The following is a 55,023-nucleotide window of genomic DNA, read 5'->3' as shown; positions in this document are numbered from 1 at the left end:
GTCGACACGATTCGGGACGTTACGGCCGAAGAGACCTACGTCGTCGCCGAAACGATTGCCGAGCAGCTGCTGTACGAGAACGCGGTCACCAGACACAACGCGGTCGAGTCCCGGCGGTTCTTCGTTGCAACCGTCGACGGCGACGTCGTCGGCTGGACGCACCTCGATCTCCACCAGATCGATCCGGTTCGAGAGGTCGCTCAGCAGACGGTCGGCGTCCGGGAGGCCTACCGAGGACACGGGATCGGAAGCACGCTCCTGCAGCGCGGCATCGAGTGGGCCGAAGCGAACGGCTACCGGAAGCTCTACAATAGCATTCCCGTGGTCAACGATACCGCGCTCGAGTTCCTGACCGCACACGGGTGGGACACCGAGGCGATCCGCAAGGACCACTACACGATCGACGGCGAGTACGTCGACGAAGTGATGATGGCGTACGAACTATAGCTGTCAGCGCCGAGAGCATCGCTGGTGACCGCCGCGCGCGGGCGCAACGTTCACGTCGGTTCGGACGAATCGACCCCTAGACGAATGTCCGACGGGCCGCGGCTACCGGGCGTCGAGGGCGCAGACGACGAGGACCGGATCCTCTGCCACGTCGACGCCGACTGCTTCTACGCCTCCTGCGAGCGGCTTCGCGAGCCCGCTCTCCGCGGCGAACCCCTCGTCGTCGGGATGGGCTACGAGGAAGGCGAGACGATCGGCGCGGTCGCCACCGCTAGCTACGAGGCCCGCGAGTTCGGCGTCGAGAGCGCACAGGCCATCTCGACTGCCCTCGAGCGCCTCCCCAGACGCGCGGCCTACGAGAACGGCGACCTCGGCGATCCGGACCTCGAGCGCACCGAGACCGGCTACTACCGGCCCGTCGACATGGACTACTACGAATCGGTCGCGGCCGACGTACGGGAGATCCTCCACGACTGCGCCGACGTCGTCCGCGAGGTGAGCATCGACGAGGCGTATCTCGACGTGACCGAGCGGACCGCCTGGGAGGTCGCGGACGGCTTCGCCCGTCACATCAAGGACCGCATCCGTCGGGAGGTCGGCGTGACCGTCAGCGTCGGCGTCGCGCCGACGATGAGCGCCGCGAAGATCGCCAGCGACTTCGACAAGCCCGACGGGCTCACCGTCGTCGAACCCGGCGAGATCCGCGAGTTTCTGGCGCCGCTCGAGGTCGACCTGCTCCACGGCGTCGGCCCCGTGACGGCCCGCGAGTTACGGGAGATGGGCCTCGAGACCGCCGGCGACGTGGCGGCGACCGACCCCGAGCCGCTGGTCGAGCGATTCGGCGAGCGCGGCCGAGAGCTGTACGATCGCGCGCGCGGTGAGGACGATCGCCGGGTCGAGCCGAAGGGCGACCCGAAGAGCTTCTCCCGGGAGTCGGCGTTCGCCGAGCCCGTCGAAGCGCCCGATCCGAAGTACGAGTTGATCGAGACCCTTTCGGCGGCGGTCGCGGATCGCGCGCAGCGCGAGGGCGCGCTGTACCGGACCATCGGCGTCAAGGCCGTCACGCCGCCGTACGATGTCAACACGCGCGAGCGGTCGCTGCCCGGGCCAGTCGACGATCCCGAACTGGTCGATCGCATCGCCCGCGACCTGTTCGCCGAGTTCGAGAGCGAGCCCGTCCGCAAACTCGGCGTCCGCGTCGCCAACCTCGAGTTCGCGGCCGCCGATCAGGCCAGCCTCGAGGGCTGGGGATCGAACGAAGGCGGCACCGACCCCGAGCCGTCTAGCGAATCGGACGCGGACGGGTCGGATTCCGACCCGGATCCGGAGGCGAGCGACGGGGATCTGGGTCCGACCCGCAGCGAGCTGTCGGCCGGCCAGTCTTCGCTCGCCGACTTCTCGTAACCGCCCGCCGCGACCGGCGACGGCCACAACGCACTCATACCTCGAGTGACGAGAATAATCGAACCGACTGGAAAGAACACTGAAATTATAACCCCTCCCCGATAATCCCCGCCACAGACACACGTCCCACGCTCATATGACAGAGGATTTCTACGACCTTCTCGAGATTCCCTCCGACGCCTCTCAAGACGAGATCAAGGACGCCTACCGCGAACAGGTCCGCGTCTACCACCCGGATCTGAACGACGACGACCGCGCACAGGCCCAGTTCACCGCGGTCAAGACGGCCTACGACATCCTCGGCGACCCGGTCGAGCGTCAGGCCTACGACCGGCTCGGCCACGAGGAGTACGTCGCCAAGCGGACCAGCGGTCTCCCCTCTCCTGACGTCTGGAAGAGCGACGATGACGAGGACGACTCGAGCGGGACGGAACTGAGCTACTCGGAGTCGGAAACCGCCTCCGCCTCTGCCTCGACGGCTGGCGGTGCGGCGACCGGCTCGACTACATCGAGCCGATCGGCTGCCGGGACCGGCTCGAGCGGGGCATCGGCGGGCGGTGCGGCGGCGGCCGGAACCGCAGCCGGCGGCTCGAGCGCCGGAGCCGCGACGGGAACGGGTCCCGCTGGCGGAAGCGGCTCGGGGACCGCCGGCCGGACCGGTGGGTCGGCCCCCGGGGCTGGCACGTCGAGCGGAGCCGGGACGCGCTCGCGGTCGCGAACGGAGAGCGGTACTGATAACGCGCTGGTGCGCTGGTGGCGGCGACAGAACTTCTCGCTGCCGCTGATCTGGCTGTCGGTGCTCGTCTACGCCGCCGGTGTCGGCCACTTCGCGTTCGCGAACCGGGACGCCCTCGGCTCGCTGTGGGCCGACCTGCGCGCGACGGGCGCGGATCCCGCCGGGCTCTGGCGTCTGCTCTCGGAGAGCCGCCACGGGATCGAGACGACGACGGCGTTCGTAAGCGGAGTCGAGTTCGTTTCGCCGCCGCTCGAGCAGCCGCTATGGTACGCCGCGTTGGCGGGCGTCGTCGCACTCGCGCTGGGTGCGCTACTCGTGACCCGCGTCCGCCGCCGGGAGAACACGTGGGGGGCGGTGACGATCAACGAGACGATCGTCGTCGCGCTCGCGCTGGGAGTCGCGACGACGCTGGCCGGCGGTCCGCTGCTCGCGGGGACCGTCCTGATGCCGTTCCTGTTCGGCGTGATCGTCCGACACACGCGCCGACTGCCCGGCTGGAAGCCGTCGTACCTGTACGTGATGCCAGTTCTCGCCCCGATCGCCGGCTTCGGCGCTGCTGCGGCCGGCATCGCCTCGCTTCCCGTCGACTTCGCCGCGTTCGCACTCCTGCCGCTGATCGGCGGGCTGGCACTGCCGCTGCGAACGACGATCCGGAAGCACCTCGGCCGCTGATCCGGGACCGCAGTCGCCACTCTCGAGCGCTCGCGTCCAGCTACAGCGTCCGAAACCCGTCGTACCGAACGGTTAAAATGCGACAGCGGCCAACGTGTCGTATGGCTAAATACTCGACCGGTTCGTCCAGCGGTGGTGGCGGGACGAACTGCGAACTCTGCGGTGCCGAGAGCGACTCGCTCAGGCTCGCGTCGGTCGCCGGCGCGGAACTCGAGGTCTGCCCGGACTGCGCGCCACACGACGATTCGCAGACCCACGGCCGGGACCGAAACCGGAGCGGACAGGGCGGACAGGGCCCGAGCAGCGGCTCCGACGACGAACCGAGCCGCAAGCAGAAGGCGGCCCAGAACGTCGCGAAGGCCAACCCCGTCTGGGATGGCGACTCCGAACGCTGGGAGAGCGAGGGGACGAACTACGACGAGGATCCGCTCCCGTATCTCGTCTCGGACTACGGCGAGGCCCTCGTCGAGGCCCGACGGGAGGCCGGCCTCCAGCGCGAGGAACTCGCCGAAGAGCTCGGCGCGCCCGAGAAGGATGTCCTCGCCGTCGAACAGGGACGCGCGACGCAGGCCGGCGTCGGCGGCGGCCTGATCGAGGCGCTCGAGGAGCGTCTGGACGTGACTCTCTCGGAGTAGCGAGGACCCGGCTTTCGTTCGGATTCGGACACAATCTCGGCGAGCAGACTTTTAACCGCAGCCGACAGACTGCAACCGATGACCGGGCAACGGGCGGCAGCGGAGCCGTACGCGACGCGGTTCGAGACCGAAGTGACGTCGATCGACGGCCGACGGGTCTGGCTCGAGCGCAGTCACTTCTTCGGGGCGAGCGGCGGCCAGCCGGCTGATCGCGGCACGATCGCCGACATCGAGGTGGCGGACGTCGAACTGATCGGCGGCGAGCAGGTCCACGTGCTGGCCGACGAACCGTCGTTCAAGGTCGGCCACCGCGCGCTGTGTTCGATCGACTGGTCGTTCCGGATGTACTGCATGCGGGCCCACACCGCCAGCCACGTCCTCGCAGGGGCCGCGAGCCGACTGCTCGAGGGAGCGACCAGTACCGGCCTCGAGATCGGCCCGGAAACGGTCCGTGTCGACCTCGAGACGGACGTCCCCGTCGACGACGAAACGCTAATCGAACTGGACGAGGCGGTCAACCGCGTGATCTGGGAGTCTCGGCCAGTGTCGTGGGACGGCGTGCCGATCGCCGACGCGCGCGAGCGCGAGGACGTTCGCTTCGATCCGGACGCCAACGAGGCTGCGGTCGCGAAGGGGCGCGTCCGCGTCGTCACCATCGAGGACGAACACGACGGCGGGAACGGGAACCGCTTCACCGGGACGAACGGAACGACCGAGTCGTGGGACGCCAGAGCCTGCGCCGGCACCCACGTCCGGAACACCCGCGAGATCGGTCCTGTGACGTTGCTCGGCCGCTCGAGTCCCAAGGTGGGCGTGACCCGGATCGAATTCGCCGTCGGCCCGCAGGCGATCAACCGGCGGACCGCGGAGAAGCGGGCCGCGTTCGCCGCGACCGCTGCGCTGGACGTCGACCTCGAAGAGGTCGGCGACGAACTCGAGCGAGCCTGAGAACCGACCGCGGTCGACGGATCTCGCGTACGCGCCGACACCGTCCCTCGCAAGCATCGTGTTCATAACGTTCAGTTCCGATATATCGATCGGATAGGACGTTGCCGCCTTGCCAGCGGAAGGTGGAAACTATTACTACCTTAGGAGTGAATTTGGAATTATGGGTATCGATTACTCGCAACTGCACGACCCGAACGCCGAGTACACCATGCGGGACCTCTCGAGCGAGACGATGGGGGTCACGCGCGAGCGCGGACAGGGCCGGGACGTCGAGATCACGGACGTCCAGACGACGATGGTCGACGGCAACTTCCCGTGGACGCTCGTGCGGATCTATACCGACGCGGGGATCACCGGCACCGGAGAGGCCTACTGGGGGGCCGGCGCGCCGGAACTGATCGAACGGATGAAACCCTTCCTGCAGGGCGAAAACCCGCTGGACATCGATAGACTCACCGAGCACCTGTTTCAGAAAATGTCCGGCGAGGGATCGATCGGCGGCGTTACCGTCACTGCCATCGCCGGCATCGAAGTCGCCTTGCACGATCTGGCGGGGAAGATCCTCGAGACGCCGGCCTACCAGCTCCTCGGGGGCAAGTACCGCGACGAAGTGCGGGTCTACTGCGACTGCCACACCGAGGAGGAGGCCGATCCGATCGCCTGCGCCGACGAAGCCGAGCGGGTCGTCGAAGAACTGGGCTACGACGCGCTGAAGTTCGACCTCGACGTGCCTTCGGGCCACGAGAAGGACCGCGCGAACCGCCACCTTCGACCCGCCGAAATCGAACACAAGGCCTCGATCGTCGAGGCGATCACCGAGCGCGTCGGCCACCGCGCAGACGTGGCCTTCGACTGCCACTGGACGTTCTCCGCCGACAGCGCGAAACGGCTCGCGAAGCGCCTCGAGGAGTACGACGTCTGGTGGCTCGAGGATCCCGTGCCGCCGGAGAACCACGACGTGCAACGCGAGGTAACGCAATCGACGGCGACGCCGATCACCGTCGGCGAAAACGTGTATCGCACGCACGGCCAGCGCCGACTCATCGAGGAGCAGGCCGTCGATATCATCGCGCCGGACATGCCCAAAGTCGGCGGGATGCGCGAGACGGCCAAGATCGCCGATCTCGCCGATCTCTACTACGTGCCGGTCGCGATGCACAACGTCGCCTCGCCCGTCGCGACCGTCGGCAGCGCCCACGTCGGCGCGGCCATCTCGAACGCGCTTGCGGTAGAGTACCACTCCTACGAACTCGGCTGGTGGGAGGATCTGGTCGAGGAAGACGTCATCGAGGACGGCTACATCGAGGTCCCCGAGGAACCCGGGCTGGGCGTGACGCTCGACATGGACGCCGTCGCGGAGCACATGGTCGAGGGCGAGGAACTATTCGACGAGGAATAGGAGAATCGCTCCGCACGCCGTCAGTAGCCGTCAGTCCTCGTCCGTTTCGTCGGCGTCCTCCTCGGCGTCTTCCTCGAGATCCTCGAGGTCCTCGGCCTCCTCGCGGGGCGCGTTCTGGGTCCCGAGGTCATCGCCGCCCTCGTCTACCTCGTCGGGATCGCGGTCGATGCGCTCGAGTTCCTCCTCGATTTCGGCCTCTCGTTCCGCTTCGTATTCGTTGGCTCGGTCGGAATCGTCTTCGGCCATGCAACCGGATTGGTAGTCGAACGGTTTGGACGCGAGGCCGTCGAGTGCAACGTCGACGCCGGGTGCGAGCATTCGAATCGTTCGGGAGACACGAAAGACAGATAAAAGACCCCGCGTTGTGAATAGACAGATATGGACGTTCCGTACGACCTCACCTCGTACGTTCGGGTGTTGAAGATGGCGACGACACCCACGACCGAGGAGTTCCTCCAGGTATCGAAGATCGCCGGCGCGGGTATCCTGCTGATCGGCCTCGTCGGCTTCCTCATCGGCGCGATCATGCTGTTGCTGACCGGTGGTGGCGTCTGATGGGCATCTACGCTGTCAAAACGACGGCAAGCCAGGAGCGCACCGTCGCCGACATGATCATCAACCGCGAAGAGCCGGAGATCCACGCCGCGCTCGCGCCCGACTCGCTGACCTCCTACGTGATGGTCGAGGCCGAAGGCGACGCGGTCTTGAACCGCGTGCTCGAGGACATTCCTCACGCTCGGAGCATCGTGCCCGGCGAATCAGACATCTCTGAGGTCGAACACTTCCTCTCGCCCAAGCCCGACGTCGAGGGAATCGCGGAAGGTGACATCGTCGAACTCATCGCCGGTCCGTTCAAAGGCGAGAAAGCACAGGTGCAGCGGATCGACGAAGGGAAAGATCAGGTGACGGTCGAACTGTACGAGGCGACCGTTCCGATTCCGGTCACGGTGCGGGGCGATCAGATTCGCGTGCTCGACAGCGACGAGCGATAGAGAACGGGACGTGCGAACGGACAGTTCGTGCCCGCGAGTCGACGATGACGGGCGCGTTAGCGCTCGCGAATATGCCACTGGCAGCAACGATTTCTCCGGGCGGTAGTCGCAAGGCAAATAGCTATTTCGCCGGGTCAGCGAGTCTCACGGAGACATTTCGCCGATAGCGTCCAGTTAGCGATCACGATAGCTGCTATGTCATAAAAACACTGTCTTCTGAGTAAGAAACCATACTGCAATTCTGGGAAAACAGGTGGCCGTTCGCTTCACAATGCGAACAGGTCACAATGGTAGCTAACGAACACACGAATTCGAACGCGGGGCACAGCGACGAATCGAACGCCGTCTCGAGACGGCGAATGCTGCAGACGACCGGGGCGGCGGTCGTCGCGGGTGCGGGGCTCAGCGCGGCGTCGGGGTCGGTCGCGGCCGACACCGACGAGATCATGGAGGTCGATTTCCGGTACGGGACGCCGAGCATCTACGACGCACCTCAGGGCGAAGACGAGGTCGTATTCAACGTCCACGGCTATACGGGATCGTCGGCCAGCGTCAGTCAGGCCGGACAGTTCCAGGAAACGGCTCGGAGTCTCGGGTACACCGAGACAGTGACGGCGGTCACGTGGGACGACAGCGGCCTCCCCTGGTCGGCCGAGGCGAGCGCCCGGGATACCGGCGACATGTTCGCCAGTTGGCTCGGTGACTACAAGAACGCGAACCCGGACACGACGATCCGTATCCTCGGCCACTCGATGGGCGGCATCGTCCAGATGGAGACGCTCGCAGCGATCGGCGGTTCGTTCACGGTCGAGACGGCAGACAGCATCGGCTCCTACGAGGTCGCCGACGGCCCCTGTGAGAGCGGGGATTTCTACACTGCCATTCAGGACTCGGCCGGCGAAGTGCGCAACTACTACTCGACCAACGATAGCATCGCGCGACTCGGGAGCGGCCCGGCTGACTGTGGCGGTTGGTTCAGCGACGGTACCACGCCGTCTAACTACTGGGACGTCGACGTGAGCGACTCGGTTCCGGACCACACCTCCTACAAGGAGAGTTCGGGCTGCGTCACCAAGATCATCAGTAACTACTAACCCATCTCGTCACCGGCTATCGATTTCGGTATCGCGTCCCCCTTCCGCTCTGTCGGGGACGACGACCGCGAGGAGACTACCGACCGCGGACGAACGGACCGCACAGCTGTTATTCCGACAGCGACCGTGAATACGATGCCGAGGCCGAGCGAGGCTAGCGTTTCAGCTCCGTGGCGATCGCCTGCATGTCTGCCTCGGATTCGATCTCCTCGAGCAACTCTTCGCGCTCGCGGACCGCCTCGGAGCTGGCTCCGTATGCGCGGACGTACTCTGCGCGGCTGTGTTCGGTGAAAGCGTGGCGAATCGCGAGATATCCGTCGGGGACGACCGTGCCACAGACCGAACACTCGCGGCGCTGGTGTTCCGTCGCCTGATGGACCACGGCCGACTCGACGTCCTCGAACACCGATCCACAGCCGTCGATTCCGCATTCCCAGGCCATTCGATACAGGAACTCTACGGGCCGCCCTAATGATTGTTTCGCAGGGGTGCAATCGACGAGACCAGTCGCCCGGTAGACCTTCACCCGTCGAGTGCCTCCGTCTTCGTATGCCGGCGACTAACAGGTCAGAACTGGCGGCGTTCGATGCTGATCGGGCACGACAGGCCGTCCAGCAGACCGTTTCAGGACCTCTATATGCGTTCTGCGAGTACGACACGGAGTCGTTTCGGCCGCTCTATCTCAGCGACGAGACCGTCTCGATGTACGAGAGTCAGGCGGCGATGCTCGAGCACTTCGAGACCATCCATACGAACGTCCACATGGATTTCATGCAGATCAAGCTGTTCCGGAACACGCTGTTTCCCGATGCGGAACGCGTCGAGTACATCACGACCGCAATGGATTTCATGAAAATCCTCCGCGTCTACGTCGGCGAGACCGGGCTATTCGTCGCAGTCGACCTGGACGAGCCGGTGATCCCGATCGTCGACGCGATCAAAGAAACGATCGAGTGGCCGCCAAATCAGAATTCATAACTCGGCTGTCCCGAAAGTGGGCGACGTGACCGACGGAGTGACGTACCGAGTCGACTGCCACGTGAAGGTGCTCGACGAGACAGTCGTCGAGCGGGCCAAGCGGGCGGGCCTCGATGCGATCGTCTACGCCCCTCACTTCACCCGTCTCCCGGAGATCCGCGAGCGTGCGGCGTCTTATTCCGACGAAGACCTGCTGGTGATCCCCGCCCGCGAGGTGTTTACCGGTTCGTGGCGAAAGCGCAGACACGTTCTCGCGCTCGGTCTCGAGGAACCGGTCCCCGATTTCATTCCGCTCGAGGCGGCGATGGCGGAGTTCGAGCGACAGGACGCGGCGGTGCTCGTCCCGCATCCGACGTTCGCCAACGTCAGTTTCGCGGACTCCGATATCCGAACGCACGCGGACGCGATCGATGCCGTCGAAATTTTCAATCCGAAACACCTGCCGCCGCACAATCGCCGCGCACGCCGCCTCGCCGAGACGCTCTCCATACCGCCGTTTACCTCCTCGTACGCCCACCTTCCGCGGACCGTCGGCATCGCCCACACGGCGTTCGAAACGGCGATCGAACAAGAAGCCGACCTCGTCGACGCACTCAGAGAAGGGGTCGCCCGTCGCGTCGTCTACAGTAACGGCCTCGGGCGCTGGACGACGACGGCGACGGAACTCGCCCACCTCGCATACGAGAACACGTGGGAAAAGATCGATCGCCTCTTTCTGTCCGGTACGGAGCCGACCCACCCTCAACACATCGCTTACGACGGCCGGTTCGACGACGTAGCGGTCTACTGACGGTTCGTGACGTTGGTCCGCAGATCGACAGCGACGAACGAACGTCAGTACAGACGGCGCGACGTCGGAGCGGCAGGTACACGGTCCTCCGACTGGTACGGCGAACAATGCTATCGTGCCGCAATGGCCCGCAACGGGTCACGGAATCCGGGGACCGTCTCACGGATCGCTCTCACGCCGACGACGGAGCTGATCGCCGATGAGGGACTTCTCGAATCACGCGACGGACCGCCCCGCGGGTCACGACGTGGCGATCACCGAGCTCGAGGCGGCGGTCGTCGAGGGTAACTTCGAGTGGAACCTCGTGAAGGTCCACACCGATGCGGGCGTGACGGGGATCGGTGAGGCCTACCGCGGTGGTGGCGTACCGGACCTCGTCGAGTACGCGAACCGCTTTCTCGTCGGTGAGAACCCGTTAGACGTCGAGCGGCTGTTTCGGCGTATCGTGCAGGAAATGTCAGGTCACGGCGGGACGACGGGCAAGGTCGTCACCGCCGCCTCGGGGATCGAGATCGCGCTGTGGGACGCCGCCGGCAAGATTCTGGGGCTGCCGGTCTACCAGCTACTCGGTTCGCGCTACCGGGACCGAGTTCGGATCTACTGCGATTGTCACGCCGGCGAGGCGTACGCGGTCGACGACGGCGGTTTCACCGAGTACGCCGACGCGGACGCGTACACGCCCGAGGCCTACGCCGCGGAAGCGAAACGCGTCGTCGACATGGGATTCGACGCGATCAAGTTCGATCTCGATATGGCTCGGGACAACGAGCCGGATCCGTACAACGGCCGGCTGACCAACGCCGCGCTGAACCGCAAGGTCGAGGTCGTCGAGGCCGTCCGCGAGGCCGTCGGCGACGAGATCGACCTCGCCTTCGACTGCCACTGGGACTACACCGTCGAGAGCGCCGCTCGGCTCGCCCGCAAACTCGAGCCCTACGACCTCATGTGGCTCGAGGACGTCGTTCCACCGGAGGAGACGGCGGCCCAGAAGGAGGTCGCCCGGCGGACCGAGACGCCGCTCGCGACGGGCGAAAACCGGTTCCGGATCCACGAACTGAGCGAGCTGATCGACGAGTACGCGGTCGACGTAATCACGCCGGATCCGGCGACCTGCGGCGGACTCGCGGAGTCTAAACGGATCGCCGAGCGCGCCGAGGAGCGCTATATCCCCTTCTCGCCGCACAACGTCTGTAGCCCGGTCGGGACGATGGCCTGTGTCCACCTCTGTGCGGCCGTCCCCAACGCCGACGTGCTCGAGTACCACGCGCTCGAGGTCGACTGGTGGGACGACCTGCTCGAGCGCGACGAACCGCTGATCGAGGGCGGCTATATCGACGTGCCGACCGAGCCGGGACTGGGAATCGAACTGGACGAGGCGACCGTCGAGGAGCACCTACTGCCCCGGACCGACGGCTTCGACTGAACCATACGCAGCCTCGAGGTCCGTCGGTGGTCAGTAATCAGTTTCTTTATCAAATCGGGGGATGGTAAAACTCGCGTTCAGTACAGAGGAAGCAGTTACCGAAGCGGCTATCGATCTATCCGAACTACGCCAAAAACCGACTGCTGAATATAGAGAATGAGTTCAGCACGACGGCTTTGTTTGCTTCACTCCGAAACCGATGAACCACCCGCTCACTACACGTGCTTGTCATTCGTCAGGTAGTCGTCAGGAGGGCATACGAGTCGGTTTCTGGCACCTATTACCTTTACAAGTATAGCACTGGCTTCCTGCATATTCTCTCACGAGTTGCGGGGACATCGTGATGAAAAAGTTCTTTTTCTAACCATGTGACTTCGCTAATGATGACCATCGATATACTTCTTGAGTCACCTGGAAGAGGTTCGCTATACCTCCTAAAACCGCTACTTCTCTACCTATCAGCTGCTATAGCTCTCGGAGGTGTGGCTGTTGCGATTATGGACTTAGTATCGCCTGAAGCAAACGTGTCAAAAGATTTTCTTGCATTAGTTATAGCTGCACTGATACTGGTACTGTTTCTCGGAGTCTGGTAGGTATCTCCCCTGTATTGAACGTTCGACCTTCCACCTTGATCGCACCTCACTCCGTGCCACATTTGCGCCCTGTATCTTGCAGGCTCTATCTCACCCTTACAGCTTCTGTCAGAAGACACGTGCTGCACACAGAGGATGAGTGCAGCAGGTCGAAACCGACACGCGAGAGCGTTACTTCCGATGTCCAAGCAGATACCCAGCGAGAAGACAGGCGAGAAGTACAGTGATACGACGGCGAGTAGAAGTCGGTCGAACGAATCTCGTCTCGCTTTCAGTTATTTCTACCACGCCGACGGGTTTTGCCGAGACACCGCCTCCGAGGCCGCCACCCTCGTTGTCTTGCGTGGGCTGGTCGTCAGGTGATTTCTCGGGACTCGATCCGTATCCAGCGCCAAACCCGTATGCGACCTTCGCCACGGGAATGATGGTTCGGCCGTTGGCTTCGATTGGATCGCCGTACACTGACTTGACGGATGCCGAGCCGTGGAGCGGTTCAAGGACGGTCGTGAGCCGGTCGATTACGTTCATGAGGTGTCCCCCACTGACACTTCGATTGCCAGCCACATAGGTCCCCAATCGTCAGGGTGCTCTCGACTGGAAGACACTGCCGTGACCGATACACGCTGTGGATTCAGCACGGCTCTTTGAAGAGATACGCTGATTGGGAGGAATTCCAGCGGTCAGTAAGCACACGTAGTTGCCGAATTCCCCAACTTCGTTTCTGCCCCATTCTGATCTGAGATGCTGAGTTACTATTCTTCAGTTGATTCGCGAACTCGAGCGAGCGTCTCCGCTACTCGCTCCCAGTGACTGCCCCGCCAGAAGTGTTGCCCGCAGTCCCGACAGACCCACGTCTCGAACTCGGCGGGATCAGGAGCATAATCCGGCGTCGAGGCGGTCGGGTCGACGCGCTCGAGCGGGCCGTTACACCGCCCGCAGAACGCAGGCTCGTCCGCGAGCGTGAGGTCGACACCGGCTGCAGTGAGCTCGGCGAGTTGGTCCTCGACTTCTCGGGACTCGAGCAGGATCGATTCGTCGGCTCGGCTCGCGAGCGGCCCGTCGCGGGTGACGATCGTCCGGTCCTCGTCTCGGGCGACCGCGAGGGCGTCGTCGTCGGCCTCGAGGCCGCGATCGCCGGCGTAAACGGTGTCGTGGTTGCACATCCGCAGGTACGAGACGATGCCGCCGCACATGACGTCGACGAGCAGGCGCATGAGTGGATGAGTGTCGCAGGCGATGGATCAGCAGGGCGGTCAGTGGAGGTACGCTCGGATTCGATCGAGGTCCCAGGCGTTGATTACGTCGTCCGGTTCGGCCCAGCCGCGGCGCGCGGTGTGGACACCCCAGCGCATGTACTCGAGGGTCGGTGGCTGGTGGGAGTCGGTGTCGATCGCGATCCTCGCGCCCTCCTCGAGGGCGGCCTGGACGGCGCTGCCCCAGAGGTCCAGTCGGCGGGGGTCGCTGTTGACCTCGAGGGCGGTATCGTGTTTGGCGGCAGCCCTCGCGACCGCCGTCACGTCGTAGTCGAGCCCGGAGCGCTGGTTGAGTAGACGACCGCTGGGGTGGCCCAGTACGTCGATCGCCGGGTTCTCGACGGCAGTGACGAGTCGCTCCGTCGCGGTCTCGGCGTCCTGATCGAGCGCACTGTGGGTCGAGGCGACGATTACGTCCAGTGCCTCGATTACGTCGTCGGAGAGGCCGATCTCGCCCTCGGCGTCGACGTTGGCCTCGATTCCCGCGAAGACCTCGATCTCGGCGTCGTCGCCGACCTCGCGGATCTCCGTTACCTGCTCGAGGATTTCGTCGTCCGACAGCCCCATCCCGCCGACGATCCCGGGACCCTCGGCGTGATCGGCGATTCCGAAGTAGTCGTAGCCCCGCTCTGTGGCGGCGTCGACCATCTCCGCGATGGTGTTGTTACCGTCGGACCACTCGGTGTGAGTGTGGAGGTCGCCCCGAATGTCGTCGCGGGCGACGAGGTCCGGCAACGCGCCGTTCTCGGCGGCGGCAATCTCACCCCGGTTCTCCCGGAGCTCCGGCGGGATCCACGGCAGCTCGAGGGCCTCGTACATGCTTTCCTCCGTCTCGCCGGCGACGCGCTCGCCGACGCGCTGACCGCTATCCGTATCTTCTACCTCACTGACATCGAACGCGCCGTACTCGTTGAGCTTCATCCCGCGGTCGATCGCGTAGTTTCGCAGGGCGACGTTGTGGTCTTTGCTCCCCGTGAAGTACTGCAGGGCGGAGCCGAACTCGTCGGGGTCGACCACGCGCAGGTCGACGCGGAGTTCGCCGACGCGGACGCTGGCCTTCTCCGGTCCGGACTCGATCTCGTCGTCGACCGAGTCCCAGTCGACGAACGCCTCGATCACCGCCTCGTTCTCCGTCGTCGACGCGAGGGCGTCCACGTCGCCGATCGTCTCGCGCCATCGGCGGATCGAACCCGCAACCTCGCAGCGCTCGACCGCCTCGAGCGACTCGAGGAACGCGAGCACGTCGTCGGCCAGCGGGCGCGCCTCGCCGACGAGGTGGCGCTGGCCGACGCTGCGGGCGAACTCGAGGTTGTCGAGGATGTTCTGCTCCGTTTTCGGGCCGAACCCCTTGACTTCCTGCACTTCGCCGGCCTCGGCGGCTTCCTCGAGGTCGTCCAGCGTCTGTACCCCGAGTTCGCGGTAGAGTTTCCCGGCCGTTTTCGGGCCGACGCCCTCGATTCGGGTCAGGTCCGCGATGTCGATCGGGAGGTCGGTGCGGAGCTCCTCGAGTTCCTCGATCTCGCCGGTCTCGACGTACTCGACGATTTTCGAGGCGATGGCCTCGCCGACGCCGTCGATGTTCTCGACGGCCTCTCGGTCGCCGTCCTCGATCCGGTCGGCGATCGGCGACGGGAACGAGCGAACGTTCTCGGCCGCCCGGCGATACGCGCGGGGCTTGTACTCCACGTCGTCGGCCTCGAGCAGGTCGGCGAACTCCTCCAAGCGGCCCGCGAGTTCGGCGTTGGTCGTCATCGTCCCCTCCGCGTCGCCTGATCGTCGTCCTGGCCCAGCGCCTTCTTGAGGAAGGACATCCAGCGCTTGCGATCCTGCGCCTGTTGGACCATCTGTTCGCGCTCGAGGTCCGTCAGCCCCAGGCTCTCGAGGGCGTTCAGCGCTCGATCGATGCCGATGATGCTCCGGGCGAGGTCCTCGCCCTCCTCGCGGCTGATCGCACCTTCCTCGATCCGCTCGAGTCGCTCGAGGCGCTCGCGCCGCAGGTTCCTCTTGGCCTGCTCGACGCGCTCGCGCTCCCCCGAGGGCACCGTCTCGCGGCGCTTGATCTCGAAGACGAACGTCCGGAGGTCGATCTCCTCCCCCTGGACCGTGATCGTCTCCGGGATGTCCGCGCCGACGGTCGCGCCCTCGCGCTCGACGCGCTCGAGCAGTTGCTTGCGCTCGTACTCTTGCACGCCCGAATGTGGGCGCTGGGGAGGCAAAAATGTACAGTCCGCGATGCCACGCGAGAGCGATCGAGTGTCGAGCAGTCGAGCGGTCGTCGCGGCCCCTCTGTTCGGGCGACCTATGGCCGATTACGGGGCCATATCAGACTGTTCGCCACGGCTACTGTTCGGATCGATCGGCCCGAAATAATCCGTCGAAAACCCCAAATCCCTTAGCGACTCCCCACATACCCCCGGTCAATGGCCAAGTGCGACGTGTGTGGGAAGGACGAAAACATGCCGTACAACTGTCGGCACTGCGGTGGGACCTACTGTGCTGACCATCGGCTCCCCGAGAACCACGACTGCTCGGGGCTCCAGAACTGGAACGACCCGCAGGGGGTCTTCGATAGCGGGTTCGACGACAGCGCTAACTCCGGTAACAGTGCGTCGCGCGCCTCGCGCGTCGCAGACAAGATTCCGGTCAACACTGGCACGGGCGGCCCGTTAGCGTACTTCCGCGGGAACATGACGTACACGTTCCTCGCTCTGATGTGGCTGACGTTCGGCGCACAAATCGCCGTTGGAGCAATCTTCGGTTCCGAACTGATGCGGACCCTCTTCGTCCTGCGACCCTATTATCCAGAGTACGTCTGGACGTGGTTTACGTCGATCTTCGCACATGGTGGACTCTACCACATCGCCGGGAACAGCATCGTGATATTCTTCTTCGGTCCACTCGTCGAGCGGTACGTCGGATCGAGAAAGTTCGCGATCCTCTTCCTCGTCAGTGGCGCGCTCGCTGGTCTGAGCCAAATCGGCATTCAGATACTGGAGACCGCTACGGTAACGCCGTTCACTTCGGGGGTTGTCGGAGCAAGTGGTGCCGCACTCGCCATCCTCGGCGTCCTGACGATCCTGAATCCGGGCCTCAAGGTCTACCTTTACTTCATCCTCCCGGTCCCGATCTGGCTGCTCACCGCCGGCTACGCCTTCATCAGCGTGTTCTTCCTCTCGGTCGGCGGCGGCGGCAACATCGCCCACATGGCACACCTCGTGGGTCTCGCGATCGGCCTCGCCTACGGGCAGTACGTCAAGCAGAACCGCAACGTCAGCGCGCCGAGCAAGCTCGAGTTCGGCGGTGGCGGTCCCGGTGGCCCGGGCGGTCCGGGCGGTCGACGCCGGTTCTGACCATTTCCGCACCGCCGCAACCCCGCAACTGATTTTCGCACGGCCGCAATCACCGCCAACTCGATGACCCAGCCACGTCCCGATCTCGCACCCGATCCCGGCCTCTCGCGTCAGGAGATGGAGGATCTCCAGCGCGAAATCGCCTCGGTCGCCGTCTTCGAGGACGACTTCGCGTTCGATCCCGGCGCGCTCTCGAACCCGCTCGAGGCGACCGCCACCGGCGGTGAGCCGCCGGTCGTCGTCGGCGTCGATCAGTCGTTTCTCACGAACGCCGAGGGCGAGCAGGACCGCGCGCTTTCCGCCGTCGTCGCGATGCGCGGCGGCGAGATAATCGAGCGCGTCCACGCGGTGACCGGCCTCGAGATCCCCTACATCCCCGGCCTCCTCTCCTTTCGCGAGGGCGGGCCGATCCTCGCGGCGCTCGAGGAACTCGACGCCGATCCCGACCTCGTCCTGTTCGACGGCAGCGGCCGCATCCACTTCCGGCAAGCCGGCATCGCGACCCACATTGGCGTCGTCCGGGACGTGCCCAGCGTCGGCGTCGCGAAGAGCCTGCTCTGTGGCGCGCCCAGAGAGGACACCGACGGGCTACCCGCTGGTTCGCGGATTCCCATCGACGCGAACTCGAGAGTCGACGCCCCCGACGGGACGCTCATCGGCTATGCCGTCCAGACGCGCCAGTACGACTCGCCGAACCGGTACATCAACCCGCTGTACGTCAGCGCCGGCCACCGCGTCGGCCCCGAGACGGCGGCCGATGTCGTCCTCGAGTTGGCCTCGTCGTACAAGCTCCCCGAGCCGGTCCGCCTCGCGGATCAGTACGCGGACGAAGCGAAGAAGTCGCTCGACGACTAGGCCTGCTACTCGGCCGCCGACTACAGCCGGCCGACCAACCGCTCGCGGCGGGTGGGACTGAAAGGGGCCGGGCGACTCGAGTCCCGAGACTCGAGCGATCCGGGGTTTCGGACTATCAATCGTCCCTTTCGGTCGCCTGCTCACCGCATCTCCATCTCATCCAAATCCGAAAATTACGGCTAGCGCGACAAACCGTCGATACTTAGGTATCGTCTCCCGAACCGGTCACACATGGCCACCGCTGAGGACGTCGAGAGGACCGCCGATGACGGGCCGGACGGCACCGTCGTCGAGGACGACCGCGAGGGCGAAACCGCGGGAAGCGATACGGATCGCTACACGCGAAAGAAGTCGGTGCTGATCACCGGCTGCTCGTCGGGTATCGGCCGCGCGACCGCCCGCGCCTTCCTCGCGGAGGACTGGCTGGTGTTCGCCACGGCGCGCAACGTCGACGATATCGACGACCTCGAGGACGACGGCTGCGAGACGTTCGAACTCGACGTCACCGACCCCGAGGAGGTCGCGACGGCCGTCGAGGAGACCGTCGACGTCGCCGGCGCGATCGACTGCGTCGTCAACAACGCCGGCTACGCCCAGATGGGGCCGCTCGAGGATATCGCGACGGTCGATCTCCACCGGCAGTTCGACGTCAACGTCTACGGCCCGCACCGGCTCACTCGTGCCGCCGTGCCGCACATGCGCGCTCAGGGCGACGGCACGATCGTCAACGTCTCGAGCGTCATCGGCCGGATCTCGTTCCCCGGCGCGGGTGCCTACGCCGGCTCGAAGCACGCCCTCGAGGCGATGAGCGACTCGCTGCGCGGCGAAGTCGAGGAGTTCGGCATTGACGTCGTCGTGATGGAACCGGGACCGGTCGAGACGAACTTCACCGAACGTGCGAACGACGAACTGCCCGATGACGAGCGGTCGGCGGTCTACGAGTCGCTGTACGAACTCTACGACGAGTTCGAACTGATCGGTGGCGGCGGATCCGGCGGCCCCTTCGCGTCCGACCCCGAAGACGTCGCGGAGGCGATCCTCGAGGCCGCGACGAGTCCCGACCCGCCGGCGCGGTACCCGGTCGGCCCGATGGCGAAGTACGGCCTCTACGCGCGGTACCTGCCGGACCGGCTGCGCGACGCGGTGTACGGTCTTCTGCGAAAACTCGCGTAGCTCCTATTCGTCGTCCGTCTCGTAGCGCTTCGCGGCCGACTCGAAGCCGAGTTCGGACTGTTCGCGACTGCGTCGCCCCTCGAGTTCTGCGACTGCCTCCGGCTCCGGCGCGGCGTCGTCGGTGATCCGCGCCCACGAGTTGTGAACTTTGGCGTGACACCATCGGCAGAGGTAGATCGTGATCTCGTGGGAGAGGGTCTCGCCGTCGCGCGCGTAGGAGAGGTGGTGTTCCTCGAGCAGCGGCCGCTCGTCGTCGTGGGCCATCCGCTTTTCCGCGAGACCGCAGCGGACGCACTCGCGGTCGCGGTTTCGCGATCGAAAGTGGGGGCAGTCGGCCCACGACCACTCCGATTCGGGGTCGACCACGGGACACTCGTAGTCGTCGGCAGCGCGCTCGCGCGCGAACTCAGGGTCGTGCTCGTAGTGGTCGAACGCGTATCGGCACGTTCCCTCGCCGGTCAGGTGGTCACAGACACCCGCGAACTCGTAGGGGTCGTCGACGCCGACCGAGGTCCCCTGCGGCGTTTTCTCCATCGCCGGCGAGGCGTAGGGCTCGAGGGATGTTGAATCGTCCGTTCGATGGGTAGCCCAGCGCCGGCGTCGATGGGATTTTGTAGTCCGATTCCGTCGTCACCGACGTGCTTCCGACCGACGACCGCGATACGATCCTGTCGACCGAGGACGTGCTCGAGGCAGTCACCGCCATCGGTGACCGCGGCCGGCTCGAGGTCGTCTACGCGGTATACGCTCACCCGGCGGACGGCCTCACGGTGAGCGAGATCGCTGCCGAGGTCGCGGGACGCGAGGCGGCGGTCGCGGCCCGCGTCGACGCGCTCGTCGACGGCGGCGTACTCGCCGAACGAATGCCCTGCCTCGTCGATCCGTCGGTCGAGGGAACCGAGTACGAACTGACCGAGTTCGGTCGACTACTGCTCGAGGAGGGCGTGCTGGCGCTGTTCGACGCCGCGGAATCGGTCCGGGATCTCTGAGGAGTCACTCCGTCACTCCGACTCAGCCACGTCCGGGCCGAGAGCTTTTTCTCGTCGCCGTTCGCACCCCTGGCTGTGCGACTCGTCCACGAGCCCGTCACCGCTGCCGACGACGACTTCTTCGAGCAGCGAACGGAGTCGCTGGCGACGAACGTCGAACTCGCGGACTCGCTGGTGAGTCAGGCTCGCGGGCTCATGTTCCGCCGATCGATTCCGGACGACTACGCGCTCGCCTTCCGCTTCGACTCGACGACGGTCCGCGACCTCCACATGCTGTTCGTCTTCTTCCCTATCGACGCAGTCTGGGCCGTCGACGGCGTCGTCGAACGCGTCGAGCGGCTATATCCGTGGCGGAGTTTCGCCCGCGCACGGGCCGACCTGATCGTCGAACTGCCAGCAGGCGCTGCGGCCGAGGTCGAAGCCGGCGATCGGCTGACGCTCGAGGACGACTCCTGACCGCCGGGGTGGCGACCGATACCGCGAGTCACGACCGGCGGATTTAAGTCGGGGTGTTCCGTTAGCCTGCAGTACAATGGCACGCCATTCGCCATCTGACGAGGATAGAGGAAGTCGGGGCGACCCGGCTGGGCGTGAAATTCTCCGACGAACGTAACCGCAGTTCCCGCAACTCACCACTCTTGCCTGTAACTCACTCACCCGAACAGACGATAGCATCGGACCGTACAGTGCGCCTTCTCGACACGACGCTTCGCGACGGCGAGCAAGCACCGGGCGTCTCGCTTTCCCCCGACGAAAAAGTCGAGATCGCCCGCTCGCTCGAGCGAGCGGGCGTGTCGGTCATCGAGGCCGGCAGCGCCTGTACCGGCGCGGGTGAGCGACAGGCCATCTCGCGGGTGACCGACCTCGATCTCGACGCCCGCGTCACCAGCTTCTGTCGCGGGATGAAAGCCGATATCGACCTCGCGCTCGACTGCGACGTCGACGGCGTCCACATCGTCGTCCCGGCGAGCGACCGCCACGTCGAGGGCAAGGTCGGCACCTCCCGCGAGGATAACCTCGAGAACACGGCCGAACTCGTCGCCTACGCCAAAGAGCACGGCCTCTGGGTCGAGGTCATCGGCGAAGACGGCTCGCGGGCCGATCTCGACTACCTCGAGGAGCTTGCCGAAGCCTCCCTCGACGCCGGCGCGGACCGGTTCTGTTTCGCCGACACGGTCGGCCACACCGGCCCGGAGCACACCCACGAAGCCGTCTCCCGGCTCGCAGAACTCGGACCCGTCAGCGCCCACACTCACGACGACCTCGGGCTGGGCGTGACCAACGCGCTCGCGGCCGTCTCGGCCGGTGCCGACCTCGTTCACTGCACCGTCAACGGGCTCGGCGAACGCGCCGGCAACGTCGCCCTCGAGGAAGTCGCGATCGCGCTCTCGCACGTCTACGATCTCGAGACGCTCGAACTCGAGGAGCTGTACGACCTCGCTCAGATCGTCTCCCGGGCGACGGGGATTCAGCTACCGCCGAACAAGGCCGTCATCGGCGAGAACGCATTCACCCACGAGAGCGGGATCCACACCGACGGGACGCTCAAGGACGACAAGATGTACGAGCCCTACGCGCCCGAGACCGTCGGCCGCGAGCGCCGGCTCGCGCTGGGCAAACACACCGGCCGTGCGGGCGTCAAGGCCGCGCTCGAGGAACACGGCGTTACGGCTGATGACGACGAAATCGCCGAAATCGCCCAGCGCGTGACCGAACTGGGCGACCGCGGCCGCCGCGTGACCGACGCCGACCTGCTGGCCGTCGCCGAGGACGTCACCGGCGACGACCGCGACCGCGTCGTCGACCTGCTCGATCTCACCGCCACCAGCGGCGGGGCCGTCCCGACCGCCAGCGTTCGCCTCGACGTCGACGGCGAGGAACGCGTCGCCAGCGGCACCGGCTCCGGCCCCGTCGACGCCGCCGTCTCCGCCGTCCGCGAGGCGCTCGGCTCGATGGCCGACGCCGAACTCGAGTCCTACCACGTCGACGCGGTGACGGGCGGCACGGACGCCGTCGTCACCGTCGAGGTGACGATGGCTCGCAACGACCGCTCGGTGACGGTCGCCCGCAGCGAGGCCGACATCACTCGCGCGAGCGTGAAAGCGATGGTCGACGCCCTCGATCGACTGCTCGCGGCCGACCAGCGACCTCTGACGCCGGCCGACGACTGACGCGAGCGGGCGGTACTGGCGATCGCGGGAGATCGGCGCGTCGTCTCGGTTGGCCGCTATCTGCGGCCGGTCAGTCGACTCGAGCCGATTCAATGTCGGTTTCTATATTATACCCGCCACGACCGGCGTACGGACTGCGCTGGTAAAAGCCGACACTGTCCGCTCGAGATAGGCAGTGATTTCTCCGGGACAGCGGCCGGTCGGTGAGGTAGTGCCTACCGACCGCGGCCGCGATCGTTGCACGGGAGCAACGGACCGAACACCGTTCACGGCGGTACAAGTATAAGTAGATTGTCTATAACGAATTGGCGAATTCGAGACTGTCCGGTCGCGATGAATGACGACCACCAGTCAGATCGATCGACTCGCACAGCCGGGACGACCACGCGCCGTTCGTACGTCGGACTACTCGCCGCCCTGGGCCTCGGTGGTGCCGTCGCAGCGACGGGCTCTCGAGGGGACGGCATCGCCGCTGCCCAGTCCGGCAGAGCGGGGAGCGGTATCACAGTCAGCGATTCGGGAACGACCGTCGGCGACGAGGTGACACGGCTCGACTTCGGGGAGGGGCTCTCCGCGACCGGTTCCGGGGAGAACGCGGTCACGGTTCGGGGCGAGACGGACCCGAACGTCGTCGACGTCCGCGACGACCTCGGCGTGTCACCCGAAAGTGACGATCTCTGGGCCGCGATCGAGGACCACTACTACTCGTTCGAACCGACGGAACGAAACCACCGCTACGAGATCCCAGCCGGGACGTGGCACGTCGCGACCGACAACGTCCACTTCGAGGCCCACGAATACCTCGAACTCGTCGGCCATCCGTTCGCCGTGCTCGAGGTGACCGACCAGGACGTCGACCGACTGATGACCGTCGGCACCTTAGACGCGTCGCTCCCGCACGCACAGCGGACCGTCATGCGCAATCTCCAGGTCGATATTCGCGGCGAGTACGACGCCGGGATCGGGCGCTGGTACACGTACGCCTACGGCCACATGGAAAACGTCTCGATGCGCGGCCAGCGAGACAAACTGAACCCGACGTACGGCGGCGACCGGTATACGATCATGGTCGACGGCGTCAGATACTCGACGACGAACGTCATCCGCGGCTGTACCCTGACCAACGGGGACACCCGGTACGACCGATCGACCCACGTCGGCCACGCGATCCCCTTCAGTTCGGACATCTACAATCACGGCACGAACTTCTGGGAAGGCTGCCAGGTCGCAGACTACATCGACAACGGGATCTACGTCTCCGGCGACGACGGCAGAAACATCGTTAGCGGCTGTTACGTCCGCAACTGCGCCGGCGCGGGAATCCGAATCGGCCCCAACGACAACGTCCAGGACTGTCAGATCGCGATGACCGAGCATCCCGGCTACCCGTGGTCCGGCCTCTGGCTCGAGAACGGCGGCGGTCAACTCGTCTCGCAACTCCTCGTAAACAACCGGATCGAGACCGCGACCGAAATCGTCCGTCTCACCCAGGACGGACCGGCCCGTCTGACCGACGTCCACATCACCGACGAAGGAACCGACGGTCGGGCGATCCGAATCGACGACAACGACGCCGCACCGACGATCCTCGAGGGATGTACGATCACCGATCGCTCGAGCCCGACCGTCGCCGATTACGCGGTCTACGTGCAGTCGTCGGACGTCACCTTCGACAACTGCGAGTTCGATATCGACTCCCAGTCGTCGACCGATCGACACGGCGTTTTCGTCACCGGAGAGGGAGAGATCGACCGGCTTACGCTCGACAGCTGTACGATCGGTGCCGACGCGAGCCTTCGATTCGCCGAGAGCGGCGAGAACCACACCGTCGAAAGCTCGTTCTTCGACGGACTGGTGTTGAGTGATCCCGAGACGACGCTCTCGTCGGTGCTCTGGATCGGCAATCGTCACAACGGTGAGACTGACTTCGGCGGAGAACGGGACGGATGGCAGGGTGACTTCAACTTCGGCTTCGACGTGTGAGCTACATCGCTCGATTCACTCACGGTACGCGCGTCGCTGGCTCCGTGAGGGTGGGCTAGAACACGTCGCGAGGAGGAAACCAGCGGCGTCAGTGGCCGGACTCCGACGTCTCACCAACGCCCAGATCTACGTCCCGCTCACGGAAGCCGACGGTTTCGTCGTCGAGTGCCTTCTGTCGTACGTTGAGCATCCCGACGTCTTCGTAGGAGGTGGGCCCGGGGACCTGATGGGCCTCGGGTCCGGGCTGGTGACCGAGGTAGTCGACGTTCGGGTTCGTACCGAAGTCCGCGAGCAACTCGAACTCGTTCTGGGGAGCGTTGACGTAGTCTTCGAACAGTTGTTGGGCGACGTCCGCTCGATCGGAGACCTGTATGTCCTGGCTCGGTCCCTGGAACTGCTCCACCGTCAGCTCGAGCTGCTGGAGCGATTCCTGGCTGCCGAGATCCAGCCCCGTCGTCTCGATCGCGTCCACGACCTCGATGATGGTCTGCTCCTTGTTCGGGAGGGTATCTCCCGGCGGTGCTTCCTCCTCGTACTCTCGCTGCGTGAGTCGGACCGCCTGTGCGAGCGCAATTCGCCCCGTGTTGAGTTCGTTGACGGCGTTCGTGACGGCGTCGAGATTCCCGTCGACGCCCTGAAGCGACGAGCTGATCGAATCCGGCGACGGGAGCGCCGTATACAGGTTGATTATCGTCCGCGACCTGGCGGGGTTATCCTTGTAGCGCTCCGGATCGCTCGCCGGGTTGTTCTTGTCGCCGAACTGAATCACGTTCGGCGGACAGGCCATCTCGCAGGCGGACGTACCGATCAGTTCCTCACCCATCTGTCCGTCCTGACGGGGCGGATCGAAGACGCACTTCGACATGGCGCCGCGGGGTGCCCGGCTACTGACCCAGCGGTCGCGCTGGTCGTACATCATGTCCGGATTGAGCTCCTCGACGTCCACGTTCGGCTCGTCCCACTGGAAGTAGTTGACGCCGTAGGGACAGGCGACCTGGCAGTACCGACAGCCGATACAGACGTCGTAGTCGGTCAGTACTAGTCCCCCCTCATCGCGCGTGTGGCGGGCCGTCGTTGGGCAGACCTTCTCGCAGGGCGCATCGGTACAGTGCTGACAGGGGCGAACCAGATAATTGAAATCGTGAACGCTCTCGTAGTTGTCCGGTTCGGGCGACTCGACCTGACCGTCCTCGAACGCGAGAACGTACATCCAGTTGGCTCCCTGGTCCCAGTTGTGTTCCGCGTTACAGGCGGTCACACAGGAGAGACAGCCGTCGCAGTTCTCGAGGTCGATCGTCATCCCCCACTGCGTCGCGTCCTCGTCGGGCTCGACTTCGCCGGGCTCCTCGACGGCCTGTTGTTCGGGCTCCTGTTGGTCGACCGCTCCCCAGCCGAGGCTGGCGAAGCCCGCACCGGCGGCTCCTTTTTTGAGCACCTCGCGACGGGACTCGTCGCCGGTGAGCGACGAGAGCAGCGACCCCGACTCCGCCTCGTCGACGTCGTCCGGACTGGCGATCGGCCGCTCGTCCTCGCCGAACTCCTCCATCACGTCCTCGTGATACCGCTCGTGGAACTCCTCTTCCGAGAGTTCCCCCTTCGTGACCCGCATGGCGTCTTTCCCCATCTCCATCCCGAGTTCGGTATCGTACTCGGTGTCGTCGAGCATGTCTTCGAGGTCGTCTTGCCACGCTTCACCGAGCGGGTGGAACACCTCTTCGTCCGCGCCGGACACCTCGTCTTCGTTCTCGGAACTCATCTCCCCCTCCCCGTTCGACCGAACAGATCTCGAGTTGCGTACATTGGTGTCTCGTAGCATGGATACTACCGCGAGAACTCCCGTAGGAGTCTGCCCTGCAAGTGACGGGTCGGGAATATCACTCCCGTTCGTGGGTCGAGCGACGCGGAATCGACGGTCTCTCGTCGGCGGGCCGTCGATGAGCGATGCACTACTCGCGGTTTCACCGTTCGCGCCTCCGCAGTCCACGCGCCGCTCGTCGTACTGCGTCGTGAGAAGGGCGAACGCAAGATTTCGAGTAGCGCGACGCTCGCCGTATTGTGCTGCTGAAAACGCCGAGAGGGAGATTTGAACCACGGTCGTTTCGCTCCGCTTCACTCTCTGATTCGAATCTCCGTTGAGGGTTTCAGCAGCACGGACAGATCGCTACGCTCACCGTTTTGTGCTGCTGAAAACGCCGAGAGGGAGATTTGAACTCCCGAGTCCGTGAGGACAGTAGATTTCGAATCTACCGCCTTGGCCGGGCTAGGCTATCTCGGCTCACTCGTCTCTACTCGAGAGACGTTTTTACCCGTTTCGATTTTTCGCCTCCCTGTGACGGAGTCGCGTCCCCCGGACGAACGGGGATCGATCGGCCACCGCGAGAGTGAACAGGCGGCCGCCCGGGGTTCTCAGCCGGTGTTCTTCATGCCGGCTGCGATCCCCTTGACAGTCAGCCGGAGCGTCCGCTCCTCGATATCGGTCCGATGGGTTCGGTCGAGCAGATAGACCTGGAGCAGGTTCAGCGGGTCGACGTAGGGGTTCCGCCGCTCTAAGTTCTCGCCGAGCCAGTCGCGGGTGTGCAACCGGTCGCGCTGACCGATCTCCTGGATCAGTTCGGCTGACCGCTCGTACTCGTCGGTCAACCGCGGGAAGAACCGCTCGCGGAGGTCCGCGTCCGCCATGTCCGCGTAGCGCTCGGCGATCTCGAGTTCGGTCCGCGATAGCGAGAGCGCGGCGTTATCGAGCGTCGTTCGGAAGAACGGCCACTCGTCGTACATCGTTCGGAGGGTCTCCATCGATCCCCCTTGCTCGAGAAACGCGTCGATACCCGTCGCGATGGCGTACCAGCCCGGCAGGATACACCGCGACTGGGTCCACGAGAACACCCACGGGATCGCCCGCAGGTCCTCGACGGTCCGCTCGCCCGACCGCGAGGCCGGCCGCGAGCCCAGATCGAGGTCCTCGATGACCGTGATCGGGGTCGCCTGTTCGAAGTACTGCACGAAGCCGTCGCTCTCGAGCAGGTCGCGATACTCCTGCCGGGCGGTGTCGGCCATCGTCTCCATGGCCTCGATCCACTCCTCGTGGACCTCCTCTTCGGGTCGATCGACCGCTCGCTTGCGCGCCCGGAGCTGGGCGTTGAGCATCTGCTCGATGTTGCGCTCGGCGATGCGCGGATTGGCGTACTTCTCGGCGATCGCTTCGCCCTGCTCGGTAAACTTGACCTGGCCGGTCACCGTCGAGTTCGGCAGCGCGAGCAGCGCCTCGTTCATCGGACCGCCGCCCCGCGAGATCGAGCCGCCGCGGCCGTGGAACAGCCGCATCGTCACGTCGTGGTCGTCGCAGATCTCGCCCAGTCGGCGCTGGTTCTTGTACAGCGACCAGTTGGCCGCGAGGAAGCCGTTCTCCTTGTTCGAGTCCGAGTATCCCAGCATGATCTCCTGGGTGCGGCCGCGGGCTTCCAGTGCCTGCGCGTAGGCCTCGTTCTCGAACAGCGTCCCCATGATCCGCCGTGCTCCGGAGAGGGCGTACTCGGTCTCCAGAAGCGGGACGATGTCGATGCCGCTGTGTTCGGGCAGCGAGATGACGCCGGCCTGATCGGCCAGGAACAGCACCTCGAGGACGTGGCTGGGCTCTTCGGTCATCGAGATGCAGTAGGTGTCGATGGCGTGGACGCCGTACTCGGTCTGCCACTCGGCGAGACTGTCGAAGAGTTCGAGGACGCGGGCCGAGTCGTCCGAAAGCTCCGCGGTCTCACCCAGGTCGATCACGGGTTCGTCCTGCAACACGGCGTCAGTCAGGAACTCGACGCGCTCGTCCTCCGAGAGGTCGTGGTAATCGATTCCTTCCGCCGCCAGCGCCTCGGCGATGGCGTTGGTGTGTTTCTGCTGGTGGTCCCGCAGGTCGAGGCTCGCCAGCGAGAGTCCGAACGTGGCGACCTGCCGGCGGATCGGGTCGACGTGGGCCTCGACGACGCTCTCGGCACCGTTGTTGCGCAGGCTCTGCGCGATCACCTCGAGATCCTCGAGGAGGTCGTCGACCTCGTCGTAACCGCCCGGCCGGACGTCGCCGACGCGACGGAGCCGCTCGCGCATGAGCTTGAGCTTCTGTCGGTACGGCTCGCCTGGGTAGCGTTCCTCGGCGGTGCGGGCGCTGCCGGGGAGGCGGTCGCGGTCGCGCTCGAGCGAGGCCTGAAACGCCGAGCCGGCGTCGATCCGGCTGCCGTCCTGGCTCAGCACGCCCGAGAGCCGCTTGAGCTGGTCGCGGTAGCGCTCGAGGATGACCTCGCGCTGGCGCTCGAGCGTGTTCGCCGTCACTTCGGGGGTCACGTAGGGGTTGCCGTCGCGGTCGCTGCCAGCCCACGACCGGAACTCGAAGAGTTTCGGAATGTCGAGGGTCCCCGGCACTTCGTCGTCGATCGCGTCGTCGAGTTCGTCGTACACCTCGCCGACTACGTCGAACAGCGTGTTCTCGAGGTACCACTGGACGTTGCGCGCCTCGTCTTCTGGTTCCGGCTGGCGGTTGCGCACCTGTGGCGTCTGCCAGAGGCTCGTCACCTCGGCGTCGATGTCGCGCCAGACCTGCCCCTCCTCTTTCTCGGTCAGCAGGCGCTCGTCCAGCGTCTCGAGGTACGTCGAAATGGTCCGCAGCTTCGATTTGACCGTTTTCCGTCTGGCTTCGGTCGGATGAGCGGTAAACGTCGGCTCGATCAGTACGTCGTCTAAGATCTCCCGAACGGTTTCGACGTCGGCCTCGCCGAGCTCTTCGGCCGCGGTCTCGAGGCTGTCCTCGAGCGTTCCCTCGTGAGAATCCGTGCGAATCGTGCGAACCCGCTCGCGCTCCTCCGCGAGGTTGATCAACTCGAAGTAGGTCGTGAACCCGCGGGCGACGATCCGCTGCTGGTGGGGAGAGAGCCCCTCGAGTTCCGCGATCAGCGATTCGCGCGATTCGCGTTCGCCCGATCGGTACTCGATCGCTGCCTTGCGACACGACTCGACCGTCTCGAAGGCCCGACGAGACGTCTGGTCCTCGAGGACGTCTCCGAGCAGCGCGCCGAGTTCGCGGACGTCCTGTCGAACGTCCCTGTTGTGAAGGCGCATGTTACGTGCATTGACCCGCCGCGTCAAAACTATTTGTACGGTCGGGCTCGCTCGCGTCGCTCGAGTTCGAGAACTACCACGGACCGCGGTCGATCGGACAGCCGTCGTCAGTCCCCGCCGAACCGCCACTGTCGGTGCGTCTATTCCTCGATCTCGTTCGTTTCCCCGGTCGACGCCGCCTCGAACGCGGCGACGTGGTCCGGTTGCGCGAACGACGGACGTCGGTCAGCGATGGACTCCCGGAGGGAGTCCGCGGAGAGTTACAGGTTCGCTCGGTAGGCTGACTGGACTCGAACCCTCCAAAACTGCGGTTACTCCAGTTCGTCGTGCAGGCATTTCACGTAGCCCGACGAGCTGTGGCTCGCTACGCTTCGACGGTACACACGTCACCAGCAAATCGTCCCGCTCTGCCTCAAAGTACGGAAGAATACGACGTACCGGATACGTCTCGACGCCTCGGATTCGCAGAGCGATTGAACTCGAGGAACGCCCCTCTCCGTCGACCGTGTGTAAAGCGTTCAATCGGCTCCATATGGCTGTCTGGTGCGTCCTGCTCAATCTAGGTGACTAATTTATCGGCTACTTTTCGGCATACAGGAGGGTTCGTCGGCAGTTGGGGCAAACGTATGGGACTGGTGTGAGGATTTCGTCCGCTCGCATACTACTAAGAAATCCGTCGTCTGACGTTTCTGAAACGAGAGAGAGCGTTCCCACGACGTCAGATCCTTGTAACTCCATCTGCTCTAATGATTCCTCGCAGTCCGGACAGATCCTCTCAGAGGGCATGTGTATAGTACACCCACTACTCTCAAAAACTATTTCGATCGGCGCTCTCAGTCGTTTTTTGGCCGGACTCGTTCTTACGCCGATCAACACGCACACCTACCCAACGGCTGTTTCAGTGGGAAGGGAGTCGAGACAACAGGATTTCAGCAGAGCCGACACGGTAAGTTCCTCCCGACTCCGAGGTGGAGTCCGCTTCCAACCGATGATCACCCGTGTCGGAGCGATTGACGTGTCCGATAACGGTGTGGAAAACGAGCGTTTGGTTGCGTTTGGACGACTCGTGCCCGCACTGTGCGTCGAACACTCGAGCGCCTCCGTGACGAGAACATCGGCGCTGTCGTCTCTGGCTGCTGCGAGACTCGAGGTCGGTTCCCCAGAGCAGCGAGAACGCGGCGGGCCGATCCGACGTACGACCGTCGGACGCAGTTACTCGTCGTCGTACTGCGCACAGACCCGGCGAATCCCTTCTTCGAAGTCGATTTCGGGCTCCCAGCCGGTCTCCTCCCGGATCTTCGAGGAATCGGCGCACGTGTCGTGAACGTACACCGACTCGGGAATCGGGTTCTCGACGTATTCGGGCTCGGTGTCGGTGCCGAGTTCGTCGTTGATCATCTCGACGACGGTGTTGAAGTCGTAGGCTTCGCCGGTTCCCAGGTTGTAGATCCCGTCGAGTTCGTGGGCGGCGGCCAGCTCGAGTCCGCGAACGATATCGGAGACGTGCGTGAAGTCCCGGGTCTGCGTGCCGTCACCGTAGAGGACGGGTGCCTCGCCGTTGGCGATGTCGTCGGCGAACTGGGCGATCACGTTGGCGTACTCGCCTTTGTGTTCCTCTGCGCCGCCGTAGCCCTGATAGACGGAGAAAAAGCGCATCCCGGCCGCGGTCATCTCGTAGTGGTTCGCGAAGTACTCGCCGTAACGCTCGCGGGCGAGTTTCGACGCCTCGTAGCCGGTGTTGACCGTGACCGGCATGTCCTCCGGCGATGGCTCGGTGCGGCTCCCGTAGATCGACGAGGTCGACGCGTAGACGGCCGTCTCGCAGCCGTCCTGTCGTGCCTGCTCGACGACGTTGACGAACCCTTCGACGTTGACGCGGGCGCCCGTCGTGGGGTCGTCTTCGTGCATCGCGTACGACGACAGTGCCGCCAGGTGGAAGACCACGTCCACGTCGGTCGGCAGGTCGTCGTCGAGTACGCTCGCGTCGACGAACTTCACGTCGTCGGAGAGGTTCTCGGGGGTGCCCAGATAGCAGTCGTCGACGACGGTCACGTCGTTTGCCTCGGCCAGATGGTTCGCCAGATTCGAGCCGATGAATCCCGCCCCGCCGGTGACGAGAACGGACCGCTCCTCGAGGTGCATACAGAATCCCCTCGTACGGCGACGCATAGGTGTTGTGAAAGCGCGTGCGGCGGTGGCGAAAGCGACGACCGTTCCGCCGACCGGTGCCTCGAGGCCGCCGAACGCGTCCGAGTTCGTGGACGGCGAAGCGGCACGGTCTCACGTCCGTGGGGAGAGTGAACATCCACCATTCATCGCGTCTCGAGTTAGTTTAACGCGATAGCGGCCCTGAGGCACCGTATTCGGACCTAGTTTTACTATAACTGATAGCAAAGGCTCGCAGGTGAAGCCGCTCTCGAATCCGTATCGGCGACGGTGGCTCGGGTGGGGGTTACTCGTCGGATCGTTCTTCCTCGTGAGCCTCCATCGCACGTCGACTGCGGTCCTGTCAGAACAGTTGATGCAGTCGTTCGATACGACGGCGACGAGCCTCGGACTACTCCACTCGTCGTTTTTCTACCTCTACGCAGCGTTCCAGGTGCCGGCCGGTCTGCTGACGGACCGCTACGGGGCGCGTGCGATCGCCGCCGCGGGGACGATCCTGATGAGCGTCGGGGCGCTGGCCTTCGGTCTCGCGACGACCTACGCGCTGGCGTTCTTCGGACGGCTGTGCATCGGGCTCGGGGCGAGTGTCCTGTTCGTCGCGGTGCTGCGGTTCTGCGCGAACTGGTTCCGGCCGGACGAGTTCGGAACGATGACCGGCGTGACCTTCAGTGTCGGCATTCTCGGTGGATTGGCGGCGACGACGCCGCTGGCGATCGCCGTCACGACCGTCGGTTGGCGACCCTCGATGATCGGGCTCGGCGCGATCGGGCTCGCGGCCGCCGTCGGTATCGCCCTCTTTTCGCACGATTCGCCCGCCAAGGCGGGTCTGCCGCCGATCGAGGACGTCCCGGACCGGCCGGACGTGACCTCGGCCGCGACGCTCAAGCGATACGTCGCGGACGCGGTTCGGGAGCCCGAGACCTGGCTGCTCGGGACGATGCTCTTTTTCATGACCGGTATCGGAATCACTATCTTCGGCCTGTGGGGGATCCCGTATCTGGTCCAGACCCACGACATCACCGTGACGCGGGCCTCAGTCTACCTCCTCCTGGGCAACGTCGGCGGTATGATCGGTCCGACGCTGTTCGGCTGGCTCTCCGATCGGTCGGGCAAGCGTACCGGACTCATCGTCCTCTCGACGGTCATCTTCGGGCTGACCTGGAGCGTCTTCGCGCTCCTCGGCACCGTCCCGCTGCTGCTCGTCGGGGCGATTTTCCTCTTCTCGCGGGTCCTGCGCGGCGGGATTCCGCTCGCTTATACGGTCATCAAGGAGCGCCATCCGGACGGCGCAAGCGGCACCGTTATCGGCCTGATCAACACGATGGCCTGGACCGGCGCGGCGGTCTTCCCGGTCGTCCTCGGGGCCGCGCTCGACGCCTACTGGACCGGCCAGACCGTCAACGGCACCCGCGTCTACACGGAGTTAGGCTACCAGGTCGCGTTCGGTATCGCGACGCTGGCCGGACTCATCGCTGCGACCTGTGCGATCGCGCTCCATCTCCGAGTGGGGAACGAGCGCTCGCTCGAGGCGGGAGCCGACGTCGAGCGGTCGACGAGTTGACCGGCCGATGGATGCGCGACGAGCGCAGACGACCTCCACTTGTGTGATCAGAGTCCCCGACAGCGGGCGACTCTGCCTCGGCCCACAGGTTCTTGCTGGTACGTACCACACCACATGGCAATGCGCTATTACGAAGACATCGAGGTCGGAGACACCATGGAGTTCGGCGAGTATCACGTTACCAAAGAGGAGATCATCGAGTTCGCCGAGCGGTACGATCCCCAGCCGTTCCACGTCGACGAAGACGCCGCCGAGGACTCCGCCTTTGGCGAACTCGTCGCCTCCGGCTGGCACACCGCCGCGATGTGCATGCGAATGCTCGTCGACGGCCCGATCCAGGACCGGGCCAGCATGGGCGCTCGCGGCGTCGACGAACTCCGGTGGAAACAGCCCGTCAAACCCGGCGACACGCTCTCGATCCGTTCCGAAGTGATCGACAAGCGCGTCTCCGAGAGCGATCCCGAGCGGGGCTACGTCGACAGCCGGCTCGAGGGGATCACGCAGGACGGCGACGTCGTCATCTCCTGGATCGGGCTGGGTATGATCGCGCGCCGGAATCCGGGGGAGGACTGAGCCGCCGTGGCGCGCGTTCCGCTGCTCGAGGCCGACGATCTGCCCGAAGAATACCGGTACCTGTTCACCGAGAACGACGTCGGCGACGCCCACATCTTTCAGGCGATGGCGAACGCCCCCGAACTCATGCGGTGGTATATGCGCTACTCGACGCGGCTGTGGGACGTCCTGCCCGACCGCGAGCGAGAAATCGTCATCCTCGCGGCGGCGCGGGCGCTCGAGCACGAATACGAGTGGCACCAGCACGTCCGAATCGGCCGGGAAGCCGGCGTCACCGACGCCGAGATCGACGCCATCAGTACTGGCGACCTCGCGGCGCTCGAGGACCGCGACGCGGCGCTGACCGCCTACACCCGCGGCGTGGCGCTGGGCGATCCGCGCGACGGTGAGCACGACCGACTCGGCGAGTTCTACGACCGCGAGACCGTGGTCGGCGTCGCGATGCTCGCCAGTCACTACGTCTCGACGGCGCGGACGCTGGACGCGCTCGACGTGACGACCGAGGAGCCGTTCGTCGGTTGGACGACGTAACCGGCGGCCGGTCTCACCGGCGAACATGTCAGCCGACCGGGTGAAAGCTATTTGTCCCGTCTCCGCGTCAGACATGTTGATTCGATGATGTACGATACGATCCTCGTTCCCGCAGACGGCAGCGACCCGGCGAACCGGGCCGTCGAACACGCGCTGGCGATGGCCGACGAGTACGGCGCAGCGGTGGATTTCCTCTACTGCGTCGAGACCCACCGGTACGGCGAACCGGCGCTGAGCAGCGCTGAAATCGTGCTCAACGATCTCGAGGAACGGGGGCAGAACCTGCTCTCGAACCTCGCCGACCGCGCCGACAACTACGGGATCGAAACGTCGACGTGTCTCTGTCACGGCCGGCCCTGGGAAGAGATCCTCGAGCGCGGCGATGCCGTCGACGCTGATCTGATCGTGATCGGCTATCAGGGCCAGAGCCACAGTCGCGACGGGAAGATCGGCAGCACCGCCGAACGGGTCGTCCGCTCGGCGGATCGGCCGGTCCTGACCGCGTGATCGCCGGACCCGGCCCTCCATAACCAGTTCTTATTGGGCCCGTCGACGGAGTGGCCAGTATGTATCAGGACGTGCTCATCCCAACCGACGGTCACGAAAACACCGAACAGGCGATCGACGAGGCCATCGAGCTCGCGGCCGAGATGGACGCGAGGCTCCACGCGCTCTACGTGATCAACTCCGCCGCGCTCGCCCCGGGAATCACCTTCGCGGATCTCGAGACGATCGGCCAGCAAGCGGTCGAATACGTCCGTGACCGCGCGCTCGAGGCCGGCGTCGAGCGCGTCGAGGAGTGCGTAACCCACGGGCTCCGAGGCGAGTCGATCCTGCGGTACGCGGCCGACCACGACGTCGATCTCATCGTGATGGGGCGACACCGGGAACTGGACCACCTCGTCCGTGGGAGCGTCTCGAAGCAGGTCTCCGAGGAGGCGACGGCGAAGGTGCTGGTCGTCGACTGAGCCGACGGGCGGTGAACTCCCAGCGCCTCGCAGCCAATAGTGAAGGGGTCGGGGTCCGAACTGCCTACGAATGACCGACCACATCGTGATTCCCGTCGACGGGAGCGAGGAAGCCACGCGGGCCGCGCGCCGGGGCCTGGAGCTCGCTACCGTCGTCGACGCGACCGTCGACGTGCTCTACGTCGTCGAACGGAAATCCCTCCGGCTGGCGGCGTCGGCCGACGAAAAGACGCGACTTCGAGAGCGCGGCGAGTCGATCCTCACGGAGATCGAGGAGATCGCCGCGGAACTCGAGCAGCCGGTGACGACAGTGCTCCGTGAGGGGCGCCCCGGCGCCCAGATCTGCACGTACGCCGACGAGGCAGACGCGACCTTGCTCGTCATCGGGCGACAGGGGATAACGGGGCTCGGTAAACGGCTGCTCGGCGGCGTCACGGAACACGTGCTTCACCGCAGCGAGGTGCCCGTGTTCGTCGTCCCAGCCGGCGAAGGGGCGACGACTGCGGCCACCGACTACGAGCGCGTGCTCGTGCCGACAGACGGCAGCGAAACCGCCGGCCGGGCCATCCAACGCGGCGCGACGATCGCCAGTCGCTGCGGCGCGACTATCCACGTGCTCAACGTCGTCGACCTCCAGAGTGCGGGCGGCGCGTTCAGCGCCGGCGGCCTCGAGCGGGAGTTCGTCGACCGACTCGAGGCGCGCGGGACCGAGGTAGTCGACGGGGCCGCGAGCGAGATCACCGAGGCCGCACCCGACCTGAACGTCACGACCGACGTCGTCCGGACGAGCGGTGGCGAGGGTGCCGCTGGCGGCATTCGCGGGTACGCCGCCGAGAACGACGTCGATCTGATCGTGATGGGATCCCACGGTCGCTCGAACCTCGGCCGGCAACTGCTCGGCAGCGTGACCTCGGCCCTGCTGCGGACGGTCGACGTGCCGATTCTGGTCGTCAGTCGTTCCACGTAGGGGTCACAGCGGGCGTTCTCGAGCCACCGATGCGTTCAAGTGATTCCGTCCCCTGATGTAGGTCACGATGATGCTCCCGACCCACGCGTTCACCGGACTGATGCTCGCGCTCCCGGTCGCGCTCGCGATGCCGGAGTTCGGCACCGCGGCGCTCGTCGCGGGCTTTCTCGGTGGCGTGTTTCCGGATCTGGACATGTACGTCGGCCACCGGAAGACCCTCCATTACCCGGTGTACTTCTCGGCGCTCGCCGTCGCGGCCGCGCCGCTTGCCCTGCTCGTCCCGACGGCGGCGACCGTCACAGCAGCGGTGTTCCTGCTCGGGGCGGCCGTCCACAGCGTCACGGACGTCCTCGGTGGCGGGCTCGAGCTCCGCCCGTGGGAGGCGACCTCCGACCGCGCGGTCTACGACCACTACCGCGGGCAGTGGATCGCGCCCTACCGGTGGGTTCGCTACGACGGCGCACCCGAGGACCTGCTGCTCTCGGTGACGCTGGCCGTTCCGCTGTGGATCGCGCTCGAGGGACCGCTCCGCTGGGTCGTCGTCGCGTCGCTGACCGTGGCGGTCGTCTACACTGCTGTCCGGCGGCTCCTCCCGCGGATCGCGGAGGAACTCTTCGACGGGGACGTCGCCTCGAGCCTGCCGACCAGCGTGCTCGCGTACGTTCCGGCGCGGTATCTGAACGACTGAGTCACCGTTCGTCGGGTGGGGAGACGGCCAGAACGGGCGTCTCGGCGCGGCGAACCACGTTTTCTGTAACGCTTCCCAGGAGGTACCTGTCGAGGCCGGCGCGGCCGTGAGTCCCGACGACGACGAGAGCCGTATCGCGCTGGGCGGCGTAATCGAGGATCGCCTGTGCGGGCGTCCCGCTGAGTACCGACGCTTCGACGGCACGGACGCCCGCTTCGTCGGCACGGTCGACGACGTCGTCGACGGCGTGCTGGCCCGCGGCTTCGAACGCCTCGAGCACGGACGCGCCGGCGCTCTCTTCCGGAACGGCGTCGGTGTCGACGACGTGGACGACCTGTAACATGGCGTCGGTCGCCGTGGCGAGGGCGATCGCGTGATCCGCGGCCGCGGTCGCCGGCTCGCTACCGTCGGTCGGGACGAGTATCCGTCCGAAGTCCCGCTCGAGCACGGCCGCCTCGGGCACCGCAAGTACTGGAATCGGCGAGACGCGAAGCGTCCGCTCCGCGACGCTACCGATGACGAGTCGATCGGCCCCCGTCCGGCCGTGGGTCCCCATCACGATCACGTCGACGTCGTGTTCGAGTGCGTAGTCGACGATCGCTTCGTGGACCGGCCCGCTTGGGTCGACGAGGCTCGTCGTCGCCGCGACGCCGGCGTCAGCCGTCAGGTCTTCGACCGCCGTCAGCGCTCGCTCGGCGCTGTCGGTTAGTGACTCGAGCGTCTCCGGGTCGAGGTCGTCCGGCAGGTCGCCGTTCTCGAGGACGGAGATCGCGTGCAGCGAGGCGTCGAATCGCTGCGCGAGCGCGATCGCCCCGCGAGCCGCCGTCGTCGCGGTCGAACTGCCGTCGGTCGGAACGAGTACGGTCTCGTACATATCGGCTCGACGTACCACTCTCGAGAGTGTGAAACCAGGGTGTCGGCGGTCTCGACGGTTCGGGAAGTAAGCGTACTTACCATATCGGCCCGTTCTCTTCGGTATGGAGCACGCCGACTACGTTTACACGACGGGGATGGACGACGACGAGGTCGAGGAGCGCCTGCAGACCAGTGACCACGGCGTCCTCGCGCTGGCGGACGGCGACGACGCGTACGCGGTTCCGCTGAACTACCACTACGACGGGGAGCAGTTCCTGCTTCGCGTGAGCGACCACGACGACGCGGAAAAGCGCCAGTACCTCGAGACCACCGACACCGCCACGTTCGTCTGCTACGATACGACGGATGACGAATCCTGGAGCATCCACGTCCGCGGGCCGGTCCGCCGGTCGGACCGCGACATCGACGAGGCGACGCTCAACGAGTGGTTCCCGCCGTTTCACCTGTTCGACGAGGCTGTCGAAGACGTCGAGTTTCTCCTCTACGAACTCGAGCTGGCAGCGGTCACCGGTCGAAAGACGGCCGAGTAGTCGCTTTCGCTTAGTCCGTCTCGGTGGACAGGCCGGCCGACCTGTTGCTTTCACCGCGTGGGAACACGCTGTGCGGCTTTATCCGATAGTCTCGACACGACTATCAACGCATATGAGCGAGTGCCAGATCGTCGATTCGGACGGAGCCGTCCGATGTATGTGCGACGTAGACGAGGTCCTGTCGCTGCTCGCTGACTCCCGTCGCCGGACTATCGTCCGGACGCTCGATAGAGCGCCGAAGAACTGGATAGACCGCGAATCGCTGATCGATTCGCTGTCGGCGACCGGATCCGAGTCGATGACCCCCGACGAGTGGGCGCTGGAGCTCGCTCACGTTCACCTCCCGCTGCTCGAGGATTGCGGGCTCGTCGAGTACGACGCCCACAGCGAGGCGATCCGGTACTACGAGTGCGAACTGGCCTCCCGCGTCCTCGCGTCGATCGAGCGGACGACTGGGTGAGCCGACGCCCGCGGCCGAGTCCGAGCCAGCGGGTGGCGTCGCGGGCCTACGACGGCGAACCAGCGTCGTCGTAGAAGTCCTCGTGAGCGTCGATCATCTCGAGTTTCGGCGGGTGGCGCTGCCGGACGATGAACACGTCGTAGGACTCGTCTGCGGCGACGTGGACGCCGACGCTGGTCAGCGGCGTGACGACGCGCCCGACGTTGTCGCTGCCGAGGAAGACGACGCTCGGGTCGTGCTCGAGGACCAGCCGCTCGATGCGGTTCGCGAGTCGTGCTTCCGGCGGAAACTCCCGGATCCGTTCGTACTCGAACGCTGCATCGGGAGCCAGCGTCCGCACCTGTTCCCGGAGCCGCTCGACGACGGCTTCGACGTCGTACTCCTCGTCCTCGCCGATCCAGCCCTTCTCTCGCGCGTATTTCTTTCGTTCGGGGACCACGGATACGGCCACGATCCCCTCCTCGAGCGCGTTACTGTATTCGACGGCCCTGACCAGGGCGGCTTCCGCGAGCTCCGATCCGTCAAACGGAACGACGAACGTCATACGTCTACTCTCTCGCCCGCGACCATTAATCTCGAGGGACGCGGTGGTGGCGATGGGGCGCTCGAACTGGTCTCCGGAGGAACGCTTCTCAGGCCGTGATCACCGGCCGGTCGACGTATCTGACGACTCGTTCGGCGGTGCTCCCGATTTCGCCACCAGACGAGAGCCCGCGATTGCCGATGACGAGCAGGTCGGCGTCGATCTCGTCGGCGTACTCGCCGATCAGTTGGGAGGGGCGGCCGCTGCGGAGCACGGTCGTCACGCCTACGTCGGCTCGGGACGCGATGTCGTCCAGTAGCTCTCGGCCGCGCTCTTCCAGATCAGCGGTGACCGTGTCCGCGTCCGTCACCATCGATCCGCCGTAGCGTCGCGTGTCGACGACGTACAGCGCGTGGAGGTCTGCGTCGAACGTCGACGCGAGATCGAGCGCGTGATCCGTCGCTCGATCGGCCGAATCGCTCCCGTCCGTCGCGATGAGGATCGTATCGTACATGGGCGGGCCTACCAACTACTGACCGCGACATATAACTAACAGGTCTACAGGAAGCGATGATCGACAGCCCTCGAAGTCGACGGGCTGGCTCTCCCGGCCGCGCTAGTCATCCGCCGGTATCTCTGCAGCGGTCTCGGACTGGGACTCCGCCGCCGCCCGCTCATCGAGCCACGCCTCGGCGTCGAGTGCGGCCATGCTGCCGGTCCCCGCGGCCGTGATGGCCTGTCTGTACTCGGGATCCATCACGTCGCCGGCGCCGAAGACGCCGGCGACTGCGGTCTCGGTCGTCCGTCCCTCGAGCGTCCGCAGGTGGCCCGACTCCTCGAGTTCGACGGCGGTGTCGGCGAGGAAGTCCGTATTCGGGACGTGGCCGACGCCATAGAAGATCCCGCCGACGGCGACCTCCTCGCGCTCGACCTCGCGATCCGATTCGAGTTTCTCGGTCGGGTGGCCGTCGGGGTGGGACACCAGCGTCGCGCCGGTGACGCCCTCCGCCTGGGAGCCGTGGATCTCGAGCAGTTCGGTGTTCCAGCGGAACTCGATCTTTTCGTGATCGCGGGCGCGGCGGGCCATGACCTCGGAAGCGCGTAGCTCGTCGCGGCGGTGGACGATCGTCACGCTGTCGGCGAACTTCGCGAGGAAGAGCGCCTCTTCCATCGCGCTGTCGCCGCCACCGATCACGAGCACGTCGTCGCCGCGGTGGAACGCGCCGTCGCAGGTCGCACACGTCGACAGACCGTACCCCATCAGCTCGTCTTCGTTCTCGGCACCGACCCAGCGGGCGCTCGCGCCGGTCGCGACGATCAGCGCCCGCGTCCGCAGGACGTCGCCGCTCGAGAGCTCGAGTTCGAACGGCCGCTCGTCGAGCGTCGCGCGCTCGACGGTGCCGTGGCGAAACTCGGCCCCGAACCGCTCGGCCTGCTCTTTCCCGCGCTGGATCAATTCCATGCCGCCGACTCCTTCGGGAAAGCCGAGGTAGTTCTCCACGTCGGTCGTCAGCGTCAGCTGGCCGCCCGGCTCCGGCCCCTCGAGCACCAGCGGCTCGAGGTCGGCCCGTGCGGCGTAGACCGCGGCCGAGAGGCCGCCGACGCCCGATCCGACGACTATCACGTCGCGGACGCTCTCGGCGGTGTCGTTCGAGCCGTTCATTCGTTCGTGTATCCCTCGATCAGGCTCCGCAGTCGGTCCGCCGGCAGCGCGCCGGTCTGCTGTTCGACCTGCTCGCCGTCCGCGAACAGCGCGAGCGTCGGCACGCCCCGGACGCCGTACGCGCCGGCGAGCTGTTGATTCGCGTCCACGTCGACCTTGGCCATCACGGCCTCGGTTTCGCTCGCCAGTCTATCGATGACCGGCTCGAGCATCTTGCAGGGGCCACACCAGTCCGCGTAGAAGTCGACGAGGACCACGTCGTGTTCCTCGACGACCTCGTCGAGGTGGCTCTCGCCATCGATGTAGATTGGTTCGTCGGTCGACTGTCCGGCTGCGTCGCGGTGTGCATCAGTTGCCATCACTCCTCCGTACGAACCGGGACTGTTTAAAGGTTTTGCATAGGTGCCACAATATAGCACAACGCCGACTGCCGATAACGGGCTGTAACAGACCCCTTCCGAGAGGTATCTGGGCCTGTCTCGGTTTGCCGGTCCTGGAACCGTCGACAATAGTGCAAATTGGGGGCAATAGCGCTGCCAGTGTGCAGGGTCACTCTACCGCCGGCCGAACACACTGGCGGCAGCGCGCGACGGACGCCGCGGCGATCGCTCACGAAAGTGGTGGCTTTAGGGGACTGCTCGAGCGAGATTCACCGATCGATGGCACCGACGACTGACCCGCGGTCCGCGCGGCGGAGACGGACGCGGCTCGCTCTCACGCTCCTGTTCGCCCTCGCGGTCGGCACGCTCGTCAGCGTCGCGCGTCGGTTCGACGGACGGATCGACGACCGCGTGACTGCCCTCCTCGAGGCCGCCGAGTCCGAGCCCGACGGGTCGTTCACGCGAGACGACCTCGCGGACGTGCCTGCGCCCGCGGCGCGGTACTTCCGGACCGTCCTCGCGGAGGGACAGCCGTACGTCCGGACGGTCCGCCTGCACCAGCGCGGGGAGTTCCGCCTCGGCGGTGCAGACGGGTCGTGGAAGCCGCTCGAGGCGACCCAACACGTCACGACGCGGCCGCCGGGCTTCGTCTGGGACGCGACGATCGACGTCGCACCGCTGCTGCCGGTCCGCGTCGTCGACCTGTACGCACACGGCGAGGGAGTGTTGCGAGCGCGGCTTCGCTCGGCGATTCCCGTCGCGAGCGTCGGCCCGTCGCCCGAACTGAACGAGGGGGAACTGGTCCGCTACCTCGCCGAGGCAGTGTGGTACCCGACCGCGCTGTTGCCCGAGCGCGGCGTCACGTGGGAGCCGATCGACGACGACGCCGCCAGAGCGACGCTCGAGCACGACGGCGTGACCGCCTCGGTCGTGTTCCACTTCGACGACCGCGACGAGATCGAGCGGGTGACGACCGAGCGCTACCGACAGGAAGACGATTCGTACGCGTCGTGGACCGGACACTTCGGCGGATACGAGGACCGCGGCGGACGGCGGGTGCCGACCCACGGGGAAGTCGAGTGGAACCTCCCGGACGGCGACCTGCCGTACTGGCGAGCCAGCGTGGACGCGATCGAGTACGACGTGCCTGTTCCCCGGTGATCGGACGTCCGGTCGGGTTCACGATCGACTCGATCGCGCTACTCGAACTCGAGGACGAGGATGGAGACGAGAAGGCCGATATTGATGAGCACGCCTGCGGCTCCCTGTTCGATCAGCAGGTCGAACTGACCGTTCCACATGGCGACGAGGACCGCCGTCGAGAGGACCGCCGCGCCGACGACGACCGGCTCCCACCAGCCCAGGTCGAACGCGTATCCGATACCGCCGAGAACGAAGCCGACGGTGACCGCGACGTACAGCACGCTCGCGACCGTCAGAATGGCGCCTTCGGGAAGGATCGGAGAGAGGAGCAACGAGTGGCCGCTCCAGCCCATCTGGTCTTCGACCTCGACCCAGCCCTGACTCAGCACGACGTACCACCCGTGGACGAGACCGTGCAACACGAGAAAGAGACCGACGGCGAGTCGACGCATAGGTCCCCCTTCGCGTGACACCCGGATAATCGTTCGTGGCGGTTCTCATCGCTCGAGATACACGACAGCTCCGCGGATGCGGCGAGCGCCCAGTACGGCGGCGGCCGCGTCCGAACGATGCCCGCCAGTTCGCCGTATCGTTCCGTGACGGGGCCGTCGGACACCGCGTTCGCTCATCACCTCCGTCGCTCCGTAACAGCCAGCGCTGGGGTCGATTGGACCAGGGTTCTCGGCTATCACGTCCTCGGCGACGCTACTGTCGGTGTCGTTCTGTGGCGTACCAGGGTCGTTCTGTAGCGTACTCGAGTCGATCGACACGTTTCACGGCTAAACAGCCCACCACGCAGATACGTGTCGACGACGAACGGCGGCACGAATGAGGGACCGAACCGCCCGAGAGATGGAGACCGACCGCGGCGACGGGACGAACCGATGATCGATCGGCGCAACCTCGAGCACCTGCGGGGGTTCGACGTCTGGGGATTCCTGCTGTTCTCCCACGGCTGGACTTGGCTCTGGTGGAGCGTCCCGATCGCTGCCGGTTGGCACGTCTTCCGCTTTCCGGGGATCGTCTTCCTGCTCGTCGGCGGCGTCGGCGTCACGATCGGCGGCGTCGTCATGTCGTGGCTGGTCGGCGGTCGAACGGGCCTCGGGGACCTGTGGCGACGCCTCGTCGACGTCCGTCTGATACCGCGTCGCTGGCTCCCGGTGGTGCTGGCGCTCTGGCCGGCGCTCGCACTGGTCGGTGCCGCCGCCGCGATCGTCGTCGACGGGGCGTCACATCCCCTTCGCGTGGAACCGCTACTGACGCTGCTCGCGGATCCGATCGCGTTCGCGGGGACGCTGCTGGCGATCTTTCTCCTCGGTCCGTTCCACGAGGAGATCGGCTGGCGCGGCTACTGGCTCGACCGGCTCCAACTGCGGTGGAACGCGCTCTCCGCCAGTCTCGTCCTCGGCGTCGCCTGGGCGGCGTGGCACGCGCCGCTGTTCCTGATGGTCGGCTACTTCAGCAGCTGGGACTTCGCGCCCGATCCGGCCGCGTTCGCCTTCAACATCGTCGTCGGCGCGGTCCTCTACACGTGGCTGTACAACAACTCGAACCGGAGCGTCCTCGCCGCGATTCTCTTCCATTTCGTCGGCAACGCCACCGGACAGCTCCTCGAGCTCTCGCCGGCCGCGGAGACGTATCAGACGGCGGCTACAGTCGCGCTCGTCGTCGCCGTCGTCCTCTGGTGGGGACCGGTGACGCTCCGCCGCGGCGCTCCCCGCCCGCTGCCGTCGCAGTGACTTCGAGTCGGGCTCCGAGGCCGTCGATCGGTTCGGTCGAGGCGACTCGGAGGCTCGCTTCTTCGCTCGAGACTGGCGAATTGCCGTTCTCGCATACGAACGCTTTATTACGGGCTGTGTGGTACCATATGGCACGATGAGAACGAGAACATCGGCAAAACGGCCTGAGAATCTGTACGAATGCATGGTTTGTGGAGGTCGATCGAAATCGCTCCACGCGGTGGCCTGCTCGAGTTGCGGCGGAGAGATGCAGAACCTCAGCAACTCCCGGGAGTAATCCGTCCGACGACCACCGAATGCGAGTGCTGGATTCTGCACCGCTCGACTCGCCTCTCTGACTCCGTATCGAGACTGAACAAGTGATGTCTGGGACGAACGGAACGGGCGGCGTTCCGACTGACGGTCGATCGGATCGTCAGCCCTCGACAGTCGCCGCGTCGTCGGCGTGTTCGTACTTGTCCTCGAACTCCTGAATGAGCTGGCCCATCTTCGCGTACCAGTCGTTCAGCATCCGCTGCATGTCGCTTGCGATCTGGGACGGATCGGTCGGGTGGTAGGCGTGATAGTACCCGCCCTGATCGTAGTTGATCTGCTCTTTCTGGATGAAGCCGCTCTGCAACAGGCGCTGGATCGACCGGTAGGCGGTCGAGCGCTCGCGCCCGACTCGCTCGGCGACCTCGTCGATCGTCAGCGGTTCGTCGCTCTCGACTAGCGCCCGAAAGCAGTCCTTATCGAGTTGTTTGAGGCCGTGGACACACTCCAGCAGCCCTTCGCACACCATGTCTTGCTGGAGTTGTTCTGCCATTGAGTCTACCATGGTCTTACCTGAATAGAGGAATCGAGCCCGTAAAAGTGTTGTGTGGGTATTGTACAATACCAAAATATTCTATCGCCGGAAGCCGCGTCAGTCCGCGGCCCGGTGAGTGGCGTCGGGTTCGGCGCGCATCGTCGTGATCGTACTGTAGATCACGGCCCCGCTCACCAGCAGCGCCGAGAGCATGATCATCGCGAAGCTGACCGTACTCAGCGCCTCGATTCCGAGGTAGTTCCCGGCCTGGCGGAAGGCGACCGCGACCGAACCGCCGAGGAGCATCAGTCCGAAGTAGATCTTGATGTCCCCCTCGTCGGCGATGCTGGTCGCCGCGGAGCCGATACGAGCGCCCAGAGCGCTCCCGGCCAGCAGCGGCGCGACGATCGAGAGATCGACGCCGCCTTCCATCCCGTAGAGGTACGAGCCGATACCACCCGAGAACACGATCTCGAAGAGATCGGTCCCGACCGCGACGGGAACCGGCACCCCGATGAGGTAGAACATCGCGGGCATGCGGATGAAGCCGCCGCCGACGCCGAGGAAGCCCGACAGCAGCCCCGTCGCGAACGCGACGCCGAGGACTATCCACAGCGAGACCTTGATGCCGCCCGCGATCGTCATCATCGGCGGGATGTGATACGACTGGATCTTCTTCGCGATATCCGGGATCGCGTCCGGATCGATCTCCTCGTCCGCAGCGTCGTGGTGGCCGCCACCACTGTCCTCACCGTCGTTCGTGAGCGCGTTGCGCGTGACGAACAGGCCGATCGCGCCGAGCAGGACGACGTACGTGACGCCGATGACCCCGCTGGCCAGACCGAGTTCCTCGAGGTGGAACACGCCGATCCGTCCCACCTCGATCCCGATCGATGTGCCGACGATCATCAGGCCGCCGAGCTTGTAGTCGACCTGCCCGAGGTCGTGGTGTTTCAGCGTCGCGATCACGGCCGTCCCGAAGACGAACGCCATCCCGCTGCCGACGGCGACTCGAGCGGGGTACCCCATCACGAGCAACGCGGGCGTGACGAGGAACGAGCCCCCCATCCCGAAGAATCCGAACAGCACGCCGATCATGAAGCCAAAGCTCACGAACAGCGCGAGCAGGGGGAGTCCGATGCCGAACAGTTCCATCGTCATCGGTCCGCGATCACCCCGACGAGGTGCGGTGCTGCGACTCGCTCGAGCGCGCCGTAGCCAGCGTAGAGGACGACCGCCTCGATGAGGACGGTGCCGACGAGCGCGCCGGCCTGTACCGGTGTCGCGAGGGTTGCAAAGTCGATCATTCGTATCGACCCCGATCGTCGATCGGTTGTGTATGGATCATGGGTTTCTGTACATTACTCACTATCCGAAGCAACGGTATAACGCTTTTGGAGATGTTGCACAATATTATCCTCACCTATCTCACCGCTATCCCACCGAAATATCTGTATAAGTTATGGAGATACAGCGGCCGGTCGCGATCGCCGGTTCTCTTCTCGGCCGCGTTCGGGCGCGAAGAGTGACGATTTTGCGAACCATCTGCGGACTATCTCTCTCCACTGACGTCGTCTACCGAGCGATGTGATCGAACTTCGACAGTGCGTTGCGGCTCACCGGCCGACTGTATTGGGGAGTGGAAACAATATTATATGCTCGAGCCTTACGGAGAGTATGAAGGCGGTGTACGCGACCGACCTGTCGGCGGCCAGTGAGGCGAGCATTCAAAACGAAACCTGCCTCGAGTGCCTCGAGCGGATCGGGGTCGAGGAGATTCACCTCGTGACGGTCATTCCATCGAACGTCCACATCGGCATGCCCGGTATGGACTTCGAGGAGCGGCGCGCGGAGGCACTCGAGCGCTATCGTCGCGTCATCGAGGACGCCGGGTTCGACGTGGAGACCCACGTCGTTCGGGGAACGCCCCACCGGCGCATCACCGGGCTCGGCGAAACGATCGGCGCGGGCCTGACGATCGTCGGCTCGCGCGGGAAGAGCCCGCTCGAGAACCGGCTCATCGGATCGACGGCACGCAACCTCGCGCGAACGACGGTGACGCCGCTGCTCGTCAACCGAATCGAGCGCGAAACCGAGGAGCCGGCCGTCCGCGAGGCGCACCTGTTCCAGCGCATGCTGTACGCGACGGACTTCTCCGAGAACGCCGACCGGGCGTTCGAGGCGTTTTCGTACCTGCGCCACGCGACCCGAGAAGCCACGCTGGTTCACGTCCGAACGCCGAAAGACCCGGACCTGCCGGACGAAGACGATGCCGAAAAGCGGCTGGCGGAGCTAGCGGATCGGCTCGAGGAGTGGGGGATCGAGACGCGGACCGAGATCCGCGAGGGCGACCCGGCCGACGAAATCCTCGCCGCGGAAGCCGAACACGAGCCGACGACGACCCTCGTGGGCTCGCGCGGCCACAGCAGGCTCCGTCGCCTGCTGCTCGGCAGCGTCTCCGAGGACATCGTCGCCCAGGCGAACGGGAACGTGTTGCTCGTTCCGCCCTCGCGAACGGCCTGAGCGAAATCCCCACGCGCGCTGGCGGCACCCGTGACGATCAACGGCCGTTGGATCGCCGGCCGAGACGCTCGTCGGCGAACCAGTGCGCGATCTTCCCTTCTGCGCGGTGCAGGATATCGCTACAGGTGGACTTCGAGATCTCGAGGCGGGCGGCGACGTCCGTGAGCGACGCCGCGCGCGGAACGTCGTAGTATCCCTCGTCGAGGGCGGTCAGGAACACCTCGCGTTGCCGGTCGGTCAGCAGGTGATCCGTCCGACCGTCGATGTCGTGGACCGACTCGAGACGGTAGCCGATGTCGCTCTCCTCGAGGAGATCACCGAGCGTGGACAGTCTATCGGCGCTCGTGGTCAGCTCCCACGTGACCACGCCGTCCTCGACGACGAACGGAGTCTCTACCGGGACGCCCGCCCGCTGCATCGGCGTGAGCACGGACTGATCCGCCGTTTCGATCTGAAGGAGCGCGGTGTCGTCGTGTTTCCACAGCAGTTCCAGATCGCCAACGTCGTCACGCTCGTCGATGCTGGCGATGATGGGGACGGGGTTCGGCGTCGCCAGTTCGATGACGGCGACGCTGACGTCCGGCCCCACCAGCACCGAAATCACCCGAAACGCGGTGTCGGGATATGCGGTCGAGATCTCGTGAATCCAGAGGGACTCGGGAATCCGTATCGTGAGCGTTGCGTGCGGCATTCGAGTCCGAAGACGGTGGCCGCACGGGTAGCGACTCCTTCGAACATGTTCGAACCGTCCCGAGATATTCGCGAGAACCGATACACCCTCGCCGCCCAATCGAACGTGTATGACCGACGTTGCCCCGTCCGGGTCGCGCGGGTCCGCTTCCGAACGCGCCGTCGACCGCCGGGCGGACGATGGGATCGCGCTATCGCCGACGCCGTTTCACACCGCCGGCGTCAGCTTTCTGATTGCCGGACTCCTGCTCGCGCTCTATCAGGGGCTACAGGCGTTTTCGCTCGTGCCGCGGGTATCGTGGATCACGTGGACGCACATCCACTTCGTCACGATCGGCGCGTTCACCCAACTGGTGTTCGGCACGCTTCCGCAACTCGCCGCCCGAAAACTCGAGCGGCCGACCCCGTCGAGGCGAGCGACTCGAGCGACGTTCCTCGGGCTGAACGGAGCGTTGCTCCTCGCCTGGTACGGCCGCGCCGTCGGTGTGCCGCTCGCGTTCGACGTCGGCCTCGCGGCCGTCTGGCTGCTCGCGCTGTGGCTGTTCGCCGTCGTGTTCGGGATGGTCCGTCGGAGCGAGGGGGGTACGGCGCGGGACCCGACCGTCGGTTTCTACCTGCTCTCGCCGTTCGTTTACCTGCTCGGGCTGGCCTTCGCGTTCGGCCTCTACAGCCACAGCCTGCCCGTTCCCGGTGGCTGGGCCGGGCTTCGAGAGGGACACGTCCACGCAAACGCGTGGGGGTTCTTCGGGCTCGCGGCGATCGGCACGCTGTTCGACCTGTTTCCCCGGCTCGTCGATACGAAGCTGTACAGCGACCGCCTGCAGCGCGCCGCTTTCGTCCTGTTCGCGCTCGGGATCTTTCCGCTCGTCTTCGGTCCGATCCTCGGCATGGGTCGGACGGTCACCGGCGTCGGGTTAGCGCTGTACGCCGGCGGCTACCTGCTGTACGCCTACACGCTCGTCCGGACCTATCTGGGCGGGACGCCGAACGGGACCGCCCTCTCGATCCTCGTCGCCCAAGTCTGGGTCCTCGCCCCGGCGAGCTTCGCCCCGTTCATTCTGTTCGGCGTCCCGCTTGGAGTCCCAAACGCCTGGATCGAAATCGGAGCGCTCCACTTCCTCTTCATGGGCTGGGCGCTCCCCATCGCGCTGGCCGGTTCGCTGCTCGCTTTCTCCCCCCTCGAGCGCCCGGCCGAAACAGAGTCGGGGACGGGAGCGGCGGACCGCTCCGATGCGCTCTTCGCTCGCGGCTCCGTTCCGTCGGTCGTCGGTCCGTTTGGCGTTCTTCTCTGGAACGCGGCGGTACTGGCCGTGGGCGTCGGCTTCTTCTACCAGGATCAGTCGTGGTCGGCGCTCCTCCACGGCCCCGGATACGCCGTGTTGCTCGGTATCTGGGGGTACTACGTCGTTCGAATCGTCGGCCGACGGGTACGCTCGAGGCCGCCCGCGACGACGTCGTGACGGAACTCTCATCGGCCCTCGTTCGGGCTCACCCGGGCAGAAACAGATTGAGGAACGCGACCACGATACCTGCAAGTCCCATTCGAACGCCCGCGACGATCCAGTTCTGCTTCGAGATCGAGCCGAGATACGCTCCGAACGTAAAGAGGACGGCCACGCCGATCGCCACCGCGACCAGCGTCGCCTCGAGCAGCGAGAACAGAACGCCGTGGGCGAGAAACGGGAGTAATGGGAGGATAATGCCGATGAGCGGCCCGATACCGCTCGCCACGGCGTTGATCTTGCGGGCACTCGCCCGTCGCTGCTGGAGTTCCGTGTCCCCCAGATCGGTCAGCATGGCCCGCTCGATCCGTAACAGTTCGGCCTGCTTCTCGGCCCGTTCGATCTCCCAGACGCTCCAGACGCCCGACGTTCCCAGGCCGATTGCCGCGCCCAGCCCGATGGTGACCACGGTGAGTCCGTCGTCGACCCCCGACAGGTAGGAACCGACGACGACCCCGATGCTCGTCAGCGTGCCGTCGAACCCGTTCGAGATGAAGTACCGCCGCGAGATGGACCTGACGTCCTCGTCCTCGAGGAGGGTGCGAAGAGAGCTCACTGTCCCACCGGATCAGCGGTCCTGCGGGGTATCGCGTTCTTCGACCAGCCGCTCGCCGCGGACGACTCCGTCGATCGAGTGGACCGTCCCACCCAGATCAATGATCGCGTCCTCGACGGCTGCCGCGGCGATATCGTCCCCCTCGAGAGTTACCTTGAGGTTCTGGACGTCTCGGTCGGTTTCGATCAGCGCGACGTTAATGCCCGCAACGCCCTCGCAATCGCCGACGATCGCGGCGAACTCGAGGACGTCCGGTTCGTGGGGCTTCATCACGTCGAGAACGAGCCGTCGTATCGGGAGAGCCATGCTGTGTACGTTTCGCTCGACGCCCTTAGTCGCGAGGGACGGCGAGGCCGGTCGGGCGAGCGGTCGGAGGCGGTCGCGAACGGCGATCGCTGTCTACACTGAATTTCCCGCCGACTCGAGCCGTGCGACGCAGGGCTGTTCCCGTCGACGTTTCGGTGGTCGGCGGGATCGGTCCGGACTGCTGGGCGACGACGAACGAGACCCGAACGCCGACCGTCTCGTCGGTCGTCTCCTCCAGACGCCGGTCCAGACCGTCCGCGAGGTCCGGCGGAACGGCCGTGGCGTTCGGCCGCCCGACGACCACCGAGACGGTCGGGTCGTTTCCGAGGAGGATATCCTGAGAGTCGTAGTCGACGGTAACGGCCTCGAGGTCGTATCTCGAACGCGCATCCTGATCGAAGAACCGCTCCGTTTCGGCGGTCGCGCGGTGTTCGAACGTCGTCGTCTGGTAGGAGGCGACGGTGACCAGCCCGAGCACGACCGACAGGCCGACGAGCGCGACGACGAGTATCGCGCCGCGTCGGAACACCGATGCGCGGACCGCCTCCCGGTCGTCCGTTCGCTCGGGTAGGTACCCGCTGAGCCGGAAGACCGTCAGCGCGGAGAGGTTGATCGCCAAGAGATTGACCAACACCAGCACCGAGGCGCTCGCGGCCACCCCGGCGAACCCCCAGGCGATGCCCAACCCCGCCGTGCCCGCAGGCGGGATGAGCGCGACCGCGATCGCGACGCCTACGAGCGTCGACCCCGAGCCGCGCGAGACGCTGATCGCGCCGGCGATCCCCGAGCCGAAGGCGATGAACAGCGCGAGGAAGTCGGGGCTCGTCCGTTCGGCGATCTGGGGGATCGTCCGGATGTCGGTCCCGGGCGGGACGATTACCGTCCCCCGCAGGAGCGCCCCCAGCGCGGCGGCAACGGCGATCGCCAGCAGGAGGCCGGTAACCTGCAGTACGATACCGCGCATCGCCAGATCGCGCTCCGCGAGGACGCTGCCGGCGCTCGCGGTGATCGCCGGCCCCATCAGCGGCGCGACGACCATCGCGCCGATGATCGTGGCCGCGGAGTCGAGCAACAGCCCGCCGACCGCGATGACGGTACTCAGCACGATGAACGCGAAGTACGTCGTCAGCTCCGGTGCGAGGCTCCGCGCGCTCGCCGTCAGCTCCTCCCGCGAGAGCCGGTCGCCGGGGTAGAGCGCCTGCAACGACTCGAGCCGCTCGGAGACGACGGTCTCGGTCGGCAGGACGATGGTGTACGCGCTCTCGCTGACGCCGGCGGCTCGCAGCTCCTCGAGGACGGGTTCGACGCCGGTCGGTGGCACCGGGAACTGGACCATCGCCTCGAACTCGCCCCGGCCGGTCTCGTCGAACACGGCGTAGTCGATCCCCTGTTCGTTCAGCGTCTCGACTACTGAATCGCGGTTCCCCTCGGGAATCAACACCTGCACGAGGCGCATACGACCGATACCACGAACCCGCGTATAAACGTGAAAGACGCTCTCAGGCGCGGAAGGGGCCGTCTCGAGTCGGAACAGCCCCATCCTCACGCCTCACTGCTACGTCCGTCTCACCACGGCGGCGATCCCGACGTAGGCGGGCAGACAGACGGCGAGGACGGCCGCGATGATCCCCCAGTCGGCTACGCCGAGCGGGACCGTTCCGAAATATCGGTTGAGCGGCGTGTACAGCACCGCGAGCTGGAGGGCGATCGACGCCGCCACGGCGGCCGCGAGCCACCGATTCGACAGTATCGGCGTCCCGCGCAGCCAGCGGATGACGTAGAGCTTCTCGAACTCGAGGAAGACGAAGCCGGTGAACACCATCGTCATCGCGTAGGGAGTGACGGTGGCAGCGCCCTCGAGCGCGACGAACATGAGCCCGAGCATGACGGCCGTAGAGACGGCCCCGGCGCCGCCGATCAGCGTGAGCATCCGCCGGCTGATGATTCCCTGCTCGGGGTCGCGCGGCGGTCGCTCCATCACGTCGCCGCTGTTGGGATCCGCACCGAGTGCGAGCGCCGGCAATCCGTCGGTCAGCAGGTTGATCCACAGCAGCTGTACGGCGGGCAAGATGAGATACCCGAACAGCGACGCGAGGAAGACCAGCGCCACCTCCGCGACGTTCGCGCTGAGGAGGTAGGCGACGAACTTCCAGACGTTGTCGAAGATCGTCCGTCCGCGCTCGACGGCGCGCTCGATCGTCGCGTAGTTGTCGTCCAACAGGACCACGTCCGAGGCCTGTCTGGCGACGTCGGTCCCGCGGATCCCCATCGCGACGCCCACGTCGGCGTTTTTCAGCGCCGGTGCGTCGTTGACCCCGTCGCCGGTCATCGCCACGTCGTGGCCCCGTTCCTGGAGCGCGCGGAGGATTCGAACCTTGTGCTCCGGCGACGTGCGCGCGAAGACGTCGACGGCCTCAACGCGCTCGCGCAGTTCCGAGTCGTCCATCGACTCGATTGCCTGCCCCTCGAGCACCGCCGTGCCGAGCCCGAGCGTCCCGGCGATCGCGCCGGCCGTCCGAACGTTGTCGCCGGTTACCATCTTCACGTCGATACCGGCGCGGTTCGTCGCTGCGATGGCGTCGGCGACCTCCGTCCGCGGCGGGTCAATCATCCCGCTCAGCCCGACGAACGTCAGCCCGTCAGCGAGGGCCTCCGGAGAGTCGGGTTCCTCCAGATACGCCATCGCCAGTACGCGCAGCGCGTCGTCGCCGAACTCGCGGACTCGCGTCTCGATCCGTTCGCGACGCTCGTCGGTCAGCGCGACCGGGCCGTCGGCAGTCAGGATCCGCTCGCAGTTGTCGACGACGACCTCGGGTGCGCCCTTGACGTAGCCGACGTCGCCGTGGACTGTCCCCATCCACTTTCGCTCGGAGGAGAACGGGACCTCGCCCGTCCGCGGGTTTTCGTCCCGAAGCGCCTCGCGGTCGAGCCCCTTCCGGTCGGCCGCCTCGAGCAACGCCTGTTCGGTCGGGTCTCCCTCCTCGAGCGTCGAGTCGTTACAGAGCGCGCCGATTCGCAGGAGCAACTCCTCGCGGTCCGAGAGCGAGTCGGCGTCGGTCTCTGCGGTCGCGGCGCCAGCGGTGCCGTCGTCGATCGATTCCGCGTCGTCGGTCGGCGAACCGCCGTCGGGCGCTTCCGACCGCTCGGCCGCTTCCCCGTCGAACTCGAGGACCGCATCGTGGACCCAGCACCTGCTAACGGTCATCTGCCCCTCCGTGAGCGTCCCGGTCTTGTCCGTGCAAATGACGTCGACCGCACCGAGCGCCTCGACGGCCGGCAGCCGGCGGACGAGCGCGTTTTCGTCGGACATCCTCCGGACGCCCAGCGCCAGCGTGAGCGTGACTACCGCCGGCAACCCCTCCGGGATGGCGGCGACGGCAAGCGAGACGGCCGTCAGCGCGGCCTGGATCGCGTCGGTCCCGCGCAGGATCAACAGCGGCGCGACCAGCGCCGAGAGGGCGAGGACGCCGATTCCGAGGGTCCGCCCCAGCCGATCGAGTTCGCCCTGCAGCGGCGTTTCCGTCTCCTCGGTCACGGCGAGCTCTCGGGCGATATCGCCCACGGCCGTCTCCATACCCGTGCCGGTAACGACCGCGATCCCTTTGCCGCGGGTGACGTTCGTCCCCTTGTAGACCATGCTCGAGCGCTCCGCGAGCGGCGCGTCCGGTTCGACCGGCTCCGACGACTTCGAGACGGGCACGCTCTCGCCGGTCAGCGCTGCCTCGTCGACCTCGAGGTCGGTCGCCTCGAGCAGCCGGCCGTCCGCGGGGACCACGTCGCCGCCGCGCAGGACGACGACGTCGCCGGGGACGAGTTCGGTCGCGTCGACCGTCTGCGATTCTCCGTCGCGGCGAACTGTCGCCGTCGGCGCGGCGAGGTCCCGAAGCGACTCGAGGCTTTGCTCGGCCTGGTAGTCCTGGACGAAGCCGAAAACCCCGTTCGCGACGACGATGACCGCGATCAGGACCGCGTCGACGGTGTGGCCAGCCCAGATCGAGAGGAAGGCCGCGACCACCAGCACCCAGATCAGGACGCTGTCGAACTGCGCGACGAAGATGTCGACCGCAGACCGCCCGCCGCCCCGGACGATGTCGTTCTCGCCGTACTCCGCGCGCCGTCGACTCGCCTCCTCGCTCGACAGCCCGTCGGGTCGCGACTCGAGGTCCTCGAGGACGTTCGCCGACGGCTGTTCGTGTGGCGGCTCGGCCATTGCATCGGCCTTTCGTCCGAACCCTCAAAGACGTACCCGACGATTGCCATCGATCGGCAGGGCTGGAACGGACGGCTCGCTGTCACGGGACGGAGGACGGCAGGAGAGAACGGGGATCGGCTACGGACGAGTGAGAACAGCGATATCGGGGTCGATCGGGCGGCACTGGTGTGCGAACGACACGTCAGTCGGCGCTCGAGGCGGCGGGATCGGCCGCCGCCTGTCTGCTTCGCCAGGCACCCTGCAGGTAGGCGCCGACGAACATGCCGGCGAGCGCCCAGAGGATGGTGACGTTGCCGACGCCGAGGCTGGCGTAGGCCGCGCCGGGGCAGATCCCCGAGAGGCCCCAGCCCACGCCGAAGATCGCCCCGCCGACCAGGACGTTCCGGTCGAACGGCTTCAGCCGGCGTTCGTACCGGTCCCCGGTCAGCGGTGCGCTGTCGCGGAGTCTGGGCATGATCGCGAAGGCGATGCCGGAGACGATCGCCGCGCCGAACATGACGAACAGCAGCCCGAAGTCCTCGAACTGGAGGAAGTTCAGCACGACCTCCGGACGCGCCATCTGGCTGAACCCGAGCCCGAAGCCGAAGATCAGGCCGCCGACGAGGACCAGCGGCATGAACAGGGGATGGCGATCGCCGCTCATGGTGACACCCCCAGTGCGGCGACGAGTTGAGCGGTGACGATCGCGACGGTCAG

At 65.7% G+C, this 55,023-nt stretch carries 59 protein-coding genes, 1 tRNA gene and 1 pseudogene (1 of these 61 only partly in view); 34 read left to right on the top strand and 27 right to left on the bottom strand.

Going from position 1 to position 55,023, the window contains the following annotated elements; translation table 11 throughout:
• From NDO75_RS22610 to NDO75_RS22585, 6 genes are all read left to right on the top strand, one after another.
• A protein-coding gene (locus NDO75_RS22610; RefSeq protein ID WP_310908888.1) for a GNAT family N-acetyltransferase crosses the window boundary here: on the top strand, positions 1–447 show its 3' portion. Its footprint begins 285 nt before the window's first position; 447 of the gene's 732 nt are visible here — the last part of the coding sequence; its start codon lies beyond the left edge, outside the window; the stop codon is at positions 445–447.
• Positions 448–531: 84 nt separating this feature from the next.
• A complete protein-coding gene (locus tag NDO75_RS22605) occupies positions 532–1,851 on the top strand; it encodes a DNA polymerase IV (RefSeq protein ID WP_310908887.1) in 1,320 nt (439 codons plus the stop codon).
• Between the two features lie 136 nt (positions 1,852–1,987).
• Positions 1,988–3,259, top strand: coding sequence for a DnaJ domain-containing protein (locus NDO75_RS22600; RefSeq protein ID WP_310908886.1), 1,272 nt, complete (start codon positions 1,988–1,990; stop codon positions 3,257–3,259).
• Between the two features lie 101 nt (positions 3,260–3,360).
• Positions 3,361–3,894, top strand: a complete 534-nt coding sequence (locus NDO75_RS22595) for a multiprotein-bridging factor 1 family protein (RefSeq protein ID WP_310908885.1) — start codon at positions 3,361–3,363, stop codon at positions 3,892–3,894.
• Positions 3,895–3,972: 78 nt separating this feature from the next.
• The gene (locus tag NDO75_RS22590; protein ID WP_310908884.1) at positions 3,973–4,842 is read left to right on the top strand and encodes an alanyl-tRNA editing protein; all 870 of its coding nucleotides are present in this window, start codon (positions 3,973–3,975) and stop codon (positions 4,840–4,842) included.
• Between the two features lie 160 nt (positions 4,843–5,002).
• Positions 5,003–6,241 (top strand): mandelate racemase/muconate lactonizing enzyme family protein, encoded by a 1,239-nt coding sequence (locus NDO75_RS22585; protein ID WP_310908883.1) that lies wholly within the window; start codon positions 5,003–5,005, stop codon positions 6,239–6,241.
• Positions 6,242–6,271: 30 nt separating this feature from the next.
• Here the strand turns inward: NDO75_RS22585 and NDO75_RS22580 are convergent, their stop codons facing one another.
• Complete coding sequence (locus NDO75_RS22580) at positions 6,272–6,487, bottom strand: hypothetical protein (protein ID WP_310909192.1); 216 nt, start codon at positions 6,485–6,487, stop codon at positions 6,272–6,274.
• 132 nt (positions 6,488–6,619) lie between these two features.
• Here NDO75_RS22580 and NDO75_RS22575 point away from each other — a divergent pair, with 132 nt between their 5' ends.
• The 3 genes from NDO75_RS22575 to NDO75_RS22565 all read left to right on the top strand — a co-directional run bounded on the left by NDO75_RS22575 (position 6,620) and on the right by NDO75_RS22565 (position 8,327).
• Entirely contained in the window at positions 6,620–6,796 is a 177-nt protein-coding gene (locus tag NDO75_RS22575; RefSeq protein ID WP_310908882.1) for a protein translocase SEC61 complex subunit gamma, read from the top strand.
• Positions 6,796–7,233, top strand: a complete 438-nt coding sequence (locus tag NDO75_RS22570) for a transcription elongation factor Spt5 (protein ID WP_076145024.1) — start codon at positions 6,796–6,798, stop codon at positions 7,231–7,233. Before NDO75_RS22575 ends, NDO75_RS22570 begins: the two co-directional genes overlap by 1 nt.
• Positions 7,234–7,520: 287 nt before the next feature.
• Entirely contained in the window at positions 7,521–8,327 is an 807-nt protein-coding gene (locus NDO75_RS22565) for an alpha/beta hydrolase (RefSeq protein ID WP_310908881.1), read from the top strand.
• A 154-nt stretch (positions 8,328–8,481) separates the two neighbouring features.
• Here the strand turns inward: NDO75_RS22565 and NDO75_RS22560 are convergent, their stop codons facing one another.
• Positions 8,482–8,769 (bottom strand): hypothetical protein, encoded by a 288-nt coding sequence (locus NDO75_RS22560; RefSeq protein ID WP_310908880.1) that lies wholly within the window; start codon positions 8,767–8,769, stop codon positions 8,482–8,484.
• Between the two features lie 107 nt (positions 8,770–8,876).
• Between NDO75_RS22560 and NDO75_RS22555 the strand changes: the two genes are divergently transcribed.
• The 4 genes from NDO75_RS22555 (at position 8,877) to NDO75_RS22540 (ending at position 12,111) form a co-directional block, all read left to right on the top strand.
• The gene (locus NDO75_RS22555; protein WP_310908879.1) at positions 8,877–9,305 is read left to right on the top strand and encodes a hypothetical protein; all 429 of its coding nucleotides are present in this window, start codon (positions 8,877–8,879) and stop codon (positions 9,303–9,305) included.
• Between the two features lie 37 nt (positions 9,306–9,342).
• Positions 9,343–10,095, top strand: coding sequence for a PHP-associated domain-containing protein (locus NDO75_RS22550; RefSeq protein ID WP_310909191.1), 753 nt, complete (start codon positions 9,343–9,345; stop codon positions 10,093–10,095).
• Positions 10,096–10,294: 199 nt separating this feature from the next.
• Complete coding sequence (locus NDO75_RS22545) at positions 10,295–11,518, top strand: mandelate racemase/muconate lactonizing enzyme family protein (RefSeq protein ID WP_310908878.1); 1,224 nt, start codon at positions 10,295–10,297, stop codon at positions 11,516–11,518.
• Between the two features lie 383 nt (positions 11,519–11,901).
• Entirely contained in the window at positions 11,902–12,111 is a 210-nt protein-coding gene (locus NDO75_RS22540) for a hypothetical protein (RefSeq protein WP_310908877.1), read from the top strand.
• A 171-nt stretch (positions 12,112–12,282) separates the two neighbouring features.
• On the opposite strand, the gene NDO75_RS22535 is transcribed toward NDO75_RS22540, so the two are convergent.
• The 4 genes from NDO75_RS22535 to NDO75_RS22520 form a co-directional block, all read right to left on the bottom strand.
• Positions 12,283–12,639 (bottom strand): spore germination protein GerW family protein, encoded by a 357-nt coding sequence (locus tag NDO75_RS22535; protein ID WP_310908876.1) that lies wholly within the window; start codon positions 12,637–12,639, stop codon positions 12,283–12,285.
• Between the two features lie 224 nt (positions 12,640–12,863).
• Positions 12,864–13,325, bottom strand: coding sequence for a Mut7-C RNAse domain-containing protein (locus tag NDO75_RS22530; RefSeq protein ID WP_310908875.1), 462 nt, complete (start codon positions 13,323–13,325; stop codon positions 12,864–12,866).
• Between the two features lie 39 nt (positions 13,326–13,364).
• Complete coding sequence (polX, locus tag NDO75_RS22525; protein WP_310908874.1) at positions 13,365–15,116, bottom strand: DNA polymerase/3'-5' exonuclease PolX; 1,752 nt, start codon at positions 15,114–15,116, stop codon at positions 13,365–13,367.
• Entirely contained in the window at positions 15,113–15,553 is a 441-nt protein-coding gene (locus NDO75_RS22520) for a DUF5788 family protein (protein WP_310908873.1), read from the bottom strand. The genes polX and NDO75_RS22520 overlap by 4 nt, the downstream gene beginning before the upstream one ends.
• Positions 15,554–15,784: 231 nt before the next feature.
• On the opposite strand from NDO75_RS22520, the gene NDO75_RS22515 reads away from it, so the two are divergent.
• From NDO75_RS22515 to NDO75_RS22505, 3 genes are all read left to right on the top strand, one after another.
• Positions 15,785–16,714 carry a rhomboid family intramembrane serine protease gene (locus NDO75_RS22515; RefSeq protein ID WP_310908872.1) on the top strand — a complete coding sequence of 310 codons (930 nt, stop codon included), beginning with the start codon at positions 15,785–15,787 and terminating at the stop codon, positions 16,712–16,714.
• 63 nt (positions 16,715–16,777) lie between these two features.
• Positions 16,778–17,569, top strand: coding sequence for an endonuclease V (locus tag NDO75_RS22510; RefSeq protein WP_310908871.1), 792 nt, complete (start codon positions 16,778–16,780; stop codon positions 17,567–17,569).
• Between the two features lie 231 nt (positions 17,570–17,800).
• Positions 17,801–18,742 (top strand): SDR family oxidoreductase, encoded by a 942-nt coding sequence (locus NDO75_RS22505; RefSeq protein ID WP_310908870.1) that lies wholly within the window; start codon positions 17,801–17,803, stop codon positions 18,740–18,742.
• A 3-nt stretch (positions 18,743–18,745) separates the two neighbouring features.
• Here NDO75_RS22505 and NDO75_RS22500 read toward each other — a convergent pair whose 3' ends face one another.
• Positions 18,746–19,276, bottom strand: a complete 531-nt coding sequence (locus tag NDO75_RS22500) for a hypothetical protein (protein ID WP_310908869.1) — start codon at positions 19,274–19,276, stop codon at positions 18,746–18,748.
• A 104-nt stretch (positions 19,277–19,380) separates the two neighbouring features.
• On the opposite strand from NDO75_RS22500, the gene NDO75_RS22495 reads away from it, so the two are divergent.
• The 4 genes from NDO75_RS22495 (at position 19,381) to NDO75_RS22480 (ending at position 23,885) form a co-directional block, all read left to right on the top strand.
• The gene (locus tag NDO75_RS22495; protein ID WP_310908868.1) at positions 19,381–19,731 is read left to right on the top strand and encodes an ArsR family transcriptional regulator; all 351 of its coding nucleotides are present in this window, start codon (positions 19,381–19,383) and stop codon (positions 19,729–19,731) included.
• Positions 19,732–19,806: 75 nt separating this feature from the next.
• Positions 19,807–20,187: a DUF192 domain-containing protein gene (locus tag NDO75_RS22490; RefSeq protein WP_310908867.1), complete on the top strand. Its 381-nt coding sequence runs from the start codon at positions 19,807–19,809 to the stop codon at positions 20,185–20,187.
• Positions 20,188–20,369: 182 nt separating this feature from the next.
• Entirely contained in the window at positions 20,370–21,902 is a 1,533-nt protein-coding gene (locus NDO75_RS22485) for a 2-isopropylmalate synthase (RefSeq protein ID WP_310908866.1), read from the top strand.
• Between the two features lie 333 nt (positions 21,903–22,235).
• Positions 22,236–23,885: a right-handed parallel beta-helix repeat-containing protein gene (locus NDO75_RS22480; RefSeq protein WP_310908865.1), complete on the top strand. Its 1,650-nt coding sequence runs from the start codon at positions 22,236–22,238 to the stop codon at positions 23,883–23,885.
• Positions 23,886–23,973: 88 nt separating this feature from the next.
• Here the strand turns inward: NDO75_RS22480 and NDO75_RS22475 are convergent, their stop codons facing one another.
• The 3 genes from NDO75_RS22475 to ppc form a co-directional block, all read right to left on the bottom strand.
• Entirely contained in the window at positions 23,974–25,641 is a 1,668-nt protein-coding gene (locus NDO75_RS22475) for a 4Fe-4S ferredoxin N-terminal domain-containing protein (RefSeq protein ID WP_310908864.1), read from the bottom strand.
• 434 nt (positions 25,642–26,075) lie between these two features.
• A tRNA-Ser gene (locus NDO75_RS22470) sits at positions 26,076–26,160 on the bottom strand.
• A gap of 131 nt (positions 26,161–26,291) precedes the next feature.
• Complete coding sequence (gene ppc, locus NDO75_RS22465; RefSeq protein WP_310908863.1) at positions 26,292–28,982, bottom strand: phosphoenolpyruvate carboxylase; 2,691 nt, start codon at positions 28,980–28,982, stop codon at positions 26,292–26,294.
• A 284-nt stretch (positions 28,983–29,266) separates the two neighbouring features.
• Here ppc and NDO75_RS22460 point away from each other — a divergent pair.
• Positions 29,267–29,544, top strand: a pseudogene (locus NDO75_RS22460) (IS5/IS1182 family transposase); the annotation flags it as partial.
• Positions 29,545–30,194: 650 nt separating this feature from the next.
• Here the strand turns inward: NDO75_RS22460 and NDO75_RS22455 are convergent.
• Positions 30,195–31,124 carry an NAD-dependent epimerase/dehydratase family protein gene (locus tag NDO75_RS22455; protein ID WP_310908862.1) on the bottom strand — a complete coding sequence of 310 codons (930 nt, stop codon included), beginning with the start codon at positions 31,122–31,124 and terminating at the stop codon, positions 30,195–30,197.
• Positions 31,125–31,386: 262 nt separating this feature from the next.
• On the opposite strand from NDO75_RS22455, the gene NDO75_RS22450 reads away from it, so the two are divergent.
• From NDO75_RS22450 to NDO75_RS22420, 7 genes are all read left to right on the top strand, one after another.
• Positions 31,387–32,709 carry an MFS transporter gene (locus NDO75_RS22450; protein WP_310908861.1) on the top strand — a complete coding sequence of 441 codons (1,323 nt, stop codon included), beginning with the start codon at positions 31,387–31,389 and terminating at the stop codon, positions 32,707–32,709.
• 120 nt (positions 32,710–32,829) lie between these two features.
• Complete coding sequence (locus NDO75_RS22445) at positions 32,830–33,282, top strand: MaoC family dehydratase (RefSeq protein ID WP_310909190.1); 453 nt, start codon at positions 32,830–32,832, stop codon at positions 33,280–33,282.
• Between the two features lie 6 nt (positions 33,283–33,288).
• The gene (locus NDO75_RS22440; RefSeq protein ID WP_310908860.1) at positions 33,289–33,813 is read left to right on the top strand and encodes a carboxymuconolactone decarboxylase family protein; all 525 of its coding nucleotides are present in this window, start codon (positions 33,289–33,291) and stop codon (positions 33,811–33,813) included.
• Between the two features lie 87 nt (positions 33,814–33,900).
• On the top strand, positions 33,901–34,320 hold the full coding sequence (locus NDO75_RS22435) for a universal stress protein (RefSeq protein WP_310909189.1): 420 nt from the start codon (positions 33,901–33,903) through the stop codon (positions 34,318–34,320).
• 59 nt (positions 34,321–34,379) lie between these two features.
• Positions 34,380–34,781 (top strand): universal stress protein, encoded by a 402-nt coding sequence (locus NDO75_RS22430; protein ID WP_310908859.1) that lies wholly within the window; start codon positions 34,380–34,382, stop codon positions 34,779–34,781.
• 70 nt (positions 34,782–34,851) lie between these two features.
• Positions 34,852–35,748, top strand: a complete 897-nt coding sequence (locus NDO75_RS22425) for a universal stress protein (protein ID WP_310908858.1) — start codon at positions 34,852–34,854, stop codon at positions 35,746–35,748.
• A 67-nt stretch (positions 35,749–35,815) separates the two neighbouring features.
• Positions 35,816–36,436: a metal-dependent hydrolase gene (locus tag NDO75_RS22420; protein WP_310908857.1), complete on the top strand. Its 621-nt coding sequence runs from the start codon at positions 35,816–35,818 to the stop codon at positions 36,434–36,436.
• Between the two features lies 1 nt (position 36,437).
• On the opposite strand, the gene NDO75_RS22415 is transcribed toward NDO75_RS22420, so the two are convergent.
• Positions 36,438–37,310: a universal stress protein gene (locus NDO75_RS22415; protein WP_310908856.1), complete on the bottom strand. Its 873-nt coding sequence runs from the start codon at positions 37,308–37,310 to the stop codon at positions 36,438–36,440.
• Between the two features lie 103 nt (positions 37,311–37,413).
• Here NDO75_RS22415 and NDO75_RS22410 point away from each other — a divergent pair, with 103 nt between their 5' ends.
• Together NDO75_RS22410 and NDO75_RS22405 are read left to right on the top strand one after the other, a co-directional pair.
• Entirely contained in the window at positions 37,414–37,842 is a 429-nt protein-coding gene (locus NDO75_RS22410; protein ID WP_310908855.1) for a pyridoxamine 5'-phosphate oxidase family protein, read from the top strand.
• A 112-nt stretch (positions 37,843–37,954) separates the two neighbouring features.
• Positions 37,955–38,302 (top strand): ArsR family transcriptional regulator, encoded by a 348-nt coding sequence (locus NDO75_RS22405; protein ID WP_310908854.1) that lies wholly within the window; start codon positions 37,955–37,957, stop codon positions 38,300–38,302.
• Positions 38,303–38,348: 46 nt separating this feature from the next.
• Here NDO75_RS22405 and NDO75_RS22400 read toward each other — a convergent pair whose 3' ends face one another.
• From NDO75_RS22400 to trxA, 4 genes are all read right to left on the bottom strand, one after another.
• Positions 38,349–38,846, bottom strand: coding sequence for a universal stress protein (locus tag NDO75_RS22400; protein WP_310908853.1), 498 nt, complete (start codon positions 38,844–38,846; stop codon positions 38,349–38,351).
• A gap of 88 nt (positions 38,847–38,934) precedes the next feature.
• Complete coding sequence (locus NDO75_RS22395) at positions 38,935–39,339, bottom strand: universal stress protein (RefSeq protein WP_310908852.1); 405 nt, start codon at positions 39,337–39,339, stop codon at positions 38,935–38,937.
• Positions 39,340–39,441: 102 nt separating this feature from the next.
• The gene (locus NDO75_RS22390; protein ID WP_310908851.1) at positions 39,442–40,488 is read right to left on the bottom strand and encodes an FAD-dependent oxidoreductase; all 1,047 of its coding nucleotides are present in this window, start codon (positions 40,486–40,488) and stop codon (positions 39,442–39,444) included.
• A complete protein-coding gene (trxA, locus tag NDO75_RS22385; protein ID WP_310908850.1) occupies positions 40,485–40,847 on the bottom strand; it encodes a thioredoxin in 363 nt (120 codons plus the stop codon). Before trxA ends, NDO75_RS22390 begins: the two co-directional genes overlap by 4 nt.
• A gap of 300 nt (positions 40,848–41,147) precedes the next feature.
• Between trxA and NDO75_RS22380 the strand changes: the two genes are divergently transcribed.
• Positions 41,148–42,029: a DUF6544 family protein gene (locus NDO75_RS22380; protein ID WP_310908849.1), complete on the top strand. Its 882-nt coding sequence runs from the start codon at positions 41,148–41,150 to the stop codon at positions 42,027–42,029.
• 38 nt (positions 42,030–42,067) lie between these two features.
• Here NDO75_RS22380 and NDO75_RS22375 read toward each other — a convergent pair whose 3' ends face one another.
• Both NDO75_RS22375 and NDO75_RS22370 read right to left on the bottom strand, forming a co-directional pair.
• Complete coding sequence (locus NDO75_RS22375) at positions 42,068–42,463, bottom strand: hypothetical protein (RefSeq protein ID WP_310908848.1); 396 nt, start codon at positions 42,461–42,463, stop codon at positions 42,068–42,070.
• Positions 42,464–42,508: 45 nt separating this feature from the next.
• A complete protein-coding gene (locus NDO75_RS22370) occupies positions 42,509–42,781 on the bottom strand; it encodes a hypothetical protein (RefSeq protein WP_310908847.1) in 273 nt (90 codons plus the stop codon).
• Positions 42,782–42,895: 114 nt separating this feature from the next.
• Between NDO75_RS22370 and NDO75_RS22365 the strand changes: the two genes are divergently transcribed.
• Positions 42,896–43,750 (top strand): CPBP family intramembrane glutamic endopeptidase, encoded by an 855-nt coding sequence (locus NDO75_RS22365; RefSeq protein ID WP_310908846.1) that lies wholly within the window; start codon positions 42,896–42,898, stop codon positions 43,748–43,750.
• Positions 43,751–44,165: 415 nt separating this feature from the next.
• Here the strand turns inward: NDO75_RS22365 and NDO75_RS22360 are convergent, their stop codons facing one another.
• From NDO75_RS22360 to NDO75_RS22350, 3 genes are all read right to left on the bottom strand, one after another.
• Entirely contained in the window at positions 44,166–44,567 is a 402-nt protein-coding gene (locus tag NDO75_RS22360; RefSeq protein WP_310908845.1) for a helix-turn-helix domain-containing protein, read from the bottom strand.
• 87 nt (positions 44,568–44,654) lie between these two features.
• Positions 44,655–45,692, bottom strand: a complete 1,038-nt coding sequence (locus NDO75_RS22355) for a sulfite exporter TauE/SafE family protein (RefSeq protein WP_310909188.1) — start codon at positions 45,690–45,692, stop codon at positions 44,655–44,657.
• 2 nt (positions 45,693–45,694) lie between these two features.
• Positions 45,695–45,844, bottom strand: a complete 150-nt coding sequence (locus NDO75_RS22350) for a hypothetical protein (protein ID WP_310908844.1) — start codon at positions 45,842–45,844, stop codon at positions 45,695–45,697.
• A gap of 370 nt (positions 45,845–46,214) precedes the next feature.
• Between NDO75_RS22350 and NDO75_RS22345 the strand changes: the two genes are divergently transcribed.
• Positions 46,215–47,060: a universal stress protein gene (locus tag NDO75_RS22345; protein WP_310908843.1), complete on the top strand. Its 846-nt coding sequence runs from the start codon at positions 46,215–46,217 to the stop codon at positions 47,058–47,060.
• 37 nt (positions 47,061–47,097) lie between these two features.
• Here the strand turns inward: NDO75_RS22345 and NDO75_RS22340 are convergent, their stop codons facing one another.
• Positions 47,098–47,751, bottom strand: coding sequence for a helix-turn-helix domain-containing protein (locus NDO75_RS22340; protein ID WP_310908842.1), 654 nt, complete (start codon positions 47,749–47,751; stop codon positions 47,098–47,100).
• A 109-nt stretch (positions 47,752–47,860) separates the two neighbouring features.
• On the opposite strand from NDO75_RS22340, the gene NDO75_RS22335 reads away from it, so the two are divergent.
• Positions 47,861–49,210 (top strand): hypothetical protein, encoded by a 1,350-nt coding sequence (locus NDO75_RS22335; RefSeq protein WP_310908841.1) that lies wholly within the window; start codon positions 47,861–47,863, stop codon positions 49,208–49,210.
• 28 nt (positions 49,211–49,238) lie between these two features.
• Here the strand turns inward: NDO75_RS22335 and NDO75_RS22330 are convergent, their stop codons facing one another.
• The 5 genes from NDO75_RS22330 to NDO75_RS22310 all read right to left on the bottom strand — a co-directional run bounded on the left by NDO75_RS22330 (position 49,239) and on the right by NDO75_RS22310 (position 54,970).
• Positions 49,239–49,808, bottom strand: coding sequence for a VIT1/CCC1 transporter family protein (locus NDO75_RS22330; RefSeq protein WP_310908840.1), 570 nt, complete (start codon positions 49,806–49,808; stop codon positions 49,239–49,241).
• 12 nt (positions 49,809–49,820) lie between these two features.
• The gene (locus tag NDO75_RS22325) at positions 49,821–50,114 is read right to left on the bottom strand and encodes a DUF211 domain-containing protein (protein WP_310908839.1); all 294 of its coding nucleotides are present in this window, start codon (positions 50,112–50,114) and stop codon (positions 49,821–49,823) included.
• 25 nt (positions 50,115–50,139) lie between these two features.
• On the bottom strand, positions 50,140–51,570 hold the full coding sequence (locus NDO75_RS22320; protein ID WP_310908838.1) for a TIGR00341 family protein: 1,431 nt from the start codon (positions 51,568–51,570) through the stop codon (positions 50,140–50,142).
• Positions 51,571–51,669: 99 nt separating this feature from the next.
• Positions 51,670–54,324 carry a cation-translocating P-type ATPase gene (locus NDO75_RS22315; protein ID WP_310908837.1) on the bottom strand — a complete coding sequence of 885 codons (2,655 nt, stop codon included), beginning with the start codon at positions 54,322–54,324 and terminating at the stop codon, positions 51,670–51,672.
• Positions 54,325–54,508: 184 nt separating this feature from the next.
• Complete coding sequence (locus NDO75_RS22310; protein ID WP_310908836.1) at positions 54,509–54,970, bottom strand: DUF6691 family protein; 462 nt, start codon at positions 54,968–54,970, stop codon at positions 54,509–54,511.
• Positions 54,971–55,023 lie beyond the last annotated feature (53 nt).

The sequence above is a fragment of the Natrinema sp. 1APR25-10V2 genome (assembly GCF_031626495.1).
Lineage (GTDB): Archaea > Halobacteriota > Halobacteria > Halobacteriales > Natrialbaceae > Natrinema.
The sequence above is the reverse complement of the archived record's forward strand: the minus strand, read 5'-3'. Positions and strand labels throughout refer to the sequence as shown.

Excerpts from the sequence above, each read along its gene's own strand:
- NDO75_RS22605 (WP_310908887.1), top strand. The coding sequence starts at position 532 with ATGTCCGACGGGCCGCGGCTACCGGGCGTCGAGGGCGCAGACGACGAG.
- NDO75_RS22600 (WP_310908886.1), top strand. The coding sequence starts at position 1,988 with ATGACAGAGGATTTCTACGACCTTCTCGAGATTCCCTCCGACGCCTCT.
- NDO75_RS22595 (WP_310908885.1), top strand. The coding sequence starts at position 3,361 with ATGGCTAAATACTCGACCGGTTCGTCCAGCGGTGGTGGCGGGACGAAC.
- NDO75_RS22590 (WP_310908884.1), top strand. The coding sequence starts at position 3,973 with ATGACCGGGCAACGGGCGGCAGCGGAGCCGTACGCGACGCGGTTCGAG.
- NDO75_RS22585 (WP_310908883.1), top strand. The coding sequence starts at position 5,003 with ATGGGTATCGATTACTCGCAACTGCACGACCCGAACGCCGAGTACACC.
- NDO75_RS22580 (WP_310909192.1), bottom strand. The coding sequence starts at position 6,487 with ATGGCCGAAGACGATTCCGACCGAGCCAACGAATACGAAGCGGAACGA.
- NDO75_RS22575 (WP_310908882.1), top strand. The coding sequence starts at position 6,620 with ATGGACGTTCCGTACGACCTCACCTCGTACGTTCGGGTGTTGAAGATG.
- NDO75_RS22570 (WP_076145024.1), top strand. The coding sequence starts at position 6,796 with ATGGGCATCTACGCTGTCAAAACGACGGCAAGCCAGGAGCGCACCGTC.
- NDO75_RS22565 (WP_310908881.1), top strand. The coding sequence starts at position 7,521 with ATGGTAGCTAACGAACACACGAATTCGAACGCGGGGCACAGCGACGAA.
- NDO75_RS22560 (WP_310908880.1), bottom strand. The coding sequence starts at position 8,769 with ATGGCCTGGGAATGCGGAATCGACGGCTGTGGATCGGTGTTCGAGGAC.
- NDO75_RS22555 (WP_310908879.1), top strand. The coding sequence starts at position 8,877 with ATGCCGGCGACTAACAGGTCAGAACTGGCGGCGTTCGATGCTGATCGG.
- NDO75_RS22545 (WP_310908878.1), top strand. The coding sequence starts at position 10,295 with ATGAGGGACTTCTCGAATCACGCGACGGACCGCCCCGCGGGTCACGAC.
- NDO75_RS22540 (WP_310908877.1), top strand. The coding sequence starts at position 11,902 with ATGACCATCGATATACTTCTTGAGTCACCTGGAAGAGGTTCGCTATAC.
- NDO75_RS22535 (WP_310908876.1), bottom strand. The coding sequence starts at position 12,639 with ATGAACGTAATCGACCGGCTCACGACCGTCCTTGAACCGCTCCACGGC.
- NDO75_RS22530 (WP_310908875.1), bottom strand. The coding sequence starts at position 13,325 with ATGCGCCTGCTCGTCGACGTCATGTGCGGCGGCATCGTCTCGTACCTG.
- polX (WP_310908874.1), bottom strand. The coding sequence starts at position 15,116 with ATGACGACCAACGCCGAACTCGCGGGCCGCTTGGAGGAGTTCGCCGAC.
- NDO75_RS22515 (WP_310908872.1), top strand. The coding sequence starts at position 15,785 with ATGGCCAAGTGCGACGTGTGTGGGAAGGACGAAAACATGCCGTACAAC.
- NDO75_RS22510 (WP_310908871.1), top strand. The coding sequence starts at position 16,778 with ATGACCCAGCCACGTCCCGATCTCGCACCCGATCCCGGCCTCTCGCGT.
- NDO75_RS22505 (WP_310908870.1), top strand. The coding sequence starts at position 17,801 with ATGGCCACCGCTGAGGACGTCGAGAGGACCGCCGATGACGGGCCGGAC.
- NDO75_RS22500 (WP_310908869.1), bottom strand. The coding sequence starts at position 19,276 with ATGGAGAAAACGCCGCAGGGGACCTCGGTCGGCGTCGACGACCCCTAC.
- NDO75_RS22480 (WP_310908865.1), top strand. The coding sequence starts at position 22,236 with ATGAATGACGACCACCAGTCAGATCGATCGACTCGCACAGCCGGGACG.
- NDO75_RS22475 (WP_310908864.1), bottom strand. The coding sequence starts at position 25,641 with ATGAGTTCCGAGAACGAAGACGAGGTGTCCGGCGCGGACGAAGAGGTG.
- ppc (WP_310908863.1), bottom strand. The coding sequence starts at position 28,982 with ATGCGCCTTCACAACAGGGACGTTCGACAGGACGTCCGCGAACTCGGC.
- NDO75_RS22455 (WP_310908862.1), bottom strand. The coding sequence starts at position 31,124 with ATGCACCTCGAGGAGCGGTCCGTTCTCGTCACCGGCGGGGCGGGATTC.
- NDO75_RS22445 (WP_310909190.1), top strand. The coding sequence starts at position 32,830 with ATGCGCTATTACGAAGACATCGAGGTCGGAGACACCATGGAGTTCGGC.
- NDO75_RS22435 (WP_310909189.1), top strand. The coding sequence starts at position 33,901 with ATGTACGATACGATCCTCGTTCCCGCAGACGGCAGCGACCCGGCGAAC.
- NDO75_RS22430 (WP_310908859.1), top strand. The coding sequence starts at position 34,380 with ATGTATCAGGACGTGCTCATCCCAACCGACGGTCACGAAAACACCGAA.
- NDO75_RS22425 (WP_310908858.1), top strand. The coding sequence starts at position 34,852 with ATGACCGACCACATCGTGATTCCCGTCGACGGGAGCGAGGAAGCCACG.
- NDO75_RS22420 (WP_310908857.1), top strand. The coding sequence starts at position 35,816 with ATGATGCTCCCGACCCACGCGTTCACCGGACTGATGCTCGCGCTCCCG.
- NDO75_RS22415 (WP_310908856.1), bottom strand. The coding sequence starts at position 37,310 with ATGTACGAGACCGTACTCGTTCCGACCGACGGCAGTTCGACCGCGACG.
- NDO75_RS22410 (WP_310908855.1), top strand. The coding sequence starts at position 37,414 with ATGGAGCACGCCGACTACGTTTACACGACGGGGATGGACGACGACGAG.
- NDO75_RS22405 (WP_310908854.1), top strand. The coding sequence starts at position 37,955 with ATGAGCGAGTGCCAGATCGTCGATTCGGACGGAGCCGTCCGATGTATG.
- NDO75_RS22400 (WP_310908853.1), bottom strand. The coding sequence starts at position 38,846 with ATGACGTTCGTCGTTCCGTTTGACGGATCGGAGCTCGCGGAAGCCGCC.
- NDO75_RS22395 (WP_310908852.1), bottom strand. The coding sequence starts at position 39,339 with ATGTACGATACGATCCTCATCGCGACGGACGGGAGCGATTCGGCCGAT.
- NDO75_RS22390 (WP_310908851.1), bottom strand. The coding sequence starts at position 40,488 with ATGAACGGCTCGAACGACACCGCCGAGAGCGTCCGCGACGTGATAGTC.
- trxA (WP_310908850.1), bottom strand. The coding sequence starts at position 40,847 with ATGGCAACTGATGCACACCGCGACGCAGCCGGACAGTCGACCGACGAA.
- NDO75_RS22380 (WP_310908849.1), top strand. The coding sequence starts at position 41,148 with ATGGCACCGACGACTGACCCGCGGTCCGCGCGGCGGAGACGGACGCGG.
- NDO75_RS22375 (WP_310908848.1), bottom strand. The coding sequence starts at position 42,463 with ATGCGTCGACTCGCCGTCGGTCTCTTTCTCGTGTTGCACGGTCTCGTC.
- NDO75_RS22365 (WP_310908846.1), top strand. The coding sequence starts at position 42,896 with ATGATCGATCGGCGCAACCTCGAGCACCTGCGGGGGTTCGACGTCTGG.
- NDO75_RS22360 (WP_310908845.1), bottom strand. The coding sequence starts at position 44,567 with ATGGTAGACTCAATGGCAGAACAACTCCAGCAAGACATGGTGTGCGAA.
- NDO75_RS22355 (WP_310909188.1), bottom strand. The coding sequence starts at position 45,692 with ATGGAACTGTTCGGCATCGGACTCCCCCTGCTCGCGCTGTTCGTGAGC.
- NDO75_RS22350 (WP_310908844.1), bottom strand. The coding sequence starts at position 45,844 with ATGATCGACTTTGCAACCCTCGCGACACCGGTACAGGCCGGCGCGCTC.
- NDO75_RS22345 (WP_310908843.1), top strand. The coding sequence starts at position 46,215 with ATGAAGGCGGTGTACGCGACCGACCTGTCGGCGGCCAGTGAGGCGAGC.
- NDO75_RS22340 (WP_310908842.1), bottom strand. The coding sequence starts at position 47,751 with ATGCCGCACGCAACGCTCACGATACGGATTCCCGAGTCCCTCTGGATT.
- NDO75_RS22335 (WP_310908841.1), top strand. The coding sequence starts at position 47,861 with ATGACCGACGTTGCCCCGTCCGGGTCGCGCGGGTCCGCTTCCGAACGC.
- NDO75_RS22325 (WP_310908839.1), bottom strand. The coding sequence starts at position 50,114 with ATGGCTCTCCCGATACGACGGCTCGTTCTCGACGTGATGAAGCCCCAC.
- NDO75_RS22320 (WP_310908838.1), bottom strand. The coding sequence starts at position 51,570 with ATGCGCCTCGTGCAGGTGTTGATTCCCGAGGGGAACCGCGATTCAGTA.
- NDO75_RS22315 (WP_310908837.1), bottom strand. The coding sequence starts at position 54,324 with ATGGCCGAGCCGCCACACGAACAGCCGTCGGCGAACGTCCTCGAGGAC.
- NDO75_RS22310 (WP_310908836.1), bottom strand. The coding sequence starts at position 54,970 with ATGAGCGGCGATCGCCATCCCCTGTTCATGCCGCTGGTCCTCGTCGGC.